Source organism: Pseudomonas sp. PvP001 (genome assembly GCF_040546375.1).
In the GTDB taxonomy this organism is placed as follows: Bacteria; Pseudomonadota; Gammaproteobacteria; order Pseudomonadales; family Pseudomonadaceae; genus Aquipseudomonas; species Aquipseudomonas coleopterorum.
Window position 1 is genome coordinate 4,451,963 of sequence record NZ_JBEPNQ010000001.1, and the last position, 56,381, is coordinate 4,508,343.

General features: G+C 62.9%; 50 protein-coding genes, 2 tRNA genes and 1 pseudogene (2 of these 53 running past the window's edge). 29 read left to right on the forward strand and 24 right to left on the reverse strand.

Annotated features, from left to right (window positions below; all coding sequences use genetic code 11):
• The 5 genes from uvrC to ABMD26_RS20475 all read left to right on the forward strand — a co-directional run.
• A protein-coding gene (gene uvrC / locus ABMD26_RS20455) for an excinuclease ABC subunit UvrC (protein ID WP_134721807.1) crosses the window boundary here: on the forward strand, positions 1–1,152 show its 3' portion. 672 nt of this gene lie to the left of the window's left edge; only the last 1,152 of its 1,824 coding nucleotides appear in the window; the start codon falls outside the window, past its left edge; its stop codon occupies positions 1,150–1,152.
• Between the two features lie 32 nt (positions 1,153–1,184).
• Positions 1,185–1,745 (forward strand): CDP-diacylglycerol--glycerol-3-phosphate 3-phosphatidyltransferase, encoded by a 561-nt coding sequence (gene pgsA, locus ABMD26_RS20460; protein WP_122743365.1) that lies wholly within the window; start codon positions 1,185–1,187, stop codon positions 1,743–1,745.
• Positions 1,746–1,812: 67 nt separating this feature from the next.
• Positions 1,813–1,888: transfer RNA gene (locus tag ABMD26_RS20465), tRNA-Gly, on the forward strand.
• Between the two features lie 38 nt (positions 1,889–1,926).
• Positions 1,927–2,000, forward strand: a tRNA-Cys gene (locus ABMD26_RS20470).
• Between the two features lie 262 nt (positions 2,001–2,262).
• Positions 2,263–3,423: an acyltransferase family protein gene (locus ABMD26_RS20475; protein ID WP_354311455.1), complete on the forward strand. Its 1,161-nt coding sequence runs from the start codon at positions 2,263–2,265 to the stop codon at positions 3,421–3,423.
• A 5-nt stretch (positions 3,424–3,428) separates the two neighbouring features.
• Here ABMD26_RS20475 and ABMD26_RS20480 read toward each other — a convergent pair whose 3' ends face one another.
• Together ABMD26_RS20480 and ABMD26_RS20485 are read right to left on the reverse strand one after the other, a co-directional pair.
• Positions 3,429–5,018, reverse strand: a complete 1,590-nt coding sequence (locus ABMD26_RS20480) for a histidine kinase famiy protein (protein ID WP_134721809.1) — start codon at positions 5,016–5,018, stop codon at positions 3,429–3,431.
• A 62-nt stretch (positions 5,019–5,080) separates the two neighbouring features.
• Entirely contained in the window at positions 5,081–5,506 is a 426-nt protein-coding gene (locus ABMD26_RS20485; RefSeq protein ID WP_134721810.1) for a response regulator, read from the reverse strand.
• Positions 5,507–5,634: 128 nt separating this feature from the next.
• On the opposite strand from ABMD26_RS20485, the gene ABMD26_RS20490 reads away from it, so the two are divergent.
• Positions 5,635–6,855 (forward strand): GGDEF domain-containing protein, encoded by a 1,221-nt coding sequence (locus ABMD26_RS20490; RefSeq protein WP_122743361.1) that lies wholly within the window; start codon positions 5,635–5,637, stop codon positions 6,853–6,855.
• Positions 6,856–6,871: 16 nt separating this feature from the next.
• On the opposite strand, the gene ABMD26_RS20495 is transcribed toward ABMD26_RS20490, so the two are convergent.
• A complete protein-coding gene (locus ABMD26_RS20495; protein ID WP_049859949.1) occupies positions 6,872–7,114 on the reverse strand; it encodes a hypothetical protein in 243 nt (80 codons plus the stop codon).
• 52 nt (positions 7,115–7,166) lie between these two features.
• On the reverse strand, positions 7,167–8,027 hold the full coding sequence (locus ABMD26_RS20500) for a DHH family phosphoesterase (RefSeq protein ID WP_354311458.1): 861 nt from the start codon (positions 8,025–8,027) through the stop codon (positions 7,167–7,169).
• A gap of 189 nt (positions 8,028–8,216) precedes the next feature.
• On the opposite strand from ABMD26_RS20500, the gene ABMD26_RS20505 reads away from it, so the two are divergent.
• Positions 8,217–8,438 (forward strand): hypothetical protein, encoded by a 222-nt coding sequence (locus tag ABMD26_RS20505; RefSeq protein WP_134721813.1) that lies wholly within the window; start codon positions 8,217–8,219, stop codon positions 8,436–8,438.
• Between the two features lie 38 nt (positions 8,439–8,476).
• On the forward strand, positions 8,477–9,331 hold the full coding sequence (locus ABMD26_RS20510; protein ID WP_354311851.1) for an NAD-dependent protein deacetylase: 855 nt from the start codon (positions 8,477–8,479) through the stop codon (positions 9,329–9,331).
• Here the strand turns inward: ABMD26_RS20510 and ABMD26_RS20515 are convergent.
• Positions 9,323–10,240 carry a ZIP family metal transporter gene (locus tag ABMD26_RS20515; RefSeq protein WP_049859953.1) on the reverse strand — a complete coding sequence of 306 codons (918 nt, stop codon included), beginning with the start codon at positions 10,238–10,240 and terminating at the stop codon, positions 9,323–9,325. The genes ABMD26_RS20510 and ABMD26_RS20515 overlap by 9 nt on opposite strands.
• A 189-nt stretch (positions 10,241–10,429) precedes the next feature.
• On the opposite strand from ABMD26_RS20515, the gene ABMD26_RS20520 reads away from it, so the two are divergent.
• From ABMD26_RS20520 to ABMD26_RS20530, 3 genes are all read left to right on the forward strand, one after another.
• The gene (locus ABMD26_RS20520) at positions 10,430–10,966 is read left to right on the forward strand and encodes a DUF3455 domain-containing protein (RefSeq protein WP_056842295.1); all 537 of its coding nucleotides are present in this window, start codon (positions 10,430–10,432) and stop codon (positions 10,964–10,966) included.
• Positions 10,967–11,069: 103 nt separating this feature from the next.
• Positions 11,070–11,600 carry a sigma-70 family RNA polymerase sigma factor gene (locus tag ABMD26_RS20525; protein ID WP_244633889.1) on the forward strand — a complete coding sequence of 177 codons (531 nt, stop codon included), beginning with the start codon at positions 11,070–11,072 and terminating at the stop codon, positions 11,598–11,600.
• Positions 11,597–12,304: an anti-sigma factor gene (locus ABMD26_RS20530; RefSeq protein ID WP_414704978.1), complete on the forward strand. Its 708-nt coding sequence runs from the start codon at positions 11,597–11,599 to the stop codon at positions 12,302–12,304. Before ABMD26_RS20525 ends, ABMD26_RS20530 begins: the two co-directional genes overlap by 4 nt.
• A 16-nt stretch (positions 12,305–12,320) precedes the next feature.
• Here ABMD26_RS20530 and ABMD26_RS20535 read toward each other — a convergent pair whose 3' ends face one another.
• Positions 12,321–12,620, reverse strand: a complete 300-nt coding sequence (locus tag ABMD26_RS20535) for a YkgJ family cysteine cluster protein (RefSeq protein ID WP_502948325.1) — start codon at positions 12,618–12,620, stop codon at positions 12,321–12,323.
• Positions 12,621–12,721: 101 nt separating this feature from the next.
• Complete coding sequence (locus ABMD26_RS20540) at positions 12,722–14,623, reverse strand: DNA topoisomerase III (protein ID WP_354311462.1); 1,902 nt, start codon at positions 14,621–14,623, stop codon at positions 12,722–12,724.
• A 155-nt stretch (positions 14,624–14,778) separates the two neighbouring features.
• Here ABMD26_RS20540 and ABMD26_RS20545 point away from each other — a divergent pair, with 155 nt between their 5' ends.
• Positions 14,779–17,145 (forward strand): DNA polymerase II, encoded by a 2,367-nt coding sequence (locus tag ABMD26_RS20545; RefSeq protein WP_354311465.1) that lies wholly within the window; start codon positions 14,779–14,781, stop codon positions 17,143–17,145.
• A gap of 2 nt (positions 17,146–17,147) precedes the next feature.
• Here the strand turns inward: ABMD26_RS20545 and ABMD26_RS20550 are convergent, their stop codons facing one another.
• From ABMD26_RS20550 to ABMD26_RS20565, 4 genes are all read right to left on the reverse strand, one after another.
• Positions 17,148–17,666 (reverse strand): sigma factor-like helix-turn-helix DNA-binding protein, encoded by a 519-nt coding sequence (locus ABMD26_RS20550; RefSeq protein WP_090358876.1) that lies wholly within the window; start codon positions 17,664–17,666, stop codon positions 17,148–17,150.
• Between the two features lie 362 nt (positions 17,667–18,028).
• Positions 18,029–18,496 carry an Lrp/AsnC family transcriptional regulator gene (locus ABMD26_RS20555; RefSeq protein WP_049859960.1) on the reverse strand — a complete coding sequence of 156 codons (468 nt, stop codon included), beginning with the start codon at positions 18,494–18,496 and terminating at the stop codon, positions 18,029–18,031.
• Between the two features lie 89 nt (positions 18,497–18,585).
• Positions 18,586–19,452, reverse strand: coding sequence for a pirin family protein (locus ABMD26_RS20560; protein ID WP_354311468.1), 867 nt, complete (start codon positions 19,450–19,452; stop codon positions 18,586–18,588).
• 68 nt (positions 19,453–19,520) lie between these two features.
• Entirely contained in the window at positions 19,521–20,894 is a 1,374-nt protein-coding gene (locus ABMD26_RS20565; protein ID WP_354311470.1) for an aldehyde dehydrogenase family protein, read from the reverse strand.
• Positions 20,895–20,994: 100 nt separating this feature from the next.
• Between ABMD26_RS20565 and ptrR the strand changes: the two genes are divergently transcribed.
• A complete protein-coding gene (gene ptrR / locus ABMD26_RS20570) occupies positions 20,995–21,906 on the forward strand; it encodes a putrescine utilization regulator PtrR (RefSeq protein WP_090358869.1) in 912 nt (303 codons plus the stop codon).
• Between the two features lie 223 nt (positions 21,907–22,129).
• Positions 22,130–23,524, forward strand: coding sequence for a Si-specific NAD(P)(+) transhydrogenase (gene sthA / locus ABMD26_RS20575; RefSeq protein WP_049859964.1), 1,395 nt, complete (start codon positions 22,130–22,132; stop codon positions 23,522–23,524).
• 42 nt (positions 23,525–23,566) lie between these two features.
• Here the strand turns inward: sthA and ABMD26_RS20580 are convergent, their stop codons facing one another.
• Both ABMD26_RS20580 and ABMD26_RS20585 read right to left on the reverse strand, forming a co-directional pair.
• Positions 23,567–24,289 carry a glycerophosphodiester phosphodiesterase gene (locus ABMD26_RS20580; RefSeq protein WP_049859965.1) on the reverse strand — a complete coding sequence of 241 codons (723 nt, stop codon included), beginning with the start codon at positions 24,287–24,289 and terminating at the stop codon, positions 23,567–23,569.
• A 26-nt stretch (positions 24,290–24,315) separates the two neighbouring features.
• A complete protein-coding gene (locus ABMD26_RS20585; RefSeq protein ID WP_354311474.1) occupies positions 24,316–24,903 on the reverse strand; it encodes a PilZ domain-containing protein in 588 nt (195 codons plus the stop codon).
• 95 nt (positions 24,904–24,998) lie between these two features.
• Between ABMD26_RS20585 and ABMD26_RS20590 the strand changes: the two genes are divergently transcribed.
• From ABMD26_RS20590 to queF, 4 genes are all read left to right on the forward strand, one after another.
• A complete protein-coding gene (locus ABMD26_RS20590) occupies positions 24,999–26,249 on the forward strand; it encodes a lipoprotein-releasing ABC transporter permease subunit (protein ID WP_049859967.1) in 1,251 nt (416 codons plus the stop codon).
• A 7-nt stretch (positions 26,250–26,256) separates the two neighbouring features.
• Positions 26,257–26,940, forward strand: a complete 684-nt coding sequence (lolD, locus tag ABMD26_RS20595) for a lipoprotein-releasing ABC transporter ATP-binding protein LolD (RefSeq protein ID WP_192000503.1) — start codon at positions 26,257–26,259, stop codon at positions 26,938–26,940.
• Between the two features lie 28 nt (positions 26,941–26,968).
• Positions 26,969–28,213, forward strand: a complete 1,245-nt coding sequence (locus tag ABMD26_RS20600; RefSeq protein WP_354311477.1) for a lipoprotein-releasing ABC transporter permease subunit — start codon at positions 26,969–26,971, stop codon at positions 28,211–28,213.
• A 103-nt stretch (positions 28,214–28,316) separates the two neighbouring features.
• Positions 28,317–29,147 carry an NADPH-dependent 7-cyano-7-deazaguanine reductase QueF gene (queF, locus tag ABMD26_RS20605; RefSeq protein WP_320521659.1) on the forward strand — a complete coding sequence of 277 codons (831 nt, stop codon included), beginning with the start codon at positions 28,317–28,319 and terminating at the stop codon, positions 29,145–29,147.
• 49 nt (positions 29,148–29,196) lie between these two features.
• Here queF and ABMD26_RS20610 read toward each other — a convergent pair whose 3' ends face one another.
• On the reverse strand, positions 29,197–29,460 hold the full coding sequence (locus ABMD26_RS20610) for a DUF4404 family protein (RefSeq protein ID WP_049859971.1): 264 nt from the start codon (positions 29,458–29,460) through the stop codon (positions 29,197–29,199).
• A 272-nt stretch (positions 29,461–29,732) separates the two neighbouring features.
• On the opposite strand from ABMD26_RS20610, the gene ABMD26_RS20615 reads away from it, so the two are divergent.
• The gene (locus ABMD26_RS20615; RefSeq protein ID WP_354311480.1) at positions 29,733–30,434 is read left to right on the forward strand and encodes an MlaA family lipoprotein; all 702 of its coding nucleotides are present in this window, start codon (positions 29,733–29,735) and stop codon (positions 30,432–30,434) included.
• A 55-nt stretch (positions 30,435–30,489) separates the two neighbouring features.
• Here the strand turns inward: ABMD26_RS20615 and ABMD26_RS20620 are convergent, their stop codons facing one another.
• A complete protein-coding gene (locus ABMD26_RS20620; protein WP_122743347.1) occupies positions 30,490–30,792 on the reverse strand; it encodes a PilZ domain-containing protein in 303 nt (100 codons plus the stop codon).
• Between the two features lie 287 nt (positions 30,793–31,079).
• Between ABMD26_RS20620 and rssB the strand changes: the two genes are divergently transcribed.
• Positions 31,080–32,264 (forward strand): two-component system response regulator RssB, encoded by a 1,185-nt coding sequence (rssB, locus tag ABMD26_RS20625; protein WP_049859974.1) that lies wholly within the window; start codon positions 31,080–31,082, stop codon positions 32,262–32,264.
• Positions 32,261–32,743: an anti-sigma factor antagonist RssC gene (gene rssC, locus ABMD26_RS20630; protein ID WP_043190372.1), complete on the forward strand. Its 483-nt coding sequence runs from the start codon at positions 32,261–32,263 to the stop codon at positions 32,741–32,743. The genes rssB and rssC overlap by 4 nt, the downstream gene beginning before the upstream one ends.
• Before the next feature lie 74 nt (positions 32,744–32,817).
• Here rssC and tal read toward each other — a convergent pair whose 3' ends face one another.
• The 3 genes from tal to ABMD26_RS20645 all read right to left on the reverse strand — a co-directional run bounded on the left by tal (position 32,818) and on the right by ABMD26_RS20645 (position 36,575).
• Complete coding sequence (gene tal, locus ABMD26_RS20635; RefSeq protein WP_049859975.1) at positions 32,818–33,747, reverse strand: transaldolase; 930 nt, start codon at positions 33,745–33,747, stop codon at positions 32,818–32,820.
• Positions 33,748–33,927: 180 nt separating this feature from the next.
• A complete protein-coding gene (dusA, locus tag ABMD26_RS20640) occupies positions 33,928–34,938 on the reverse strand; it encodes a tRNA dihydrouridine(20/20a) synthase DusA (RefSeq protein WP_320521663.1) in 1,011 nt (336 codons plus the stop codon).
• Between the two features lie 1,142 nt (positions 34,939–36,080).
• The gene (locus tag ABMD26_RS20645) at positions 36,081–36,575 is read right to left on the reverse strand and encodes a GNAT family N-acetyltransferase (RefSeq protein ID WP_192000506.1); all 495 of its coding nucleotides are present in this window, start codon (positions 36,573–36,575) and stop codon (positions 36,081–36,083) included.
• Positions 36,576–36,830: 255 nt separating this feature from the next.
• On the opposite strand from ABMD26_RS20645, the gene ABMD26_RS20650 reads away from it, so the two are divergent.
• Entirely contained in the window at positions 36,831–37,013 is a 183-nt protein-coding gene (locus ABMD26_RS20650) for a hypothetical protein (protein ID WP_192000507.1), read from the forward strand.
• A gap of 63 nt (positions 37,014–37,076) precedes the next feature.
• Entirely contained in the window at positions 37,077–37,358 is a 282-nt protein-coding gene (locus ABMD26_RS20655; protein WP_354311485.1) for a type II toxin-antitoxin system Phd/YefM family antitoxin, read from the forward strand.
• A 139-nt stretch (positions 37,359–37,497) separates the two neighbouring features.
• Here ABMD26_RS20655 and ABMD26_RS20660 read toward each other — a convergent pair whose 3' ends face one another.
• The gene (locus ABMD26_RS20660) at positions 37,498–38,043 is read right to left on the reverse strand and encodes an RNA polymerase factor sigma-70 (RefSeq protein WP_082484358.1); all 546 of its coding nucleotides are present in this window, start codon (positions 38,041–38,043) and stop codon (positions 37,498–37,500) included.
• 238 nt (positions 38,044–38,281) lie between these two features.
• Between ABMD26_RS20660 and ABMD26_RS20665 the strand changes: the two genes are divergently transcribed.
• Positions 38,282–38,485 carry an MbtH family protein gene (locus tag ABMD26_RS20665; protein WP_049859981.1) on the forward strand — a complete coding sequence of 68 codons (204 nt, stop codon included), beginning with the start codon at positions 38,282–38,284 and terminating at the stop codon, positions 38,483–38,485.
• Between the two features lie 176 nt (positions 38,486–38,661).
• Here the strand turns inward: ABMD26_RS20665 and ABMD26_RS20670 are convergent, their stop codons facing one another.
• From ABMD26_RS20670 to ABMD26_RS20690, 5 genes and pseudogenes are all read right to left on the reverse strand, one after another.
• Positions 38,662–39,687, reverse strand: coding sequence for a TonB-dependent siderophore receptor (locus ABMD26_RS20670; RefSeq protein WP_354311488.1), 1,026 nt, complete (start codon positions 39,685–39,687; stop codon positions 38,662–38,664).
• Positions 39,688–40,352: 665 nt separating this feature from the next.
• Positions 40,353–40,925 (reverse strand): annotated as a pseudogene (locus ABMD26_RS20675) (TonB-dependent receptor plug domain-containing protein); the annotation flags it as partial.
• Positions 40,926–40,934: 9 nt separating this feature from the next.
• Positions 40,935–41,954: a GNAT family N-acetyltransferase gene (locus ABMD26_RS20680; RefSeq protein ID WP_354311490.1), complete on the reverse strand. Its 1,020-nt coding sequence runs from the start codon at positions 41,952–41,954 to the stop codon at positions 40,935–40,937.
• Between the two features lie 167 nt (positions 41,955–42,121).
• Positions 42,122–44,110, reverse strand: a complete 1,989-nt coding sequence (gene fhuB / locus ABMD26_RS20685; protein ID WP_354311492.1) for a Fe(3+)-hydroxamate ABC transporter permease FhuB — start codon at positions 44,108–44,110, stop codon at positions 42,122–42,124.
• Positions 44,103–45,038, reverse strand: a complete 936-nt coding sequence (locus ABMD26_RS20690; RefSeq protein ID WP_354311494.1) for an ABC transporter substrate-binding protein — start codon at positions 45,036–45,038, stop codon at positions 44,103–44,105. Before ABMD26_RS20690 ends, fhuB begins: the two co-directional genes overlap by 8 nt.
• 202 nt (positions 45,039–45,240) lie before the next feature.
• On the opposite strand from ABMD26_RS20690, the gene ABMD26_RS20695 reads away from it, so the two are divergent.
• The 5 genes from ABMD26_RS20695 to ABMD26_RS20715 form a co-directional block, all read left to right on the forward strand.
• Entirely contained in the window at positions 45,241–46,887 is a 1,647-nt protein-coding gene (locus ABMD26_RS20695) for a cyclic peptide export ABC transporter (protein WP_354311496.1), read from the forward strand.
• 168 nt (positions 46,888–47,055) lie between these two features.
• Positions 47,056–47,817 (forward strand): thioesterase II family protein, encoded by a 762-nt coding sequence (locus tag ABMD26_RS20700; protein WP_354311498.1) that lies wholly within the window; start codon positions 47,056–47,058, stop codon positions 47,815–47,817.
• A 28-nt stretch (positions 47,818–47,845) separates the two neighbouring features.
• Entirely contained in the window at positions 47,846–48,826 is a 981-nt protein-coding gene (locus tag ABMD26_RS20705; RefSeq protein WP_320521676.1) for a TauD/TfdA family dioxygenase, read from the forward strand.
• Positions 48,827–48,873: 47 nt separating this feature from the next.
• Positions 48,874–53,364, forward strand: coding sequence for a condensation domain-containing protein (locus ABMD26_RS20710; protein WP_354311501.1), 4,491 nt, complete (start codon positions 48,874–48,876; stop codon positions 53,362–53,364).
• Positions 53,361–56,381, forward strand: partial view of a non-ribosomal peptide synthetase gene (locus ABMD26_RS20715; RefSeq protein WP_354311503.1) — the 5' portion only. Its footprint extends 126 nt past the window's final position; 3,021 of the gene's 3,147 nt are visible here — the first part of the coding sequence; the start codon lies at positions 53,361–53,363; its stop codon lies off the right edge, out of view. Before ABMD26_RS20710 ends, ABMD26_RS20715 begins: the two co-directional genes overlap by 4 nt.

Consider the following 56,381-nt stretch of genomic DNA (forward strand, 5'->3'; position numbering starts at 1 on the left):
GCTGCGCAACTGCGCGACCAGATCGGTCTGCTGCGCCGAGTGCAGGACCAGCAAAGCATGGAAGGCGGCAGCGGCGACGTCGACGTCATCGCCGCTTTCGTCAATCCGGGCGGTGCCTGCGTGCACCTCATCACCGTGCGCAGCGGCAGGGTTCTGGGCAGCAAGAATTTCTTTCCCCAGGTAGGTATCGAAGAGGAGGTCGCCGAGGTCATGTCGGCGTTCCTCTCGCAGTACTACCTGGGCAGTTCCGAGCGCGACCTGCCCAGCGAGTTGATCGTCAACGTCATTCCCGAAGACCACGAAGCGTTGCTCGATGCCCTCGACACCCTGCGTGGACGCGAGTTGAGCCTCAGCCATCGCGTGCGCGGAACCCGGGCACGCTGGCAGCAGTTGGCGGTGACCAACGCCGAGCAGGCGCTGGGCGCACGCCTCGCCAACCGCCAGCACGTCGCCGCGCGCTTCGATGCGCTGGCCGAGGTGCTGAACCTGGACGAGCCCCCGCAGCGCCTCGAGTGCTACGACATCAGCCACTCCAGCGGTGAAGCCACCGTGGCGTCGTGCGTGGTGTTCGGCCCCGAAGGGCCGATCAAGGCCGATTACCGTCGCTACAACATCGATGGCGTTACCGCAGGCGATGACTACGCAGCCATGCATCAAGCGCTGATGCGGCGCTTCAGCAAGATCAAGGCAGGCGAGGGCAAGCTGCCAGACGTGCTGTTGGTGGACGGTGGCAAGGGCCAGTTGAACATGGCCCGGGACGTCCTCAACGAGCTGGCCATACCCGACCTGATCCTGCTCGGCGTGGCCAAGGGCACGACGCGCAAGGCCGGCTTCGAAACGCTGTACCTCAACGACGTGGCTCACGAGTTCACGCTCAAGGGTGATTCGCCGGCGCTGCACCTGATCCAGCAGATCCGTGACGAAGCCCACCGTTTTGCAATCACCGGTCACCGCGCACGGCGTGGCAAGACCCGACGAACGTCCACCCTGGAAGGGGTGGCAGGCGTCGGGCCGAAGCGCCGCCGCGAACTTCTGAAGCATTTCGGCGGGCTGCAGGAAATCGCCCGCGCCAGCGTCGAAGAAATCGCCAAGGCACCGGGAATCAGTAAAAAGCTGGCAGAGTCGATTTATGCGAACCTGCACAGCGAGTAGAATGCCATCTCACCTTGCAGCCAGTTGTGCCGATGAATATCCCTAACTTGCTTACCGTACTGCGCGTCCTGCTGATACCGTTCTTCATACTGCTGTTCTATCTGCCCTACCATTGGAGCTACATGGCAGCCAGTACGGTGTTCGCGATCGCGGCAGCCACCGACTGGCTGGATGGCTATCTGGCCCGTCGGTGGGAGCAGAGTACGCCGTTCGGCGCCTTCCTCGACCCGGTGGCCGATAAGCTCATGGTGGCGGTGGCGCTGGTGCTGCTGGTGCAGGAGCACGCCAACTTCTGGCTGACTTTGCCTGCTGCCATCATCATCGGACGCGAGATCGTCGTTTCCGCGCTGCGCGAGTGGATGGCCGAGATCGGCGCCCGGGCCCAGGTGGCGGTGTCCAACATGGGTAAATGGAAGACCGCTGCGCAGATGCTGGCCCTGGTCATCCTGCTGGCCAACCCCAAGGCCATGACCTTCTGGGTCATCGTCGGCTATACGCTTTTGATCGTCGCCGCCGCGTTGACCCTGTGGTCCATGCTGCAATACCTGCGCGCCGCCTGGCCACACTTGCGCACGACCGCCGAGAAAAAATAAAACTATTTTTGAATCAAAGGCTTGACGGGTGTCGCCGATTAGATAGAATGGCGCCCGTCAACACGACGCGGGAATAGCTCAGTTGGTAGAGCACGACCTTGCCAAGGTCGGGGTCGCGAGTTCGAGTCTCGTTTCCCGCTCCAGTTTGTTTGCGTGCAGCAGTTTCTTGCTTCACGTTTGGGGCCGAGTAGCAAAGTGGTTATGCTGCGGATTGCAAATCCGCCTACGCCGGTTCGATTCCGACCTCGGCCTCCATCATTGAGAACCCCGCAGATTAACGTCTGCGGGGTTTTTCTTTGGGCGACCGAAAAAAGCCTGTGTACCCGAACTGCACGTACCTCTACGGTGGTTGTCTGTTGGTCTGCAACAATGTCAGTTGCGCGTCAGAGGTACCGCGCGCCTGATTGCGGTTGTGCCTGCCAAAGGATTGGTTTAGCTTTGCGCCAGTAATGGCAACGGGCCATGTCTCTTGGCATGACACCGGGATGGCAACGGTTACAACACTCTGGGATCAACCATGAAAAGATTCGTCGTGCTCGATAGTTTCCGCGGTCTCTGTGCGGTGGCTGTCGTGCTGTTCCACACTTATGTGGTTCAAAGCATTGCCGAGCTCGAGTTTTTCAAGCACGCGTTTCTGTTCGTGGAGTTCTTTTTTATCCTCAGCGGTTTCGTGTTGTTCCACACCTACGGCCAGCGTTTGAACAACGCGACTGATTATAAGGATTTCTTCATCAGTCGCACGGCTCGCCTTTATCCCCTGCACCTGACCATGTTGGGCGTCTACCTAGCACTGGAATTGGGCCGCTCATTGGCTGAGAAGAAAGGGTTCAGTTTCAACGAACCGGCATTCAGTGGCGCTACGTCGATGCACGAATTCCTGCCTAACCTGCTTCTGCTGCAATCCTGGCTGAACAGTGCCATGACCGGCTCGTTCAATTACCCGGCCTGGAGCATCAGCATCGAGTACTACCTGTACTTGATATTCGGCGTGATTGCAGTGCTGGCGCGCACCCGCACGATCAAGATCTTCGCAGTCATGTCCCTGGCGGCCTTCATCACCTTGTGGAACGGTGAGTCCTGGCTGAAGCTGGAGATCTTCCGCGGTATTTCATGCTTCTTCGCCGGTGCCTGCCTGTACGTGATCTACGATCGTATCAAGGACCTGGACCTGGACGCCGTGGACTTCAATCTGCTGGAAATTGCCCTGGTCCTGGGCAGCTATCGCCTCCTGGTATCGGACATCGATCACAAGGGCGTGTATGCCAGCCTGCTGTTCTGTCTCTTGATCCTGGCATTCTCGTTCGAGCGCGGCGTGGTTTCGCGACTGCTGCACCACCGTTTCTTCGTCTGGCTGGGCGCCTTGTCGTTCTCGATCTATTTGACGCACGCGGCCATTCTGTTTGTGTTCAAGAGCGCCATCATCGTTCTGTCGAAAGTGCTGCACACAGACCTGACAGAGACCTTGCAGGGCCATGACATGCCCAACATGGTCAAGTACATCTCGACCCACAGTGTCTGGCTCGACAACGGCATCGTCGTCTTGCAACTGGCGGCGGTCCTGCTGGTCTCGACCTTGACCTACAAGTACGTCGAGATGCCGGGCGTGCAGCTGGGCAAGCGCCTGACACGCCGCAAAGGCTCGACGCCAGGTCCTACCTTGCAGGGTGCGGCGCAGTAACTTGATCAGCTCACCCCATTGGGCCCTTCCAGCACCCGGCGGATCTTCTTCGCCAGTTCACTGGGAATATAGGGCTTGGAAATCACCTGGAAATCCGTGCCGCCCACGTCGGTGCGCTCCAGGGAGTTTTCCGAGTAGCCGGTTGTGAGCAGGATCTTGATGCTGGGGCGCATGCGTTTGGCTTCGCGGGCGAGCATGACGCCGTTGATGCCGCCGGGCATGATCAAGTCGGTGAACAACACGTCGAAGTCGTCGTTCTCGAGCTGCTCGAGGGCGTCCTTGCCGTTGTAGGCAATGGCGCAGCTGTAGCCGTATTCCTCGAGAATGGTCTGCGCCAGTTCGGCGACATCGGGCCGGTCTTCGACGATGAGGATTTTCTCGTGACCGGGATAGGCGTGGGTGTCCTCGATTGGCGTCAGGGCATGGGGTTGGCTGTCATCGGCAGGAAAGTACATGCGCAAGGTGGTGCCGATGCCCTCTTCGGAGTAGATGCGCACCGAGCCGCCGGATTGCTTGACGAATCCGTACACCATGGAGAGCCCCAGTCCCGAGCCCTTGCCTTCTTCCTTGGTGGTGAAAAAGGGGTCCATGACCCGGTTGACGATCGATTCTGGCATGCCGCGACCGCTGTCGGTGATCGCGATACTGACGTAGCGGCCAGGCATCAGCCCGTCGTAGGACACCTGCCGATCGAGCGTGACATTCTGCGTATCGACGGCCAGGGTGCGACGGGAACGACCCTCCATGGCGTCGCGGGCATTGATGAACACGTTGAGCAATGCGACTTCGGTCTGGGTCGGGTCCAGGCGGCAGTTCCACAGGTCTTCGGCCAGGCTGTAGCGGATCTGCGTATCGGCCAGAGTGCGCTCGGCGGTTTCCTTGAAGTTGTCGATCAGGCCGTTCAAATTCACCACGCGGCCCTGCAGCTTCTGTTTGCGAGAAAACGCCAGCAGCTGTTGCGTCAGGGTAGTCGCGCGCTCGGCGGCATCGCGGGCGTGCCTGGCGTTGCGCCGCAGGCGCTCTTGTTCGTACTGCGGCTTGTCGACCGAGCGCTGGATCATGTCCAGGTAACCGATCATCACCTGCAGCAGGTTGTTGAAGTCGTGGGCAATACCGCCGGTCAACTGCCCCAGAGCTTCCATCTTCTGTGCCTGACGCAGGCCATCTTCGGCATCGCGACGACGACTGACGTCAAGCTGCGAGGCGAAGAAATAGATGAGCTCGTTGGATTCGTTGTAGACGGGGGAGATGAACAGGGCGTTCCAGAAGCTCGAGCCGTCCTTCTTGTAGTTGACGACTTCGACGGCCACTTCCCGGCGGGCTTCTACGGCCGCTCTGACTTGGGCAATAGTGTCGGGATCGGTTTCCGGGCCTTGCAGGAAGCGACAATTGCGACCGAGCAACTCGCTTGACGAATAACCGGTCATCTCGATGAAGGCATTGTTGGCAAAGATGATCGGATTGTCCGGCATCTTGGGGTCGGTAATGATCATCGGCATACGAGTGGTTTCGACAGCGGCGAAGAAGATATTGTGATCAGACTTGCTGATATCGCCCGTGAAGCCGTCGGTCACTCGGGTAGTACGTTTAGTCATTACTGCTCCGGGTAAGAATACACAGGCCCTGCGTCACTGCCGCCGGATGGGCGTTGGCAACTTCAGGGCTGGGTAGGAGGTGCGAGTTTTTCGCAGATGCCTTTCAACTTATCCATCGAGAAAGGTTTGCCCAGCCAATGCACTTTCTTGTCGCACAGGGAGTTCGCGGCCCCGTGGAAACCGGATGCGACGATCACTGGTGTTTCCGGGTTGCGGGTATGGACGCGATTCACCAACTCCACTCCATCGATCTCGCCTGGCATCTGCAGGTCCGTGATCAGCAGTTTGAGCGGGAAGGGGCGGTTGACGATGTGCTGCCAGGCTTCGTCGGCCGTGGCGAATGCGCGGACGCGATAGCCGAAGTCCTCGAGAATCTCCACCAGGAGTTCAAGGACCAGGGTTTCATCTTCGACGACGACAATCGTTTCCATGGCGGCGATCATTTGGTTGGTTAGCGAATCGGACACGGCGCTGACGGGAAGATTCATTACGCAGGACCGCTCGTAAGCTGCCACTACCGTTCATGCCATTGGTACCCGACAATCGCCCTGCACTAATGGCACTAAGATATCATTGCGCAGTCTAGTAAAATTCTGAATCACATCTCCGGTGTCCCATGCAAGCCGTTCAAGCCCAACCGGCCCATTCCCCTGAGCCGCACACCATGGCAATGGTCGAGCAAGCCATCGCCGGCGGGGTGGGCGGACTCACCTTCGAGCCGGCTCTGGAGCGTCGCTACGAGACGGACACGCAGCGTCAGCGCCTGCAATTTCTGACGTCGACAGGCATTTGCGGCGCGGTCATCTACAACCTCTTTCTGATCAGCGACTGGCTTGCCCTCCAGGACGTGTTTGCCTACGTGGCCGTAGGGCGCCTGCTGCTGATCACCCCGATGATCATCGCCATCCTGCTGCTGGCACAGCGCCTGACCTCGCGTCGTGCGCTGGAAACCGTCTCGGCGACGGCCACGGTATTGTCCTCGCTGATGCCGCTGGTGGTGATGATCTACAGCGACAGCCCCTATCGCTTGCACTATCAGCTAGGCATGTTGTTGCTGATGGTCTACTGCACGATGATCCAGCAGTTACCGTTTCGCTTTGCGGCAGCCGCCATGGCCAGCATGTTGGGAATCCAGCTGGTCACCACCCACATTGCCGGGTTCATGGACCCGGTCACGTGGCGTGCCAATGCCTTTCTGTACGGCTCCACGGTCATATTGCTGTTGATGGCATCGTATTTTCTGGAGCGGGGTAGCCGTTTGAGCTACCTGTATGCCTTGCGCGGACGCCTGCTGGAGGTGCAGCTCACCGACATGGCCCGTACCGACCCGCTGACCCAGTTGTTCAACCGCCGACATCAGGGCGATGTAATGGCCCAGCTATGGCAGGCCGCAGGGACCCAGGCGACTCGCGTCACGGCGATCCTCATCGATATCGATCATTTCAAGCTCTACAACGACAGCTATGGGCACCTTCAGGGGGACAACTGCTTGAAGCAGGTCAGCGCCACCATCAAGCAGTTGTCCGCGCAAGCCAACGCTCTGCCGTTTCGTTTCGGAGGCGAGGAGATGCTGGTGTTGTGGGTAGGGGTCGACGGCCAGCAGGCCAGACAGCTGGGGCAAGACCTGTGCACGGCGGTGGCGGATCTGGCGCTGCCCCATCCGGCCCTGGGTGCGGAGGCGCGGGTAACCATCAGTGTGGGAATAGCGACGGGTCTTGCGCCCTATGTCACGGCGCACAATCTGATCGGGGCGGCGGACCAGGCGTTGTATGCCGCCAAGGACGCCGGACGCAACTGCCTGCGTCAGGCACCCTTCGAAGGCAGCGCGGCGGCTTGACTGGCGATGCGAGTGGTCAATCCTGCAGGGCTCGCAGCCGCGCTTCCTTGGCATCGTCGAAAATCATGTAAAGCGTTTCAATGTCGGCAGGCTTGAGCTTGCGCGATTGTTCCAGCCCCAGAATCAGTGCGATTTCGAGCGCGCCTTCGCGCTCGACATCCGCTTTCGTACTCGCGGCATTCAGTGCCCGTACCAAGTCGTTGATCGAACCTCGCACGTCCTTGGGCAGCTTCAGTAGATCCAGGCGTTCCTGCGGCATATATGACGCTCTCCAACAAGACAACGGGGGACGGTGGCGACTCCACCTGGCCTCAACGCGTCAATTCATGGCCGTAGGGTACGCGGAAGCCCGACGCATTGCGATGACCGCCACCGCCGAACTGTTTGGCGATTTCGGACACGTCCATGCCTTCATCCGTGCTGCGCAGTGAAAACGAGCGGCCTTTGGGACCGTCCGAGTAACACGCGGCAAATGGCTCGCCCTGGGTCATGATGTTGCCCGCATCGCTGGCGAACAGCGAGGGTATGTTGGCCACCGGAACGTCATGACCGCCAATCGACATGCGGCGCGCAGTGGACCGCAGCAGATCGGCCACGGTTTTCTGCCGCTGCCTTTCGATCGCGATGCCATCGGCCAGCAGATCCTCCACCGGCGCTGCCAGCAGCGTGTCCCAGACAGTGAAATCCTGCGGATAGCTGAACAGATTGGACAGCACTTCACGGGTACCCGGCAGCTTGAAGCGCCACAGGTCACGATCTTCGATATGGTCGATCAGGGCAGGGCGCGGCTGGCCGGCGAAGAAGTAGTCCCAGGCCAAGCCCGCACCCGAACGGTTCATATCGAACAGGGCGTGCACGTTGCCGCCCTCGACCGGTTCGCCGAAGGCCCCGGCCACCGGCACCTTGAGCAGGTCTGCCTGGGCGGTCTTGTGGTGATCGAGCACCAGAATCGACAAGGCCTGGGCGGCCATGGCCATGAGCGTTGCGTAATCGTAGGCGAAATCCACGATCAGCACGTGCCGACCACTGACATCGGGAGGCAGCTGGCCGTGGCCGGCGGCGTAGAACTCTACCTCAGGCCCGAGTGCCTTGCGCACTACCCAGGCTGCGCCGAACCCGTCGGCGCAGTTTCCGTGGTAGATGCAAAGCGTGTTCGTAGGGACTGCGGTCATGTAGGGCTCCAAAATAGATGATCAATGCGCATCGGTCATTCTAAGCGATTGCAGGGACGTGCGCGTGAACCCGATGGCAGAACTGGCCTTTGGCCTACGACCGTCCATCGCGGCGGCGAAGCATTTGTTCGACGCCGGCAGTCATTGTCGTGGGATGAGCCCGAACAAGGATTTCACCGAGGAGCCACCGTGTCGATTTCAACGTCCAGTCCAGACCAGCGTCACCATGCAATGCAGGCGCTGCTCGAAGAGTTCGCGATGCGCGGCGTCGACATGCAAGCGGTCGCCGAAGCAGCGAAGCTGCGGCTGCTGGGCAGCTCCGAGCTGTGCCTGCTGCACGCCGACTACCGCGTTCAATGCGCCAGGGCGGTAGATGAATTGCTCAGTCAGGTCACGCTGTCGCAAACTTGAACGGTGGCGCCCGTGCGGGCGACAGCTCTCAACCAGAGGTGCATGCAGCCATGGTCGAACTCGATACGCTGTACCAGCATATGGCGCAGGGGCCCTATCTGGTCTTGACCGGGGCCGGTATCAGTACCGCTTCGGGCATTCCTGACTATCGCGATACCGAAGGCGTCAGGCGCGGCAACGCGCCCATCATGCATCAGGATTTCATCGCCAGTGCCGCCACGCGCAAGCGCTATTGGGCGAGGGCGATGGTGGGCTGGCGCGGCGTGCACCAGGCTTCGCCGAATGCTGCCCACCAGGCGCTGGCAGCGTTGCAGTCGCAGGGCCTGATCAGCGGTGTGATCACCCAGAATGTCGATGGGCTGCATGATGCTGCCGGTAGCCGCAATGTCGTCGAGCTGCACGGCAACCTGCATCGGGTGGTCTGTCTGGACTGTGGAATGCGCTTGCAACGCGACGATGTCCAGTTGTTGCTGGAAGAACAGAACCCCTACTTGCAGGATGTTCACGCGGTACTTGCGCCGGACGGCGACGCGCAACTGGCGGCGCGCTTTCTGGAGTCCTTTCGCACGCCCCACTGTCCGTGTTGCGGCAGCGACATGCTCAAGCCAGACGTGGTCTTCTTCGGTGGCGGCGTGGAGCCTGCGCACGCTCAGGCGGCCTGGAAAGCCGTGGCGTCGGCACCGGGCATGCTGATCGTCGGTTCCTCGCTGATGGCCTACTCAAGCTTTCGCCTGTGTCAGGAAATGTCGCGTCAGGGCAAGCGTCTTCTCGCGATCAACCTGGGACGCACCCGCGCCGATGGGTTGCTCAGCGTCAAGGTCGTACATCCCTGCGAGCAGGTGCTGCCCCAGATCGCGCAAAGGCTCGTCCAGGGCGCTCCACCATCAGCCTAGCGCGGTGTCCATGAACATCATGACGGCGAAGCCCAGCATCAGGCCCAGCGTAGCTGGGGTCTGGTGGCCATTGCGGTGGGTTTCCGGAATGACTTCGTGGGACACCACGAAGATCATGGCGCCAGCCGCCAAGCCCATGCTGATCGGGTAGGACAACGCGAAGCCGCTCGACAGCCCCAGGCCGACCATCGCCCCCAGCGGCTCCATCAGGCCCGAGCCCATGGCCACCAGTGCGGCTTTGCCGGAACTCAGGCCGGTTGCCCGCAGCGACATGGCCACCGCCAGACCCTCGGGAATATCCTGCAGCAGGATCGCGCTGGTCAGCGGAATCCCGACCGCCAGGTTGCCATCGGACAGGCTGACGCCAATGGCCATGCCTTCGGGGAGGTTGTGCAGCGTGATGGCCAACACGAAGAGCCATACCCGGTGTATCCGCTCGGCGTTGGGACCGTGTCTGCCGGCGTTCTCATGCTCGTGGGGAATCACCTTGTCCAAGGCCAGCATCAGACCGACGCCCAGCCCCAGGCCCAGGATCACCACCAGCGCCGCCAGCGCAGGGCTGTCGGTATGGGTATTGGCGGCCTCCAGACCCGGAAGCAGCAGGGAGAACGTACTGGCTGCCAGCATCATGCCTCCGGCGAAGCCAAGCATGACGTCCTGCACCTTCGAGGAAATCTCCCGCAGCGCCAGGGCAATCAACGCACCCAGTGCCGTCGCCGCGAAACCGCCGGTGCCACCCAGCAGGGCGTACCAGGCGTGCTGACGGTCGGCATGCAGCAAGGCATTGACGATGCTCCACACCAGGACCACGGCGCTGACGGCCAATAGCACGCCGGTAAGGGTCCATAACCAGGGTTTGTCGCGAAATCGCTGTGGCCAGCTGTCGCTGGCGGCGGTGTTGGAAGGCATAGGGCTCTCGGGAATTTGCGGCAGGCTTAAGCATGGACCCAAATAAGCGGCAGGGGTTGCGCCGCATGTAAATGGACGCGATAGGAAAAATCTTTTTTTTTCGTGCATCCAAAGCTTCGGCTCGCGAGTAGTACCTACAGCAGCCACACAAGGCGCTGCCGCCTCGATCCCTTATCTGGAGCTTACGCGATGAACAGCACACACCGTTTCTGCTTGGCCAACGTCCTCTTCGCCGCTACCTTCGCTTTGGCAACCACTGCCCAGGCGCAAATGGATCTGCCTGCCCCGGTCCAGGTTCCGGCCGGTAACAAGGTCGCCATGGAAACCGTCGGCAAGGGTGAAATCACCTATGAATGCCGTGACAAGGCCAATGCCGCCGGCCAGACCGAATGGACGTTCGTCGGACCCAAGGCGGTCCTCGATGATCGTGCCGGCAAGCAGGTGGGCACCTATTATGGCCCGCCCGCCACGTGGCAGTCGGCAGACGGCTCCAAGGTGACCGGCACCCAGGTCGCCGTGGCTCCAGCCGGTGACGGCAATCTGCCGTACCAATTGGTCAAGGCCAACCCTGCCGAAGGCAAAGGCGCCATGCAGGGTGTCACCTACATCCAGCGCACCGCGCTCAAGGGTGGCGTGGCCCCTACCAGCGCCTGCACCACCGCGCAGAAGGGTCAGAAAGAAACCGTGAAATACCAGGCCGACTACATTTTCTGGTCCGCCAAGTAACGATGCCGTAGCAGCGGCGCGCGGAACGGCAAGTCCGCGCGTCTGGTCTACACTGCCCAGCGAACTTCATTCTTCCACTTGCCATGGCGGTCTTTCGTGTCCCTTGCCGGAAAATCCATTCGATTACGAAGTCGCCCTGCAGCAGTGTGCTCGTGGCGATCGCCAGGCACTGCAGGGCTTGTATCAGCGCGAGGGCGGGCGCCTGCTCGCCGTGGCCCTGCGCCTGGTTGGCGAGCGGGCACTGGCCGAGGACATCGTGCACGACGCGTTCGTGCGAATCTGGACCCAGGCGGCCAGTTTCGATGCCCAACGAGGCTCGGCGCGGGGGTGGATGTTCACCATCACCCGGCATCTTGCGCTCAACCATATTCGGCGCCACGCCAGGGTGCGAGCCCTCAACGATGAAGATCTGGACGGGTTGGCGACCGAGGAGCCAGCGGAGGCTGTGCTGGGCAGCGCACGAATCGACGGCTGCCTGGAACAACTCGATCCGCAGCGCCGCCAATGCCTGTACCACGCCTATCTGGATGGCTATTCACATGCTGAAATTGCTCAGCGGCTGCAAACGCCGCTGGGTACGGTCAAGGCCTGGATCAAACGCAGTCTGGCGGCGCTGCGTGAGTGCATGGGATGAGCGAACCAAGCGAGCAGGTAGAACCCATGAATACTGAAGAACTGGCCAGCGAATACGTACTCGGAACGCTCGACGCCGCGCAGCGCGCAGAGGTCGAACGGCGATTGGCCACGGATCGTGAACTGCGCGCCGCGGTCGATGCCTGGGAAGCGCGGTTGCTGCCGCTAGCTGAGCGCGTCACCCCAGTACCAACGCCTGCGACCTTGTGGCCTCGCATCCAACGCAGCCTGGACAGCGCAGGGGCGCAGCCGGTACCCATCTGGTGGAATCGCCTGGGTGTATGGCGGGGCCTGGCGGGCGCCGGGCTGGCAGCAACCCTGGTGCTCGGCGCCCTGTTGTTCAACGTCCGCGCGCCGGTGCCGGGACCGGCCTATGTGGTCGTGCTCATCGCGCCCCAGGACAAGGCACCGGGCTGGGTCGTGCAGGCCAGCGATTCGAGGGAAGTGCAATTGATCCCCCTCAGCGAGACGGCGGTACCGCCGGATCGAGCCTTGCAGTTCTGGACCAAGGCCGACAGCTGGCAAGGCCCTGTCTCCCTGGGGCTGGTGGAGCCTGGACAAAGCGTGCATGTACCCTTGGACAAGCTGCCACCGCTGGAAAACAACCAGCTGTTCGAGCTGACCCTGGAGCCCAAGTCGGGTTCGACGACGGGCCGACCGACCGGCCCCATCCAGTTCATCGGTCGTGCGGTCAAGGTGATCTGAGCCGTAGCGCGGACGCCTACGGCCGCAGCCGCTCTTCCTGGCAATCCGGGCCGCCCATGTCGAACTCGCGACAGATCAACGGGCGATTCAGGTAGATACTGCAACTCATGGTGCGTCGGTCCAGCGCCGCGCACCAGCCATCGTCGAGACGCGACATGGTTTCCGATCCCCATTCATCCACTTCGATGAAGCGTTCCGGCACGCCGGTGTCGGTGATGAGCATGACTTCCAGCCGGCAGCATTTGGCCGCGCAGCGGTCACAGCTGATGTTAGGGTCGAAGTCGCTGGCTACAGCGATGTCATGCAGCACGATCAAGGGCAAGGCCTGGCGGAAAATGATCGGCGCAGCCTACCGGGTGTTGCGCCATTTCACAAAGCAAGCCGACCGTATCAGCGCTTCAAGCGACGGGTTGCTGCTCAGGCCGCCTTGGAGGGTTTGCGTTTGCGTTTCTTCTTCCACGGTGTGGCACCCTTCGGCGCCGGGCCGCTGATGACCATGCGCAACCCGGCACAACGTTCCACCAGCTTGCTCATCCAGGCCGATTGCTTGGCCACGAACGTCTCCAGCGACATCTCGCCGCTCTGCACCATGTCCAGCGCCTGTTCCCAGATGGCGGTGGTGCCCGGGTCGGCGATGGCCCGAGGGACCGCGTCGATCAAGCTGAAGGCGGCAGGTGCGGCGGCCAGGGCCTTGCCCTGTTTGGTCAGATAACCGCGGTCGATCAGGCCCTGGATGATGCCGGCACGAGTGGCCTCGGTGCCGATCCCGGTGGTGTCCTTGAGTTTCTGCTTCAGTCGCGGGTCTTCGACCAGCTTGGCGACGTTCTTCATCGCCTTGATGAGGTCGCCTTCAGTGAAGGGCTTGGGCGGTTGGGTCCACAGGTCCTTGAGTTTCACGTCGCGCACCGCGCAGGTCTGGCCCTGGGTCAGCCGTGGCAGGGGCTGTGGTGCCGGCGCTTCGCGGCCCTTGGCTGCGCCGAGCGCTTGTGGGATGGCGCGCTTCCAGCCGGGCTCGACCACCTGTTTGCCTACCGCACGCAGCGCGTGGCTGGCGCAGTCGAAGTCGGCCTGGGTACGGTCGTATTCGTGATTGGGCAGGAACTGCGCCAGGTAGCGGGCGCGGATCAGGCTGTAGACCGCGCGATATTTGCCTTGCAGCTTGTCCGCCGTTGCAGCGACAGTGGTCGGGATGATGCCGTGGTGAGCACCGACCTTGGCGTCGTTCCAGGCGCGTGAGCGGCGCTGGGCATCCAGGTAGGGCAGCAAGGGCGTCAGCCCGGGATCGGCGCGGCCCAGCGCGGCAATGATTGTTCCTGCATCCCCATGCTGGCTGAGTGGCAGGTAGCCGCAATCGCTGCGAGGGTAGGTGATGACCTTGTGGGTTTCGTACAGCGCCTGAGCCACGTCGAGCGTCTCCTGGGCGCCCAGGCCCAGCTTCTTCGAGCAGACTTCCTGCAGTGTGCCCAGGTCGAAGGGCAGGGGGGCGGCCTCTTTCATGCGCTCGGTGCGCAGCTTGGTCAGCGTCGCCTGGTTTGCCTGCATCATCGCTGCAGCGGCCTGTTGCGCCAACAGCTGGTTCAGGCAACGTCCCTGGTCGTCGCAGCTGTCCGGCGGTGGTATCCATTGCGCCGTGAATTCGGTCTGCTCGCCGAGCAGTTGCACATCGATGGCCCAATAGGCGGCGGGGACGAAATCGGCGATGCTGCGGTCGCGGTCCACCACCAGCCGCAGGGTCGGCGTCTGGACGCGCCCTACCGGCAGCACACCCTGGTAGCCGGCCTGACGCCCGAGCAGGGTGAACAGCCGGCTCATGTTCATGCCGATCAGCCAGTCGGCCCGCGAGCGGCCCAGTGCGCTGTGGTAGAGGGAGAATGTCTCGGCACCTGGCTTGAGGGCCGCCAGCGCCTTGCGGATCGAAGCGTCGTCCAGGGCCGAGAGCCACAGGCGCTGCACCGGACCCCGGTAGCGACAATGCTCGACCAGCTCGCGGGCGATCATTTCACCTTCGCGGTCGGCGTCCGTCGCGATGACCAGTTCCGCAGCTTCACCCAACAGGCGCTTGACCGCCTTGAACTGGCTGGCAGTCTTGCGCTTGACCTGCATCTTCCATTGCTGCGGGATGATCGGCAGGTCTGCCAGCACCCAACGCTTGTAGCGGGCGTCGTAGGCGTCCGGGGGTGCGGTCTCCAGCAGGTGGCCGATGCACCAGGTGACCGTGACGGCGTTGCCCAGCCAGCAGCCGTCGCCACGACGCGTGGCGCCGAGGACCTTGGCGATGTCCTTGGCCTGGGACGGTTTTTCGCAGAGAAACAGCCGCATGAGAACCTGATCGAAAAGCTGTACAGAGGTCTAGCATGCCAGACGTGCCGCCACAGGCAAGCTTTATGTGTATGGATGTACAGTTTATGATGTTGCTTCATATGAGCCGGACGTGCCGTTGCCGCGCCCACATTTTCCGTTAAAGGCCTGCTGCCGTGACCCCACAACAGGGCTTCATCCTGACGCGACACTGGCGCGATACCGCCGAAGGTACGCTGATCGAGCTGTGGCTGGCGACCGACGCCGGCCCACGTCTCGTGCGCCTGCCCGCGCAGCCCTCGGTGGCGTTCCTGCCTGTGCAGCACCAGGAGCAGGCGCGGCGCTTGCTCAAGGAAGAAGCGGGCGTCGAGATCAAACCGTTGGCCCTGCGTGATTTCGACCAGCGCCCGGTGGCCGGGCTGTACTGTCGGCAGTACGGCCAGTTGCAGCGTGTGGAAACGGTGCTCAGGCAAGCCGGGATAGAGCTCTTCGAGGCCGACATTCGCCCCCATGAGCGCTACCTGATGGAGCGCTTCATCACGGCCGGTGTGGCCTTCGACGGTCAAGTGCAGGCCGATGGCCAATACCATGAGGCCAAGCTCAAACCGGCGCCGGGCTACCGTCCACAATTGCGCCTGGCATCCCTGGATATCGAGACCACAGCCCAGGGCGAGCTGTACTGCATCGGCATCGAGGGCTGCGGGCAGCGCGACGTGTTCATGCTGGGTCCGCCCAATGGCGATACCCGTCAGATGGATTTCGCTCTGCACTACCGGGACAGTCGAGTGGAACTGCTGCAGAGCCTCAATGCCTGGTTCGCCGAGCACGACCCGGACGCAATCATCGGCTGGAATGTCGTGCAGTTCGACCTGCGGGTCCTGCACGAGCACGCCAGGCGCCTCAACGTGCCGTTGCTGTTGGGCCGTGGGGGCGCCGAAATGACCTGGCGCGAGCATGGCAGCGGCAACGACCACTATTTCGCCGGTGCGCCCGGGCGGTTGATCATCGACGGCGTCGAGGCCTTGCGCTCGGCGACCTGGAATTTTCCCTCGTTCAGTCTGGAAAACGTTTCCCAGACCTTGCTGGGCGAAGGCAAGGACATTTCCACGCCGTACCAGCGCATGGACGAGATCAACCGCATGTTCGCCGAGGACAAGCCGGCCCTTGCACGTTACAACATCAAGGACTGCGCACTGGTCACACGGATTTTCGCCAAGACCGAGCTGCTCACGTTCCTGCTCGAGCGTGCCAGCGTCACCGGCCTGCCGGCAGACCGCAGCGGCGGTTCGATCGCGGCCTTCACCCATCTGTATCTGCCGGCGATGCACCGCCAGGGGTTCGTCGCGCCCAGCCTCGGCCGTCGTCCGCCCGAGGCCAGTCCCGGCGGCTTCGTCATGGAGTCGCGGCCGGGTCTATACGAGTCGGTGCTGGTGCTGGACTACAAGAGCCTGTATCCATCGATCATCCGCACCTTCCTGATCGACCCGGTGGGTCTGGCCGAAGGCCTGGCCAATCCCGACGACGAGCACTCGGTGCCCGGCTTTCGCGGCGCGCGCTTCTCACGCACCGTTCATTGCCTGCCCGCCATCGTCGCAAGTGTCTGGGAAGGGCGCGAAGCGGCCAAGGCGCAGGGCAACGCGCCGCTGTCGCAGGCGCTGAAGATCATCATGAATGCGTTCTACGGCGTACTGGGTTCCAGTGGCTGCCGCTTTTTCGATACGCGGCTGGCATCGTCGATCACCCTGCGTGGCCACGAGATCATGCGCCGTACGCGCGAGCTGATCGAGGCGCGCGGGTACCCGGTGATCTATGGCGATACCGACTCGACGTTCGTCTGGCTCAACGGCGCTCACGACGAGGCTGATGCCGCTCGTATCGGCAAGGAACTGGTGGTCGAGGTCAATCAGTGGTGGCGTGATCATCTGCGGCGCGAACATGGGCTCGTCAGTGCATTGGAATTGCAGTTCGAGAGCCACTTCCGGCGCTTTCTGATGCCGACCATTCGTGGCGCGGAAGAGGGCAGCAAGAAGCGCTACGCAGGTCTGGTCAGGCGCGCCGACGGCCAGGACGAGATGGTCTACAAGGGCCTGGAGAGCGTGCGCACCGATTGGTCGCCGCTGGCTCGCGAGTTCCAGCAATCGCTCTACTCGAAAATCTTCAGGCACCAGGGCTACCAGGCGTATGTGCGTGATTACGTCAAACGGACCCTGGAAGGTGAATTGGACGGCCTGTTGGTCTACCGCAAGCGGCTGCGCAGGCCGTTGCACGACTATGAGCGCAATGTTCCTCCTCACGTTCGAGCGGCGCGTATCGCCGATGAACACAACCGATCCACAGGGCGCCCGCTGCAGTATCAACGTGGCGGATGGATCAGCTATGTCATGACGGTGGCGGGGCCCGAACCTCTGGAAGCGCGACAGTCACCCATCGACTATGACCATTACCTGACTCGACAACTGCAGCCCATTGCCGATGCGATCCTGCCGTTCGTCAACGACGACTTCAACACGCTGATCGGCGGCCAGCTCGGCCTGTTTCAGTAAGCTCAAAGACTCTGGCTGATGAGCTCCAGGGCCAGTGCCATGGCCAGGCCTGCGGTCGCCCAACCCCGTAGGCTCAGCCCTTGCCGAGCCTTGTGGTGCCAGCGGTCATGCCCCAGCAGCGTGGCGGGCGCGAGCAACTGGCGCCATTGCAGTTCGGTGGCGTGAAAGGCAGCCAGGTGCGCGCCATCGCTGTCGAGCCAGCGACGGAAGTCGATGCGCTCGCTGGCCGTGGTGAGCGGATTTTGCAGTTTGACGTACCAGTGAATGGCCAGGCTCTGGCCCGGCAGAAGCGGTTTGCAGCAGACGCGCATCGCGCTCTGCATCCGCTGTTCGACGTCGCCCAGGGTCAGGTGCAGTCGCTGGGCGATGGCCGGGTAGTCCAGTTCGTCGAGACGGCTGTAGAGCAGCACCTGTTGCGTTCGGCGCGGCAGGCCACGCAACTGCCGATAGAGGCGTTGACGGTGCGGCTGGCCGTGAATGAGGTCCAACAGATCATGAGAGGGCGTGAGCAGTGGGGTCATGGAGACACCTCCTTTTGCGCGAATCCTGGTCATCTGTAGAGAGAAGGCGAGTTCGGACTTCCGTTTTCCGATGTTCTTTTGATATCATTCGCGCCATCTTTGCAGTGGCGCCTTCAAGTCGGTGATGTTCGAAACCGACGGCGTGCAACACTCTTCATTAGCCTGAAGAGCCAAAAAAAAGACCCGGCAAAAAGCCGGGTCAAAAACCGTGATTAGCCTGATGAGGAGATAATCTGAAGGTCCGACCTAAGGCCCTTCGGATTATCCAACCGATCTCTCGATCGGTTGAGCTCAATAATAATCGTTATCATTTGCATGTCAAATGATTTGTCTGCGTTTTCTTTCTTTTCTCCTTCCAGCCTTCATTCCAACGGCAGCTCGGTCGTGCGTTTGACTTCGCTCATCGCGATGTTCGAATAGGCTTCCTGCACGTGGGGCTTCTGCAGCAGGTGGTCACGCAGGAATCGCTCATAGCTGGCAATGTCCTTGGCCACCACCTTGAGCATGAAATCCATGCCTCCGGCCATGGTGTAGCACTCCAGCACCTGCGGGTAGCCGATGATGGCTTCCTCGAATTCGGTCAGGTGCCGTCGGCCGTGGCCCGACAGCTTGACGCTGACGAAGATGGTCATGCTCAGGCCGAGCTTTTTCGGGTTGAGCAGGGCGACCTTGCGCTCGATCAGCCCTTCCTCCTGCATGCGGTGGATGCGTCGCCAGCACGGCGATTGGGACAACTCCACGCGTTCGGCGACCTGCGCCGCCGAGAGGTCGGCGTCGTGTTGGAGCAGGCGCAGGATGCGCCGATCGATCGGGCTGAGGCTGTTCTGCATGAATGAGTCCGGTTCTTGTGATTATCGGGTCGACTTCATGCAGAGTATGGCCTGTTCATGAGGTTTTGCTCCAGCAAACCGCTACGAACTCAGTCCTGGATGTGACCGAACTTGCCGGCCTGATAATCGGCGAACGCCTGCTGGATCTCTTCGCGGGTGTTCATCACGAAGGGTCCGTAACTGGCCACTGGCTCGCCCAGCGGTTCGCCATGGCCGTACAGCAGAGTGGCGCAGGCCGTGGCCTCGACGGTTACGCTGTCGTGCGTGTCGCTGAGTTTGACCAGGTGATGGCACTGCAGCGCGGTGCCCGCGATGCTGGCTTGGCCGTCAACCACATACAGAAAGACGTTATGGCCCACCGGCGCTGGCAGCGAGAGTCGGGCGCCAGGTTGCAGGTGCACGGTCATCAAACACAAACCCGTCAACGAGTCGATCGGCCCGCGCTCAGAATGCTGTGTACTGGAAACATAATCCCCGGAAATCACGCGGACTTCGGCCAGAGGTTCAGTGATCGTGGGGATGTCGGCGCCTTGCAGGCCGACATAGGCCGGGGCAGTCATCTTCAGGCGTGCGGGTAGGTTTACCCACAACTGGAGAATCTCCAGCGGGCCGCCCTCGCGCTTGAACGACTGTGGCGAAAGCTCGGCATGGACCAGTCCGGAACCTGCGGTCATCCATTGCACGCCACCGGCCCCGATGATGCTCTCGTGGCCACCGCTGTCCAGATGCGACAGCTCGCCTTGCAGGATAAACGTGACGGTTTCGAAGCCGCGATGGGGATGGGGGCCGAACGGCAGACCTTGGTTGTTGCGTGGGTAGGTCTGCGGGCCGTGATGGTTGAGAAACAGGAAGGGATCGAGTTGCTCGATGCCAGGGCCCGGCAGCGGGCGACGGGTGATCAGGTCACCGATGTCGTCGGGCTGCGCGGGAAACTGCTGGAGAACAGTGCGGGTCATGGGGCCTCGGCGCGTGGGTAGACGATGCAATGCATGACTATGCCGCACAAGCCCGCTGCCTGAACAGCTCAGCGGCGATCAAGCCACACCGTCTGGGCGTTGCAGAACTCGCGCACACCGAAGTGTGAAAGCTCGCGTCCGAAGCCGCTCTTCTTGATGCCACCGAAGCCCACACGGGCATCCGACGCACCGTAGCCGTTGATGAAGATCGCACCGGTTTCCAGGCGCTCGGTGAAGTATTCGATCAGTTCGGCATCGGCCGTCCACACCGTCGCCGACAGCCCGAACTCACTGTCGTTGGCCAGTGCCAGCGCATGCTCCGCATCGCGCGCTTCGATGATGGACGCCACGGGGCCGAACAGTTCCTGATCGAAGGCGGTCATACCGGGCTGCACGTTGCCAAGCACCGTCGGTGCGTAGAAATTGCCAGCGCCGGCGAGCTTGTGCCCGCCCAGCAGCAGTTCGGCACCTTGCGCGATGGAGGCCTGGACCTGGCCATCCAGCTCGTCGCGCAGATCGTAACGCGCCATGGGGCCGATGTAGGTGTCGTCGAGCTGCGGATCGCCGACCTTCAGCGCACGGGTGGCGGCCAGGAAGCGCTCGGTGAAGGCCGGCAGAATGCTGGATTCGACGATCAGGCGCTTGGCCGCGGCGCAGACCTGACCGGTGTTCTGGAAGCGGCCGAGCAGGGCAGCCTTGACCGCTTCTTCCAGGTCGGCATCGGCAAGGACGATGAACGGGTCGCAACCGCCCAGTTCCAGTACGCATTTCTTCAGTGCTGCGCCCGCTTGAGCGGCGATGGCCGAGCCTGCGCCGACGCTGCCGGTCACCGTGACGGCTGCCACGCGCGGGTCGGCGATGGCCCGCGACACACCGGCCGGCTCCACGTTGAGTACACCGAACAGGCCTTGGGGCAGTCCCGCCTGATCGAACGCATCACGCAGCAGGGTGGCGCTGCCCATGACGTTCGGCGCGTGCTTGAGCAGATAGCCATTGCCCGCCAGCAGCACGGGAATCGCCCCGCGCAAGACCTGCCAGAGCGGGAAATTCCATGGCATCACCGCCAGCACCGGCCCCAGCGGGCGGTACTCGATGCGCGCTTTCTGCCCAGGCACTTGGGTGGCTTCGGCTGCAAGCATGGCCGGGCCGTGCTCAGCGTACCAATGGCACAGTCCGGCACACTTTTCGACCTCGGCGCGGGCCTGGGTGATGGGCTTGCCCATTTCCTGGGTGATCATCTGCGCCAGTGGTTCGCCCATCTGGCGCAGGACGTCGCCCATGCGTGCGATGACGGCGGAACGTTCACTCAGCGCAACGTAGCGCCACTGTTCGAAGGCGGCGAAGCTGCCGGCCAGGGTCTGTTCGAGTTGCGCCTCGCTGTCGAACGGGTAGCGTTGCAGCTCGGCGCCGGTGGCGGGGTTCATGGAGATGGCATGGGTCATGGCGTTCACCTGTCGAAGGAAGATGTCAGCCACGATACGGGGGTGGTTTAATCATGAAAACTGAATAATAATAACCAAAACCATCTCGTTTGGAGAATGTATGGACCTGACTCAGCTCGAGCTGTTTCGTGCGGTGGCCGAGGAGGGCAGCATCGCCGCTGCAGCGCAACGGGTGCATCGTGTGCCGTCGAACCTGACCACGCGGATCAAGCAACTGGAAAGCGAACTGGGGGTCGATCTGTTCATCCGCGAGAAACTGCGTCTGCGTCTGTCGCCCAACGGCTGGAGCTTTCTGGATTACACCCGGCGCATTCTTGATCTGGTCGAAGAAGCGCGCCAGGCGGTGTCCGGTACCGAGCCCCAGGGCTCCTTCGCACTGGGATCGCTGGAAAGTACGGCGGCGGTGCGCATTCCACCGTTGCTGGCGGCTTATCACCACCGCTATCCGAAGGTGGAACTGGATCTCTCCACCGGCCCTTCGGGCGACATGCTCGACAGCGTGTTGAGTGGGCGCCTGGCGGCGGCTTTCGTCGACGGACCGCTGCGTCATCCGCTGCTCGACGGACGGGTGGTGTTCGACGAAGAGATGGTCCTGGTCAGCGCGCGCAGCCATGCGCCGGTGTCACGACCTCAGGACGTGAATGGCGAAACCATTTATGCCTTTCGCGCCAACTGCTCCTACCGTCGCCATTTCGAGAACTGGTTCGTTGCCGACGGCGCCGCGCCGGGCAAGATTTTCGAGATGGAGTCCTATCACGGCATGCTCGCCTGCGTCAGCGCCGGAGCGGGATTGGCACTGATGCCACGCAGCATGCTGGAGAGCATGCCGGGCAGCAGCAACGTCAGCGTATGGACCTTGGCCGAGGATTTTCGCTGGCTGCACACCTGGCTGATCTGGCGCCGTGGCGCCGGCTCGCCGAACCTGGCGGCGATGCTCGAACTGCTCGATGAAAGTGCTCTGGCAACCGCGACCGGCTCCGGCACCCCGGCATCCACCGCAGCAATCGCATGATCCTATGCACCGGAAGGGACCTGCGACCGGGCTCAAGTGGCAAAATGTCGCAGCCAATCGTTGACGTTGCGGGCCACGGAAAATAGGCTACGCGCCGACTAAGGGTGAACATCCGCGGTGCCTGCGCTTCCTATAGAATGCACCGCATGTTTTTCGATGCCTGATGAGGGCACGCCAGCCGCAGGCGCCGCCGTGGCGCCCGGCCAGATTTGAAGGAGTACGCATGGCTGTCTACAACTACGACGTAGTGGTGCTGGGTTCCGGCCCCGCCGGAGAAGGGGCGGCGATGAACGCCGCCAAGGCCGGGCGCAAGGTGGCCATGGTCGACAGTCGGCGCCAGGTCGGCGGCAACTGCACCCACCTGGGTACGATTCCTTCCAAGGCGCTGCGCCACTCGGTCAAGCAGATCATCCAGTTCAACACCAACCCCATGTTCCGGGCCATCGGCGAGCCGCGCTGGTTCTCGTTCCCGGACGTACTCAAGAGCGCCGAGCGGGTGATCGCCAAGCAGGTGGCGTCGCGCACCAGCTACTACGCGCGCAACCGTGTCGACGTGTTCTTCGGCACCGGCAGTTTTTCCGACGAGCAGACGGTCGAAGTGATCTGCGCCAACGGCGCGCAGGAAAAACTCATCGCCAAGAGCGTCATCATTGCCACCGGCTCGCGCCCCTACCGGCCTGCCGACATCGATTTCAGCCATTCGCGCATCTACGACAGCGACACCGTACTGAGCATCACCCACACGCCGCGCAAGTTGATCATCTACGGCGCCGGAGTCATCGGTTGCGAATACGCATCGATCTTCAGTGGCCTGGGCGTGCTGGTCGAACTGATCGACAACCGCGAGCAATTGCTCAGTTTCCTCGATGCCGAGATTTCCCAGGGCTTGAGCTATCACTTCAGCAACAACAACGTGATGGTGCGGCACAACGAGGAATACGAGAAGGTCGAGGGCCTGGAAAACGGCGTGGTGTTGCACCTCAAGTCCGGCAAGAAGATCAAGGCCGATGCCTTGCTTTGGTGCAACGGCCGTACTGGCAACACCGACCGTCTGGGCCTCGAAAACATCGGCATCAAGGTCAACGGCCGCGGCCAGATCAGTGTCGACGAGGCGTATCGCACCTCGGTGCCGACGATCTACGGTGCGGGCGACGTGATCGGCTGGCCGAGTCTGGCCAGTGCCGCCCATGACCAGGGCCGTTCGGCGGCCGGCAGCGTGGTCGACAACGGCAGCTGGCGCTTCGTCAACGATGTGCCGACCGGGATCTACACCATTCCCGAGATCAGCTCGATCGGCAAGAACGAGCATGAGTTGACCCAGGCCAAGGTGCCCTACGAGGTGGGCAAGGCGTTCTTCAAGGGCATGGCTCGCGCGCAGATTTCCGGCGAGCCGGTGGGCATGCTGAAGATCCTGTTCCACCGCGAGACCCTGCAGGTACTGGGCGTGCATTGCTTCGGCGACCAGGCCTCGGAGATCGTGCACATCGGCCAGGCGATCATGAACCAGCCCGGTGAGCTCAATACCCTGAAGTACTTCGTCAACACCACCTTCAACTACCCGACCATGGCCGAAGCCTATCGAGTGGCCGCCTACGACGGTCTCAACCGGCTTTTTTGAGCGGCTCCGGCCGGTGGCCTGAGCCGGCCGGGGAGACCGATTTCAGCGATTCCCGAGGGTGGCGCTGGCCAAACCGGGAAAGTCTGTAATCAGGCTGTCCACGCCGAAGTCGGCGAGTCTGCGCATCAGCGCAGGCTCGTTGACCGTCCATACCGACACATGCAAACCCTGGCGCTGCGCCTTGAGCAGGCGCTCGGGGGTGCACAGCGTCCAATTCAGCGCGAGCATTTCGCAGCCATAGCTCTGCGCGACCTTGATCGGGTCGAGCCAGGCATATTCGGCCACCAGCCCGCGCGCCACGTCCGGGGTCAATTCCAGGGCCGCGCGCAGCACTTCCCGCGAGCTTGAGGTGATGGTGATGCGGTCCAGAAGGTTCATGCGCTGCGCCAGTTCGCGGATGGCCAGCACGGTGGTCGCCGCGCGGGTGCGCGAGGCGCTCTTGACCTCCAGCTGCCAGTGCTCGAACGGGCATGCCTGGAACAGCTCCTCCAGGCGTGGAATGGGGCAGGGCGACACCCAGCCCGGGCCGCCCTTGCGCGCGTCATAGGTGACCAGCGCCTGGGCATCGTGCTCGACGACCTTGCCGCCGCGCCCGGTGGTGCGCTTGAGGGTCGGGTCATGAATGACCATCAACTCGCCGTCTCGGGACAGATGCAGGTCCAGTTCGCATCGACGCACCCCGTGTTCGAGGCACTGCTTGAAACTGGCGAGGGTGTTTTCCGGGGCTTCGCCCTTGGCGCCGCGATGGCCGTAGATAAGCGTCACGTTCGCTCCTTGAATGAATGTGTGGGTCAATCGATTGCCGGGGCTTGCCGCTCGCGCGTCTGGCGGCGTTGCAGTTGCTGTCTGTGCAGGATGTAGCGGGCCAGCAATTGACGCTGGGCATCGCTGATGTCGATGAACTGGGTCCCGATCTCGAACTGGTCATCACCCACGGCAGTGCAACTGGTGACGCTTGCCTTGAGCGACAGGCCGAGCGCCTGGGGCATCAGCGCGATCCGCAGGGTCAGGCGCGTGCGCTCGGTCATCGGCTGCTGCTGGAAGAACGCCAGGCCACCTTCGGACAGCACCACTGGACGAGGTTCGCCGATACGCTCCAGCAGGGTCTGCGCGACCAGTTGGCCGAGCAGGTCGATGCGCCGGTTCTGCGCCTTGAGCACAGCCTCCACGGCGCGGTTGGTTTCGCTCAGCTGGCGCAGCAGGTGCTGGGTTTCGAACTCGGCCAGGTGCATTTCACCGAGCAGGTCGAATAGCGGCGACGCATCCTGCAACATGTCTTCACCTGCCGTCTCGACCTCCGGGAGTATGGTGATTTCCAGTGCGATGCGGTCATCGATGCGATAGTATTCGCGGCGATCTTCTTCATCTGATGTCGTCATGACGAACCCGGGGTAGAGGCGATGGTCCGAGTGTAAAGCTGCTCGTCACGCCCTGCCAGCAGGACGTCTCCTCTTTCACCCGAACAAGCCCCGACATGTTCAGACCTCTTTTCGTTTTCATTGGCGCGCGCTACACCCGTGCCAAGCGACGCAATCATTTCGTGTCGTTCATCTCCCTCACCTCGATGATCGGTCTCGCCCTGGGCGTGGTCGTGATGATCGTCGTGCTGTCGGTCATGAACGGCTTCGATCACGAGATGCGTACCCGCGTGCTGGGCATGGTCCCCCACGCTACCGTCGAATCCGGCCAACCCATCGGCGACTGGCCAGCCCTGGCCGCGCAGGTCCGGCAGAACCCGCAGGTGGCGGCGGTCGCGCCGTTCACTCAGATGCAGGGTTTGCTGACCCATGACGGGCAGGTCCAGAAGATTCTGCTCAATGGCATCGATCCTGCCCAGGAGCACAACGTCTCGATCATCGACGCCTTCGTCAAGCAGGGCAGGGTCGATGACCTCAGGCCCGGCGAATTCGGCCTGATGATCGGCGACAAGGCTGCGACCAAGCTGGGCGTCGGAGTCGGCGACAAGGTGACCTTCGTGGCACCGGAAGTCACCGTCACTCCGGCCGGCATGTTCCCGCGCATGAAGCGCTTCACCGTGACCGGTATCTTCCACGTCGGCGCCGGCGAGCTGGACGGCTACCTGGGCCTGGCCAACCTCGAAGACCTGGGCAAGCTGCACCGCTGGAAAGCCGGTGAGGTGCAAGGCTTGCGTCTGAAGTTCGAGGACCTGTTCCAGGCGCCGCGCGTGTCCTGGCAGATCGCCCAGCAACTGGGCGACCAGACCTACTATGCCCGTGACTGGACCCGCACCCACGGCAATCTCTATCAGGCCATCGGCATGGAAAAAGCCATGATCGGCCTGCTGTTGCTGCTGATCGTCGCCGTGGCCGCGTTCAACATCATTTCCACACTGGTGATGGTGGTCAACGACAAGAAGGGCGACATCGCCATTCTGCGTACCCTGGGCTCGACGCCGGGGCAGATCATGCGCATCTTCATGGTCCAGGGCACGGTGATCGGCGTGGTCGGCACCTTGATCGGCGCCGCAGTCGGCATTCTTGCGGCCTTGAACGTGAGCGCCGCCATTGCCTTGCTGGAAAAGGCCATCGGCCACAAGTTTCTCAACGCCGATGTCTACTTCATCGATTACCTGCCGTCGCAACTCATGGCCAACGATGTGTTCATGGTCTGCGGCGCGGCGTTGGTCCTGAGTTTCCTCGCCACCCTGTATCCGGCCTGGCGCGCTGCGCGTACCCAGCCGGCGGAGGCGTTACGTTATGAGTGAGTCGGGCATGAGTGAACAAGCAGTATTGAGTTGTCGCAACCTGGGCAAGTCCTACGAGGAAGGCCCGGAATCCGTGGTGGTGCTGGACAACCTGCAACTGGAGCTGCACGCCGGTGAGCGAGTGGCCATCGTCGGCAGTTCCGGCTCGGGCAAGAGCACCTTGCTCAACATGCTCGGCGGGCTCGATACGCCCAGCCGCGGCAGTGTCTGGCTGGCCGGGGAAGAGCTCTCGGCGTTGAACGAGCGGGCCCGTGGCCTGCTGCGCAACCGCGCTCTGGGGTTCGTCTACCAGTTCCACCATCTGTTGCCCGAATTCACCGCGCTGGAAAACGTCTGCATGCCGCTGCTGATCGGCAAGACTGCGATCCCCGAGGCCAGGCAGCGTGCTACCGCATTGCTGGAGCGTGTCGGTCTGGGCCATCGGTTGCAGCACAAGCCTGCCGAGCTGTCGGGCGGCGAACGTCAGCGCGTGGCGATTGCCCGTGCCCTGGTGAACACGCCTGGCCTGGTCATGCTCGACGAGCCCACCGGCAACCTCGACCACCACACGGCGCAAGGCATTCAGGACCTGATGCTCGAACTCAGCGTGTCGCTGCGCACCGCGTTTCTGGTGGTCACCCACGATCTGAACCTGGCACGACAGATGGACCGCGTGCTGCGCCTGGAAGATGGCCGTCTGGTGCCGATCTAGCTTCTTTTTTCTAACGGGTTACCTCTGCATGTTCAGACCCTTGTCAATCTTCGTCGGCTTGCGCTACACCCGCGCCAAGCGTCGCAAGAACTTCATTTCGTTCATCTCCATGACGTCGATGATCGGCCTCGCCCTGGGCGTGCTCGCGATGATCGTGGTGCTGTCGGTGATGAACGGCTTCCAGCGCGAAATGAGCTCACGCATTCTGGGCATGGTGCCCCATGCCATGATCCAGGGCGTGAAACCGCTGGACGACTGGCGGCCGGTGGCTGCCGCAGCCATGAAAAACCCCGAGGTCCTGGCGGCCGTGCCGTTCACCGAACTCGACGGCATGCTGTCGTACAAGGGCATGATGCAGCCGATCCAGATCAGCGGTGTCGATCCGGCTCGCGAAGGCGAAGTGTCGATCGTCGCCGATCACATCGTTCAGGGGCGTCTGGACGACCTCAAGCCCGGTGAGTTTGGCGTTGTCATCGGCGAGATCACGGCCAGGCGCTTCCGCTTGAACGTGGGCGACAAGATCACCCTCATCGTGCCGGAAGTCAGCACCGCGCCCGGCGGCATCACCCCGCGCATGCAGCGCCTCAACGTGGTGGGGGTGTTCAAGGTCGGCGCCGAACTGGACGGCTCCATGGGCCTGATCAACGCGGCGGATGCGGCCGAGATGCAGCGCTGGCAGCCGGGTCAGGTGCAGAGCGTGCGGCTCAAGCTGAAAGACCTGTACACGGCCCCTGAAGTCAGCGCCGCCATCGTCATGGGCCTGGGCACGGGCTACAAGGCCGACGACTGGACTCACACCCAGGGCAGCCTGTTCAGCGCCATGAAGATGGAAAAAACCATGATCGGCCTGCTGTTGCTGATGATCGTCGCGGTGGCGGCGTTCAACATCATTGCCACCTTGATCATGGTAGTGAACGACAAGGGCGCGGATATCGCCATCCTGCGCACCATCGGCGCCACGCCGCGGCAGATCATGGGCATCTTCATGGTCCAGGGCACGGTGATCGGCGTGGCCGGTACGGTGATCGGGGGCGTGCTGGGCGTGATCGCCGCGATCAACGTCAGCACCATCGTCGGCTGGCTGGAGCGCGTCACTGGGCAGCACATCTTCACCTCGGACGTGTACTTCATCAGCAACCTGCCATCGGAGCTGCAGGCAGGCGATGTCATGCTGATCTGCGGGGCTGGGCTGGTGCTGAGCTTTCTCGCGACCGTCTATCCTGCCTATCGGGCCTCGCAGATCGAGCCTGCGCACGCCTTGCGTTACGAATGAGCCATGGCAACGGTGGCGCGGTCCTGTAACCGCGCCACCGTTGCCATGCAGGGCGGCGGCAAATTCGCTAGACTGATGCCGTTCATTCAGTCAGGTTTATGTCATGCACCCCGCAGCCGAACATTCCCCGCTGGGCAAGTCCAGCGAGTACGTTTCCACCTACACCCCCTCCTTGCTGTTTCCCATTCCTCGCGCCGCAAAATGGGCCGAACTGGGCCTGAGCGCCGACACGCTGCCCTATACGGGTGTGGATGTATGGAACTGCTTCGAGCTTTCTTGGCTGCTGCCTTCGGGCAAACCGGTGGTGGCCATCGGCGAGTTCAGCATTCCGGCAGATTCGCCGAACATCATCGAATCCAAGTCGTTCAAGCTGTACCTGAACTCGTTGAACCAGACGCCGTTCGCCTCGGTGGACGCGCTTGAGAAGGTGCTGGTGCAGGACCTGTCCGGCGCAGCCGGCAAGCCGGTGGGCGTCAAGGTGCGGCGGTTGGAGGAGGTGGAGGCCGAAGGCGTGGTCAGCCTGCCGGGGGTGTGCATCGATGATCTGGATATCACGGTCAGCAGCTACGATCACCCGCAGCCGGAACTGCTGCGTTGCGATCCGGCCAGGATTGTCGAGGAGTCCCTGCACAGCCATCTGCTGCGGTCCAACTGCCCGGTCACCAGTCAACCGGACTGGGGCAGTGTGTGTATTACCTACACCGGCGCTGCGCTGGACCCTGCCAGCGTGCTGGCCTACCTGGTCAGCTTTCGCCAGCATTCGGATTTCCACGAGCAGTGCGTGGAGCGGATCTTCACTGATCTGCAGCACCTGCTGCAGCCGCAGAAGCTGACCGTGTTCGCCCGCTATGTGCGGCGCGGCGGCCTGGACATCAACCCCTACCGCAGCACTGAAGCACTGGATTTCGCCAACGGCCGACTCGTGCGTCAGTAACGAGGGGATTCGACAGCCGCTGGGAACGGCGGCTGCAGGGGTGACGTTCTCAGATGCCGATGTTGCCGAGGGTCTGGACGATGTTGCGCAACGCGCCGGCCACGCCTGGGTGATCGACTTCGAAGCGCTCCACGGCCAGGTTCACGTTGTCGGCGACCGAGTTGTCGGCGGTGGCGTTTTCCAGTTCCATGCGCGCCTTGATCTGTTCCATCAAGGCGCGCATGTCTTCGCGCTCCTCGAGCGACAGCGTCTGGTTCTTGTCCAGTTGCTCGCGCAGTTCATCGAGCTGTTCTTGCAATTCGCGGGCTGGCATGACGTTCTCCTTGAGTGATAGGCACTTACATGGACCGCACCCGGTGCGCAAAGGTCCGTATCGACCCTGTCTGATTCGCGGTTGGCAGGGTTGCGAACCCGTCCGCGAGTGAACTTGAGGGCAAGCCGGAAGTCTGGCATGGGTACGTTCAGAACCTGGCATCCACCCACGATCGCAAGTGCACTGCCTAATCGGGTCTGGACGCCTTATACTGGCTCACAAATTTTTGGACGGTCGCCTGCGACCGAATCGTATCTCAAGGAGTAACCTGTATGCGTCTGACCGGTTCAGCTGTGATAGACCGAGTGGCTGGAGCCTGTCTGCTCCTTGGACTTGCCGTGGCCCCCGTGGTCGCCCAGGCTGCGGAAGAAGATCCATGGGAGCCGGTCAACCGTGCGATCTTCCGGGTCAACGACACCCTGGACACCTATGCACTCAAGCCTCTGGCTCAGGGCTACCAGTGGATCACCCCGCAGTTTCTGGAAGACGGCATCCATAACGTGTTCAGCAACATCGGCGATGTCGGCAACCTGGCCAACAACGTCATGCAGCTCAAGCCTGCGGCGGCCGGTACCGATACGGCGCGCTTGATCTTCAACACCACCTTCGGCCTGTTCGGCTTCTTCGACGTGGGCACCAAGATGGGCCTGCAGCGCAGCGACGAAGATTTCGGCCAGACCCTGGGCTACTGGGGTGTGAGCAGCGGACCTTACGTGGTTCTGCCCCTGCTGGGCCCGAGCACCGTTCGCGATGCGTTCGCCAAGTACCCCGACACCTACACCTCGCCGTACCGCTACATCGACCATGTACCGACCCGCAACACGACACTGGGCGTGAACGTGGTCGATACCCGCGCCAGCCTGCTGTCGGCGGAAAAGCTCATCAACGGCGACAAGTACATCTTCCTGCGCAATGCCTATCTGCAGAACCGCGAGTTCCGGGTCAAAGACGGCCAGGTGGAAGACGATTTTTAATTGTAACCAGGCATGAAAAAGGCGACCCGAGGGTCGCCTTTTTCATGCCCTGCATTCACTCCATGCTGAGGGTATGCAGGCCTATGGTCTGCGCGCCTTCGTGCCCCGAATCTTCCACACGTATCACTTCGGCCTGAACGTTCAGGTCGCTGAGGGTAGGGTGGTTCGAGGGCAGATGGACGCTGACCTGGTCCCCGACCCGCAACTGGGTGCGGGCTTCCAGCTGCATACCGGTGCTCGAAAGATCCTTGCATACGGCGGGAACTACAACGTCGCCAACCCGAAGGTCGACCTGGGCATCCACGGTCATGCGGATGAAATCACGTTTCTCACTGTAGTCACGATCATTGACGCTCATGGCTTGTCCTTCGATCTGGTTGCTATTATTGACGTTTTTATAACCAAGGGTAATTTGCCGGGCAAGTGGCTCTGGCCCGTGTCGCAACACCCTTGAAACGCTTGCCGGATGGGAGTACCGTCTGCGCCTTACAAGGCACCTCTGCATCCGCATGCGCAGGGCACCCAGCGCTTGTATTCGCCTCTGCGAGAGGCTAGAAGTAAAGGTAGGCGATCCATTGCTGTCTTCGCCAGGTTTTACTTTGCTGACCTACTTACGACAACCAATTTCTGGCGCCGTTTGCCCACATGCAGAAAACCAGTGCAACGCTGCTGATCATCGATGACGACGATGTGGTGCGCGCAAGCCTTGCGGCCTACCTCGAAGACAGCAGCTTCAGCGTGCTGCAGGCGAACAATGGCCTGCAGGGCCTTCAGGTATTCGAGCAACAGCAGCCCGATCTGGTCATCTGCGATCTGCGCATGCCGCAGGTCGGTGGCCTGGACCTGATTCGCCAGGTGACCGAGCTGTCGCCCGATATCCCCGTCATTGTGTTGTCCGGTGCCGGTGTGATGAACGACGCCGTCGAAGCGCTGCGTCTGGGCGCTGCGGACTACCTGATCAAACCCCTGGAAGACCTCGCCGTTCTGGAGCATTCGGTTCGGCGCGCACTGGATCGCTCCCGGTTGTTGCTGGAGAACCGGCGCTATCGCGAGAAGCTGGAAACGGCCAACCGTGAACTGGAGGCCAGCCTGCACCTGTTGCAGGAGGACCAGACCGCAGGCCGCCAGGTGCAGATGAACATGCTGCCGCAGAACCCCTGGAGCACCGACGGGTTCAGTTTCGAGCACCAGATCATCCCGTCGTTGTACCTGTCGGGGGATTTTGTCGATTACTTCAGGGTCGACGAGCATCGCGTGGCGTTCTACCTCGCCGATGTCTCCGGCCATGGCGCTTCATCGGCATTCGTCACGGTGCTGTTGAAATTCATGACCACGCGCCTCATGTTCGAATCACGGCGCGGTGGTTCGATGCCCGAGTTCAAACCATCGGACGTGTTGGGCCATATCAATCGTGGTCTGATTAACACTCGCCTGGGCAAGCATGTCACCATGGTCGGCGGCGTGATCGACGAGCACACCGGGTTGCTGACCTACAGCATAGGCGGGCATCTGCCGCTTCCCGTGTTGTACACCCCTGAACGGACGCGTTATCTGGAAGGGCGTGGTCTGCCGGTGGGTCTGTTCAACGAAGCCACCTACACCGATCACGTCATGGCGTTGCCGGAGCAGTTCAGCCTTACCCTGTTTTCCGATGGGATACTGGACCTGTTGCCGGGTGAGACGCTGAAGGAAAAAGAAGCTGCATTGCCTGAAATCGTCAGCGCAGCGGGCGGCAGCCTGGATGGCTTGCGGCAAACGTTTGGACTGGCCACACTTGGGGAGATGCCGGATGATATCGCCCTGATGGTGCTGAGCAGGAACCTTGCATGAGTACTGGTAGAATCCAGTTTGCGGAACAAAGCGGCACGTTCGTGTTGAAATTCGTGGGAGAGGTGCGCCTGACGCTTTGCTCGGCGCTGGATGCGACGATCGAGCGGATCTTCACGGCCCTGGATTTTTCCGCCATCGTCATCGACCTGACCGAAACCCGCAGCATCGACAGTACTACGTTGGGCTTGCTGGCCAAGCTGTCGATCATGTCCCGTCAAAAAGTGGGATTGCTGCCGACCGTGGTGACGACCCACGAGGACATCACGCGCCTGTTGCAGTCCATGGGATTCGATCAGGTATTCAACATCGTCGGCCGTCCGATCCCGTGTCCCGACTGCCTTACTGATCTGCCTTCGCAGGACCTTTCCGAAGATGTCGTAAGGTCCAAGGTGCTGGAGGCGCACAAGATTCTCATGGGCCTGAACGAGTCCAACCGTGAAGCCTTCCACGACCTGGTCAACGCCCTAGAGCGCAGCTGAGACTTTCAGGCAGTTCTTCCGGCCACAAAAAAGGCGACCTTGCGGTCGCCTTTTTCATGTGTCGCCGTGCTGAATCAGGACACTTTTGCAGTGAGCAGGGTTTCCAGCTTCTCCTGGTCACGCGCAAACTGACGAATGCCTTCGGCCAGTTTTTCGGTGGCCATCGCGTCTTCGTTCGATGCCCAACGGAACTGAGCCTCGGTCAGGATCTGCTTCGGCTCGCTGGCATTGCCAGGCTTGAGCTTGCGCTCCAGAGTGCCTTCATCTTCCGCCAGCTTGTGCAGCAGCTCCGGGCTGATGGTCAGGCGATCGCAACCGGCCAGTTGTTCGATCTGGTTGATGTTGCGGAAGCTCGCGCCCATGACCACGGTGTCGTAGCCGTTGGCCTTGTAGTAGTTGTAGATGCGGGTTACCGACTGCACGCCTGGATCTTCGGCACCGGTGTATTCCTGGCCGGTGGACTTCTTGTACCAGTCGTAGATGCGACCCACGAACGGCGAAATCAGGAACACGCCGGCATCGGCACAGGCCTGCGCCTGGGCGAAGGAGAACAGCAGGGTCAGGTTGCACTGGATGCCGGCTTTTTCCAGCTTCTCGGCGGCGCGGATGCCTTCCCAGGTGGAGGCCAGCTTGATCAGGACGCGCTCACGACCCACGCCGGCCTTTTCGTACAGGTCGATGATCTGGCTGGCCTTGGCCAGCAGAGCCTGTTCGTCAAAGGACAGGCGTGCATCCACTTCGGTGGAAATACGGCCCGGGATGGCTTTGAGAATGCCGGTGCCCACGGCGACCGCGAAGGTGTCCGAGGCCAGGCCGACGTCACCGTTGCTGTCGCTGATGGTCTTTTGCAACAGGTCCTTGTAACCGTCCAGGGAAGCTGCCTTGAGCAGCAGCGACGGGTTGGTGGTGGCGTCGACCGGCTTGAGTTTGGAGATGGCATCGAAGTCGCCGGTGTCGGCGACAACGGTGGTCATTTGCTTGAGTTGTTCCAGCTTGGAAGTCATGTGCGTGCTCTGTCCTTTGCGAATGGATGACGTTACCCGAGCGCTGCGTCTGGCTCAAGGGCCAACGGGGTGCAGCAGGGGAAAGGGCGGTGGTAGACCTACATTCGAGTGTCTTGTCGCGCGGCGGTTCAATGGATCGAGTATGCGCTCCTCGCCAGGCCCTGGCGCACCGCCCAGCGATCAGCGACCTTCGAGCAGCGCCCCGGCCTGATCGAGCAGCGCTAGCGGATCATTGGTCTTGTGGATGTCGACCGACAGCAGCTGACGAAATTTGCGTGCGCCGGGAAACCCGGTGCCCAGGCCCAGCATGTGCCGCGTGACGTGGTGCATGGCACCGCCCGAAGCGATATGTGCGGCGATGTACGGACGCATCTGCCGCAGCGCATCGAAACGACTGATCACCGGTGCGTCGCTGCCGAACAACTGCTGGTCGACCTGCGCCAACAGATATGGGTTGTGGTAGGCCTCGCGTCCCAGCATCACCCCGTCGAACGTCTGCAAGTGCTCGGCGCAGTCTTCCAGGGTCTTGATGCCGCCATTGAGGATCACTTCCAGGTCGGGAAAATCAGCCTTGAGGCGCTCGGCAACGTCATAGCGCAAGGGCGGAATATCGCGGTTTTCCTTGGGCGACAGCCCTTCGAGGATGGCGATGCGCGCGTGCACGGTGAAACTGCGGCAGCCAGCCTCCCGCACCTGCCCGACGAAATCGCACAACGCTTCATAACTGTCGCGGCCATTGATCCCGATGCGGTGCTTGACCGTGACCGGAATCGACACCGCATCGCGCATGGCCTTGACGCACTCGGCCACCAGCGCCGGATGCGCCATGAGGCAGGCGCCGATCATGTTGTTCTGCACACGATCACTGGGGCAACCCACATTCAGATTGACCTCGTCGTACCCATGCGCCTGCGCCATGCGTGCACACGCCGCCAGATCAGCCGGCGTGCTGCCACCCAACTGCAGCGCAATCGGGTGCTCGGCCTCGTCGTAGCGCAGGAAACGCTCGTGGTCGCCGTTGAGCAAGGCGCCGGTGGTGACCATTTCGGTGTAGAGCAGGGTGTGACGCGAGAGCAGGCGCAGGAAGTAGCGACAGTGGCGGTCGGTCCAATCCATCATGGGTGCGACGCTGAAGCGGCGAGACGGCTCCAGGCGAGGTGTGGCGGGCGTTTCAGCTACATTCTGTACCATTTTACTCTGCGCGTTTTGTGCCGGTTTTCGGGTGTTTTCGGACTTTTTCGTGGGGTGGGCGGTAAGTTGTACCACCTTGACTATGACCTTTTCCGCTTTCGCCATGACCATTGTTCGCGTAGGAAAAACGGACGGACGAGGGGAATGCCACACAGGTCGGATCTGTACGAAACGTTATGGGAAGCAAGTCTACCAAGACGCTCGGTCGTTCGGGCGAAAACAGGTTGGGAGGGCTTTATTTTGATGAAGCAGAAGAGGGTAATGAGGTAGTCGTTTTTGAAGATGATCGCTGAAGGTAGTGCCGTCGTTCTGACCAGGCATTTCGTAAAGCCAGTCAATAGCGCTGCCATTGTTCAGGCCGTCTTCAATCCTTCAGTCTAGGGCCTGGCGGTTAGCGCGCTCCGCCTGATAGGGTAAGGCCAAAACCTCGCCAACGGATTGGTTACCATGTCAGAAGCCATTCAATCACGACGCCTCTGTATACGTCCTCCGGTACCAGCAGTCTTTGATGCTGCACGATATCTGGATGCCGCTTGCTCAGCACACATATCTGGGAATCGAGCCCTTGCCGAAGAGCTGATCAAAGCGGCTGACATGCCTGAAGTCCGCGAATGGACAGAGTCGTTGTGGGGCAAGGCGAGCCCCTATGTTCGCAAGCAAGATGTGCCAGGCGCGCCACCCGTGCTGGCCAAAGAACATCGAATCCCGGTGAGGATGCCCACAGCCGCTGAAAAAAGGATTCTGCATCAGCGAGACGGCTTCCATTGTCGGTTTTGCCAAGCGCCGGTCATTCGTCCCGAGGTGCGGACTCTACTCAGACGACACTATCCCTCATCGCTCTCTTGGGGAAATGCAAACCGAGATCAGCACGCTGCATTCCAAGCGCTGTGGGCTCAGTACGACCATGTGCTTGCTCATGCTCGCGGAGGTGACAATAGTCTCGGCAACACTGTAGTCACCTGCGCCCCCTGCAATTTCGGGAAGATGAACTACACGCTTGAGGAACTTGGCCTGGCAGATCCCCGAGACAGAGCACCAGTGCCCAGCAGGTGGGATGGACTTGAGCGATTGCTGACTCATACGTAAACGCGTCGGCATGACACTTTGTCAACGTTTTCGCTGTATTCGCCGTAACCTTGCAATCAGAGTGCGAGCCGCATTTTGATGGGGGTTTCGACCCTGCCGCATGGAAGTGTGCAAGGCGGAAGCTCTTCGATCCAGATGAAACCGAGCTTTCTGTAAAGTGATCGAGCTGCCGTGTTTGACGTGAAAACGCTGAGGTCGACAGAGTTGAAACCAGCTTCTCGACAGTGCCTTATCACTACTGAAAGAAGAGCGAATCCGTAACCATTCCGGCGGTACTCTCGCTTGACCTGCATTCCCAGAATTCCAACGAACTCGCTGCCGCCTGTCCGGCAAAAGCTATCTGGATAGGCTTCAGCTGAGCCGATTATTTGACCTTCGCGCTCGATCACATAAACCGGCCAACGATTTTCCACCACCTGTGTCAACGCACGCTCGACTGCTTGAATAGGAGGCGGGCTTGAACGTGCCGAGTAAAGGCCCTCAGCGCTTACCTCACAAAATAGGGCGTAAAACGCGTTTAGATCGTTGAGTGTGATAGGCCGTACTTCCATGTGTACCTCATCATTTTGATGCTGTGTCAGATTGCAGGGGATGGATAGGTCTGGTAGGGGCAAGTCTATTAGATCTACCCCTGGGGAGGGGGTCGGAGATCAAGGCTGGATTGGAGCCAGGAGGATTGTTGAGTGGGATGACGCTGCGATCTTTAGATTATGAGAAGCTTGAAGTTATCAAACTAGTGGAACGTGAGTCAGAATTCAGCAGCAAGCACACAGTTTTTTCAATCGGTAAAATCAGGAGGATCCACTATGGCCAAGAAAGCCAACAACCCGTTCTACTTCGCCAGCGTCCCTCTGGTCGCAGTCGGCTGCGCCTTCGCAGCGATCGGCGCCTCAGGTCAGGAGGCTTTTGGATGGACGTCCATAGGGCTGCTGGTGCCTGGCGTGGCTTTGCTGGTTGCAGGGCTTATGAATAGGCGCCGGGCGAGCTGAACACGTCTGTCCACCGACTCTGCAGGTAAAGGGAACGGGATCATCGGTACAAGGGAAAGACGCATGAGTGCATCATCGAACCGAGTTCGGCACGCGGTCTCCGCTACGGCGATGGCCGGGTGTTTCAGCGTGCACCTGGAAGCCGTCACCAGCGGCGCCGTCTCGCATCTGGTCATCATCGATGATCATGAGCCAGCCGCCGTGCTGCTGAGCGTCGACGCTTATCAAGCGCTGCACGATGAGCTTGAAGATCTGCGCTCTGAACGCCTGGCCATCGAGCGCCTGCCTGGCATAGACAGCGATGTGACCGTGAGCCTGGAAGAAATGAACGCTCGGTTCGAATAGGCATTTGTGCCGTACACCTGCGCTTTTCGTTTCCAGTGAGTGACAGATACAAAGCCCGATCTAGCAAGCGATCCTGAAGCGCCCTGCGAATGATGTTCGAACGCCACGAACATGACCTGCCCATCACACCTTCCAAATCCTAGAAACCCGCCCCGGCCCCCACGAACTTCCGGCAGTGCACCGACGCATCGCGAATCATGAAATTGACCAACGTAGGCGAGACGCCCAGCTCGGTGGCGATGTCTTTCTGTGGTTTGCCGTGCACGCGGTACATCAGGAAGGCGTAGCGGGCACGTTTGGGCAGTTGGGCCAGGGCGCGGTCGACCTTGCCCAGGGTCTGGCGGTCGACGTTGATCGACTCCGGGTTGGACATCTGAGGGACTGTGTCGAGGGTCTGGTCGTCCTGAACGAAGTAGCGCTGTTCGGTGGCCTGCTTGCGGTAGTGGTCGATGGCCAGGTTGCGCACGATGCGGAAGATGTAATTGAGCTGGGCGTTGAAGGGCAGCATGCCGGCTTTCATTCTGCGCACTCGCAGATAGGCATCCTGCACGACATCTTCGGCGTGGCTGCGGCATCCGGTGATTTGCGCGGCAATTTTGATCAGGCCCTGGCGGTGCGAAATGAGTGTCTGCAGCAGCGAGGGGAGGTCGTGGAGTGAGTTATCCGTGCTACGTGAATCCTGCATGTTGATACCTGCGGCGGGCAGTGACAGAAAGTATGTCCTCATGTAACGGCGCTCAAAGTAGAGTTGTTGATTCTCATTGTCAAATGAGAAATTGTTCTATTCATAGGTTTTCTGGATTGCGTGAAGGAATTAGCCCGCTCGTCAAATGGGGGCTAATTTTGGGTGGGTGTGGGACGTCTTTCAGGGGTAGGCCTGTGCTACGCGCAGGTACGTTGGGTAATTTTCAGGAGGCAAGGCAATGGCGTTCGACCGCGAAGACACGATGTTTCTGGTAGTGATGAATCACGAGCAGCAGTACTCGATCTGGCCCGATTTCAAGGCCGTGCCGGCGGGTTGGTCAACGGTGAGGGAAGCAGCGTCCAAGGCCGAGTGCCTGGCCTGGATCGAAGCCAACTGGACGGACATGCGCCCTGCCAGCTTGCGTGAGGCGATGGGGGCTTGAGGGAGTACGCGTGACCGCGCGGCGCGTGGCAGGGTCACGCGCCGTCGTCATTTTGGGGACCCCGGCCAGGTGAGGTGGCCGAAGTGAAGCGGGTCTTGGCGACGATCAGCTCCTTAGGGGTCCAGATGGATCTGGTACCTGGCAAAGGGGCCGATCGCCGTGTGCCTGGTCAGCCGTTACCAGCGGTAGTTGACCGAGCCGATCAGCGCTCGCTCGTCGCCGTAGCGGCATGAGGCGTTGCAGAACAGGTACTTCTCGTTGGCGACGTTTTGCGCCTTCATGGCCACGGTCCAGTTCTTGTCGACTTCATAGGTAACTTTCGCGTCGAACAGGGTGTAGGCGGAGACCTTTTCGTTGGCGTCCGAGCTGGACGTACGGCTGGTGCCCATGTAGCGGGCGCCGCCGCCGACCACGACCTGAGGCAGGCCCAGGGCGGTCAAGCGGTAGTCGGCCCACAGGTTGGCCATGTGATAAGGCACGCCGTCGATGCGCGTGCCCACGCGGGCGGACACGGCATCGTCGGTGATCTTCGCATCGGTGTAGGTGTACGAGGCGGTGGCGCTGAGGTTCGGGGTGATGTCTGCTTTGGCCTCAAGCTCTACACCCCGCGCGCGGGTTTCGCCGAACTGCACGGTGTTGCCGGTGAGGTCGGTGCTCAGCGAGTTCTTCTGCTTGAGGTCGTAGACCGCAGCGCTCAGCAGGGCAGTGGTACCGGGCGGGGTGTAGCGCACGCCGATCTCGTACTGCTCGCCCTCGGTCGGATCGAACGAGGTGTTGGCGTTGGCGTTGAAGACGTTCGCCGGCAGGAACGACTGGCTCCAGCTGATGTACGGCGCCAGGCCGTTGTCCGCCTGGTAGACGAGGCCGACACGGCCGGTGGCTTTCTTGTCATCGCGTGGCGTGCGGGCGCCGCTGGCGAAGTTGTAGGTGCGGCTTTCGGCCCAGTCCTGGCGACCGCCCAGCAGCAGAATCCACTTGTCGTCGAACTTGATCTGGTCTTGCAGGTAGACGCCCGCCTGGGCGCTGTGCAAGTCCGAGCCGGTGTTGGCGGATGTGGCGTTGGTTGGCACGCCATACACGCCGGGTTGGCCGGGTTGAATATGGAGTTGGCGCCGGCGAAGCGATGGGAGTCGTAGGTCTTGTGGTAGTAGTCCACGCCCGCCAGCAGGGTGTGCTGCCAGCGGCCGCTGTTGAGGGTCCATTGCACGTTGTTGTCGCTGGTCCAGCCTTCGGAGCGCTCGCGGCGGATGCTGGGTCGGCGCGCCAGCTGGCCACGGTTGCGCAGGGCGGCGCTGCCGGTATCGGCGACCTGCATGTAGTCCCAGCTCAGGTCCGCCTCGAAGTGGCGGAGCGAGTGGCGGATTTTCAGGTCGGGGGTGAAGTCGTGTTCGAACAGGTAGCCGATGCTGGTCGAATAGTTGTTGTAGTGATCGAAGCCGCGCTCGCCGGTGAACAGGTCGCGGTCGACCTTAGGGTAGCGGGTGCCGGACGAAGTGGTCAGGTCGAAATCCAGCGGCGGTGCGAAGCCGGTGCGGGTTTCCTGGTAGTTGGCCAGGAGGGTCAGCGAGGTGCTGTCGTTCGGGCGCCAGGTGAAGGCGGGGGCGATGTAGCGGCGGTCGTCGTCGGCGTCGGTGGTCTGGGTGTCGCTGTCGCGCCACAGGCCGGTCAGGCGATAGGAGAACTGCCCGGCGTCGTCGATCGGGCCGCCCAGGTCGAAGCTGTACTGTTTGCGCGCATGGCTGCCGTACTCGACGTTGACTTCATGCAGCGGCGTGTCGGTCGGGCGTTTGGTGATGGTGTTGATCAGACCGCCCGGCGACAGTTGGCCGTACAGCACCGAAGAGGCGCCCTTGACCACTTCCACGCGCTCCAGGCCGTAGGGCTCGATGCCGCCGTCATACACGCTGCCTTGCAGTTTCATGCCATCGCGCAGAATGCCGCCCGTGCCCGAGCCGACGTTGAAACCGCGGATCACGAAGTCGTCGGCAACCCGGCTGAACCCGCCGGGCTGGGCGATCACGCCTGGTGTGTAGCTCAGGGCCTCGGCCAGGGTGTCGGTCTTGCGGTTGTCCATCTCGTCGCGGGTGACGACCGAAATCGACTGCGGAATGTCCTTGATCGCCGAATCGGTCTTGCTCGCGCTAGTGCTGCGCGTGGCCACGGGACCCTGGATCTGCCCGGTCGGGTTCTCGAGGACCCTGGCGTCGATGTTGGTTTCCTGCAGTTCCAGGGTGCCGCTCGAGACGGCAGTGCTGGCGCTGTCGGCGGCGTAGGCTGTACTCAGTGGCAAGCCACCGAGCAACAGCGCCAGTGTCAGCGGATGGTAGACGAAGACTTTTTTTGCGGGCATGGCGGCTCCTGAGTGTGAAGTGTTGTTTTTCTGGTGAGTTGAAGTCATGTCGCCCGCTGCATGATCCCCATCAAGCAGCGAGCGTCCCATTGGCGGCGGTTACGGGCAGTACTCGTCGAAGAACGTCTCGCGCTCCAGGCGCAACAGGGCGGCTTGCTTGTGCGGCAGGGTGATGGTCTTGAGCCTGCCGTAGCCCTGGGATTCGAGGAAGCCGATCTGCCGGGTGTGGTCGATCCGCGGTTCGCCGAGGATGCGCTGGGTGCGCGGCTCGTCGATGAACATGTAGTGCATGAGCGAGCGGAACCAGCCCTTGAGCTTGCCGGCGCTCTGGTGCTTGCTCTCGCCGACCACCACGTGCCAGCCACGGTCGTGGTCCTGGGCGTCGTAATAGGGAGCGATACGATCTTCCTTGCACCAGTAGATCTCGAAGTAGGCGAACGGCTCGCCGTCGTAGCTGCCGATCAGCGGCAGCACCCGTGGGTCATCGAGCATTTGTTGCAGGTACTCGGCGTGCTCTTCGGGGGTGCCGGTCTGCTCCCAGAAGAACGCGACCTGCTCCAGGTTCATCCAGCGATTGAAGCGTTCCAGGTCCAGACCGATGTCGACGGTGCGCAGGGTGAACGTGGTCTTCAGGCCTGGCAGTTCACGGCGGTAGACCTCGCCGTGCGGGATCGGCGGGCGCTGTGGGTGACGCTTGTCGCCGCTGAACGTGTAGCGCAGCGGCATGGCGGCGGCCGATGGAGTGGTGAGCCAGGGCAGTGGGTGTTGCCAGAAGCTGCTACGGGCACAGGCCAGGCGTGCGGTGCGGCCGTCGTGGCCCAGAAGGGTATCGAACACCCCTTCGCGCACCGCGTCGCGCGCGCGGTCGAGGGCCAGCGGGGCGCTGACTTCCAGCTCAGGGACGCGGGACGAATTGCAGAAGACCTGACCGAGCAGGGCGAGCAGGCCGCGGACCGGGAACGCCACGGGCAGGTTTTCCAGCCGTATATGGCCGTCCTGGCGGAAAAAGTGCACCGGTTCGATCCCTTCGATTGTCAGACTGCCGTTGCCATCGTCCGCCACCTGGGCGATCACGTGGCGGCCGTCGGCCAAGGGCAGGGTGAAGTTCGGCGTGGTCATGGTGCTTCTCCGTGAGTGGCTTCTCGCGTGTGCCAGCGCGCAGGAACCTGCCGGGTACTGACCGGCCGGGCGGTTCCAGGGCATAGCTTAGGTAGAATTGTAACGAATGGGAATCGTAATTATTTAAGGTTGATTCCCATCTTTACCTGCTTCCTTGCTGACTCCGTTCAGCGCTTGCGCACCAGGAGCCACATGAAATACGGCCCGCCGATGAAGGTTGCGAAGATCCCGGCCGGGATCTGCCACGGGAACACCAGGTTGCGGCCCAGCCAGTCGGCCAGCACCAGCAGCGTGCCGCCGAGCATGGCCGAGAGCAGCAATTGCGCGATCGGCCGGCGTGCGCCGAGCATCCGTGCGATGTGGGGCGCGATCAGACCGACGAAACTCAAGGGGCCGACAGCCAGCGTGGCAGCTGCGGTCATCACGGCGGTCAGCAACAGCAGGACCAGGCGGCTGCCGCCCAGGGATATCCCCAGCGCCCGCGTGCGCTCGGCGCCCAGGGGCATGATCGCCAGCCAGCGGTTGCACAGCGGCGTGACCAGCAGGAACAGCACCGCCAGGGCACTGACGACCAGCGCCTGGCCGGCGTCGATGCGATAGGTCGAGCCGGTCATCCAACTGAGCATGAGCAGCACCCGGGAATCGCCGCTGACCATGAACAAGGCGGCGAACGCATTGAGCAGGGTGCTCAGTGCGACGCCGGTGAGCAGCATGCGGTCTGGCGCGAAGGCGCTGCGCCAGCTCAGCGCGACGATGGCCAGCAACGCGATCAGGGCGCCGGCGATGGCCGCGGCCAGCAGCACCCAGGGGTTGAAGCCGGGGACGATGACCAGCACCAGAATGCCGCCCAACGCCGCACCGGAACTGACACCGAGCATTTCCGGGCTGGCCATCGGGTTGCCGGTCATGCGTTGCATCAGGGTGCCGGCCAGGGCCAGCAGCACGCCAGCGGCGAACGCGGCGGCCACCCTGGGCGCGCGCCAGGGCAGCAGCGCATCGAATGCCGCGCCGCTGCTGAAATACCAGCCGTCCGCTCCGCGCCCCCAGGTCAGCGCGACGTAGACGGACACGATTAGCACCGCAAGCAGTACCCAACGGGTCCGTTTGAGGGGAAGGAGACGAACGTTACCGGCGTTGGCGGGTGGATTGATGCGGGTCTCATGCAGGCGACTCAGCAGCACCAGCAGCAGCGGCGCGCCGAGAAAGGCGGTGAAGATGCCCGTGGGCATTTCGGCGCCCAGCACGCGCGCCGAGGCTTGGACCAACTGGTCGGCGAGCACCAGCAGCAAGGCGCCGAACACCGGCGCCCAGATCAGACGCTGACGCACTATGCGGGCGCCTGCCAGTCGGGCCAGGGCCGGGCCGGCCAGGCCAAGGAAGCCGATCACGCCGACGCTGGCGATGGTGCTGGCGCTCAAGGCGACGGCCACGCTCAGGGCCAGCAGGCGCATGCGTCCAGGCGACAAGCCGAGGCTGCCGGCCGTGGCATCGTTGAGGCCAAGCACTTCCAGCGGCCGAGCGAGCAGGGCGGCGAGCACGGCCACGGCCGCCAGACGAGGCGCCAGGTGATACACATCCTGCCAGCTGTTCTGGTTCAGCGAGCCCGATTGCCAGATGAACAGGTTGTTCAAGACCTCATGGTTGGCCAAGACCAGCAAGGTGCTCAACGTCGCGCAGTACAGGTTGATGATCAGCCCGGACAGGATCAGCGCCACCGGTGACATGCGTCGGCTCCAGGCCAGGCCCAGCACCGCCAGCATGCCCAGTCCGGCACCGATGAGGGCAACGCCTTCCTGGCCGCCGTCGAGCAGGCTTGGTGCATAGATCGCGCAGGCGGCCAGGGCCAGGTGGGCGCCGGAGGCAACCCCGAGTGTGGTCGGTTCGGCGATCGGATTGCGCAGCACTTGCTGGAAGATCACCCCGGCCAGCGCCAATGCGGCGCCGACCACGAGGCTGACGACCAGGCGCGGCAGGTAGCTGTACCGAACCAGCAGGGCTGAGAAGTCGTCGGGTATCACCGAGCCGAATACGTGATCCCATGACCCGTGTGCAAGCAGTGAACTGGCCTGCTGCACGCTCAAGGCCATCGCGATCAGCAGCAGTCCGAGGGCCAGCCAGGCGGGCTGGCGACGCAGGCGTGAAGGGGAGTCAGGCATGGTCGGCTTCCATGGCGAGCAACTGCTCGGTGATCGACAGGGCCAGGCGTTGCGCGGTCAGCAGGCCGCCGCTGGGGTAGAAGCGTGGCAGCGCCCGAATGCGGCCCTCGCGGATCATCGGCAGGGCGCGCCAGATGGGGCTGTTGTCCAGGCGGCGCTGCGCCGCGACCGCTTCGCGGGGGTTGGTGTAGTAGAGGAATGCGGCATCCGGGTGTTCCAGCAGCGTCTCGATGCCCACAGCCGGGCTGCCACCCCAGGCGTTGGTTCGCCCCTGGTAGGCGTTGCGTAGGCCCAGGCGGTCGAGCACGGCCTGGTACATGCCCTTGGCGCCGAACAGCAGCAGGTGACGACCATCCGGATTCAGCCGTGCGATGTACACCGGGCGATCCTTGACCGAGCTGAGCCTGACACGCAGGCTTTCGAGCAACTGGTCGGTCTGTTCCAGCAAGGCTTGCGCCTGGGCGCGACGGTCGACCAGCGCGCCGAGGTCGAGCAACACTTGCCCGGCATTGCGATAGGGTTGGGCATTCGCCGTATAGATGTCGAAGGTGCGCAGCGGTGCGATGCGCTGCAGCAGGGTACCCTCGAGCTGCCAGGACGTGCCGATGATCAGGCCGGGTGCCAGGCGTTGCAGGTATTCCAGGTTGGGCTCGATACTCGGGCCCAGGTCGATGACATCGTCGGGCAGGGAGGGCTGGGCGACGAACTCGCGATAGAAACCGGCGTTGACCACGGCACGGGGCACGACGCCCAGGCCCAGCAGGCTTTCGGTGAGGGCGGGCTCGAAGCTGACGATATCGACTTTCGGCGCTGCTCGGGTTACGGCGGTTGGCACGACAGCGTCGGCAGCGCCGACCAGAGACGAACCGCACAGTGCGGCTGGCAGCAGCGCCAGGCCGGTCAGGGCTCGACGGCGGGTAAGGGACATTGCAGGCTGACTCCGAAGCAGAACGATCGCCTCCTGGCGAGAATGGGAGTCTATAGCAACTGCGTTTGCTTCCCAATACCCTGTAGGCATATGGACTTTATCGCGGTAAAGAATCAACCGCCGGCTTCGTTTACCTGTGTAACCCCAACTATCGACGGCGACAGGCGTGATGCCTGCGCCCGCCGACTCTCAAGGAGACCCCATGTCATTGTTCGGTATGCTGGTTCGCGCTTCGCGCACGCGGTTGGCCGTGGCCATCGGCGCGAGCCTGGTCTGCGGCCTGGCCAATGTGCTGCTGGTGGCGCTGATCAACCAGGCCCTGAACGCATCGCTGCAAGACCTCACCGGTTACGCGCTGCCTTTCGTGCTGGTGATCGCCCTGGTGATGGGCAGCCAGGTGCTGTCCCGGGCGCTGTTCGCCCACCTCAGCCAGCAAGGCCTGGCCACCTTGCGCCTGCACATCTCCCGGCATGTGGTCGCGGCGCCGCTGCGGGGCTTGGAAACGGCGGGGCGCGGGCGCATCCAGGCGGCCTTGGCCGACGACACCACGACCTTGTCGAACTTCTTCACCGGGTTTCCCATGCTGGTGACCAGCGCCGTGGTGGTGCTGGGTTGTCTGGGTTACCTGGCCTATCTGTCGTGGGCGATCTTTCTGGTCTCGGTGCTGGCCATCGGTCTCGGTTCGCTGGGCTATCACCTGTGCCATTCGCACATGCTTCAGTATTTTCGCAAGGCCGGCTCCAGCCAGGACGAACTCTTCGGTCATTTCGACGCCATGGTCTCGGGTGCCAAGGAGCTCAAGCTCAACCGCTCCAAGGCGCAGCGTTTTCTCGACGAGGTCTTGGTCAGCGCCGTCGAGCAGGTGCGCCACAACCGTGCCAAGGGGTTGATGCTGTTTGCCATCACTGGCGGCTGGGGACGTTTGCTGTTTCTGGTGCTGATCGGTGTGGTGCTGTTTCTGCGCTTGTGGATTCCTTCCGACGCGGCGGTGATCACCGGCTACGTGATGGTGTTTCTGTACATGATGGGCCCGCTGGAAGGCGTGCTGCTGAACCTGCCGCAGATGAGTCAGGCGCGGGTCGCCAGTGCGCGTATCGAAGCGACCCTGGCCCAACTGAAGGCTGAAACTCAGCGGCAGACCCCCCTACCGATGCCGGCACCCAAAGGCGTGACCCTGGCGCTCGACGGCCTGACCCATGGTTACTTCAGCGAGCGCGAGGACGAAGTGTTCACCCTCGGCCCGGTGCAACTGACCCTCAAGCCCGGCGAAATCACTTTTCTGGTGGGTGGCAACGGCAGCGGCAAGACCACCCTGGCCAAGCTGATTGCCGGTCTCTATCGCCCGGAAAGCGGCGTGGTACGCGTCGATGGTCGAGCGGTGGGGGAGGATGAGTGGGACGACTATCGCCAGCTGTTCTCGGCGGTCTTCTCCGACTTTCACTTGTTCGATACCTTGCTCGAGGCGCCGGATGCCAGCGTGGATACCCAGGCCGGCGAGTGGCTGGCGAAGTTGCATCTGGATCACAAGGTCAGTGTCAGCAACGGTTCGTTCTCCACCCGAGAACTGTCCCAGGGGCAACGCAAGCGTCTGGCCCTGATCGTTGCCTGTCTGGAAGGCCGGCCCGTCATCGTGTTCGACGAGTGGGCGGCGGACCAGGACCCGGCGTTCCGCGAGGTGTTCTACTGCGAGCTGCTGCCTGAGCTGCGTGCCCAGGGCAAGACGCTGCTGGTCATCTCCCACGACGATCGCTATTTCCATCTGGCCGATCAGTTGATCAAGCTCGAGCGCGGCCAGATCGTCCATCGCGAGGCGTCGACCCAGGCGGCGGCCTTGCAGCCGGTGGTCTGACACGTCTCGCCAGCTGCTCAGGACAGGCCCCGATCCCTGTCCTGCTCGTCCGCAAATGATAATTTTTATCAATAACGCTTAATTCTGCACCGTTTTGTTTCGTCCTTATCAGCAGTGTTCCAGGCAAGGCCACTCCGGCTTGCCGACTGCTTTTAAGGAGATCGCGCAGTGTCCGTCCCACCCGATTGCATCCGCCTGTTCTGCTTCGCGTGTTCCGGGGCGAGCGCCATGCCGTTCGCCGCATGGCGTGCCGCCTTGCCGGCCTGGATCAACGTGCAGCCCGTCGAGCTGCCCGGTCATGGCCATCGCAGTGACGAGCCGTTGCAGGTGGACATGCCGAGCCTGGCCGCCACCCTGGCGGACGAACTGGCGTCCTTGATCGATGGGCCTTACCTGATGCTCGGCCACAGCGTTGGCGGGGTGGTTGCCCTGGAAGTGGCCCACGCGTTGGTCGCTCGAGGCCTCGAAGCGCCCAGCGCCCTCATCACCGTTGCCAGCACTGCGCCCAGCCAGCGTGCTGGCAACCCGCAGGCGCAGCCCATGAGCGATGCCGAGCTGGTCGCCGAGCTGCAGCGGTTGGACGGCACGCCCCAGGTCGTGCTCGACGACCCCGAGTTGCTGGCCATGGTGTTGCCGGTTTTACGCGCCGATTTCCTGCTGGGCGAGCGCCATCGGCCGTCTTGCCGCGAGCCGCTGCCGTGCGCGCTGCATGTGTTCGGTGGGCGCGACGACAGCATCGCGGTCGGCGCTCTGGCGGCCTGGGAAATGGAATGCACAGGGCCGTTCCGGATGGAAATGTGCGCCGGCGGGCATTTCTTCCTGCACCGCCAGCGTGCCGACTTTCTACGCCGATTGGTGACCCTGGCCAAGGCCTATCGCCCCTCGCTTGCTTCTTCCTTCCTCGCGCGCGCCGGGCTGAGTCATGCCTGAGCGCGCTCCTCTGTATGCGGAGTCTTCCATGCTTGATTCACGCTTCGATGTCCGGCCTCTGCGACACGCCGATACCCCGTTGCCCCTGCTGATCGAGGCGCGCGAGCCGGGTCTCGATCTGGCCGCGTGCCTGCCTGATCTGCAGACGCTGATCGATGAACAACTGCTCAAGGCCGGCGGTGTCCTGCTGCGTGGTTTCGATGTGCAGAACGCCGAACGCTTTCGCCGCTTCGCCGTGGGTTTCGGGTCCGATCTGCTCACTTACGAATTCGGCTCCACGCCACGCAGCAACGTGACCAGCGGGATCTACACCTCCACCGAATACCCGCCGCATCAGCACATCCCGCTGCATAACGAGCAGGCCTACACCCGCGACTGGCCGATGAAGATCTGGTTCTTCTGCCAGCAGGCCTCGCCGGTGGGCGGGGCGACGCCGATCGGTGACAGCCGGGCCATCTATCGGCGAGTGGGCGAACGGATTCGTCAGCGCTTCGCCAGCAAGGGGCTCATGTACACCCGCAACTACGGCAACGGCCTGGACGTGTCCTGGGAACAGGTGTTCAACACCCAGGACCGCAGCGTCGTGCATGCCTACTGCGAGGCCCACGGCATCGGCCTGGAATGGAAGGACGATGGCGGCCTGCGCACGCGACAGATATGTCAGGCCGTGGCGACTCATCCGCGTACCGGTGACGCGGTGTGGTTCAACCAGGCGCACCTGTTCCATGTGTCCAACCTGCCCGAGGAAGTGCGTGAAACCCTGCTCGACCTGGTCGAGGAAGAGGACTTGCCGCGCAACGTCTACTACGGCGACGGCAGCGCGCTGGAGGAAACCCTGCTCGAAGACATCCGCGGTGTGATGCAGCAGGAGCAGGTCGAGTTCGCCTGGCAGGACGACGACGTGCTGATGCTCGACAACATGCTCACCGCCCATGGCCGAGCGCCGTTTCAGGGCCCGCGCAAAGTGGTGGTGGCCATGGCCGAGCCCCACGGTGCCGACGTGCGTTGAGCCACCCCCGGATTTCCCGATTTTTTGCGATTGCAGGAGGACGCCCCATGGCCATCCCATACCAGCCTCAACCCCGATCCCTCATCGAGATGCTGGCCCAGCGCGCCGAACACCAGGGTGAGCAACTGGCGCTGCGCTTTCTCGGCGACGGCAGCGAAACCACCGAACTCTATACCTACGCCCAACTCGATGCCCGGGTCCGCCACCTGGCCGCCTGCCTGGGCCAGCACACGGTGAAGGGCGACCGGGTGCTGCTGCTGATGACCAACGGCCCGGACTACATCGTGGCGTTTTTCGCCTGCCTGTATGCCGAGCTGATCGCCGTGCCCGCCTATCCACCGGAACGCAATCGGCAGTTCCACACCGAACGCCTGCAAGGCATGGCCATGGATGCCGAGCCTTCGCTGATCCTGTGCGAGCAGGCGGCACTGGATGCCTCGCTGGCGTTGCGCGATGGCTTGACCCTGGCAAGCGCGCCGGTGGTCGCCAGCGTCCAGGACCTGGAGTCGCAACCGAGGCGAAGCTGGCAGCCGCGCGAGGTATCGGGCGAGGCCATTGCCATGCTCCAGTACACTTCCGGATCCACCTCCGAGCCCAAGGGCGTCGAAGTCACCCACGCTAACCTGCTGGACAATCAGCGTCTGCTGCAGATGGGGTTCGGCAGCCGCCCGGGCGACGTGTTCGTCAGCTGGCTGCCGCTGTACCACGACATGGGCCTGATCGGCGGCATGCTGCAGCCGATCTACGCCGGCGCGCCGCTGGTGTTGCTGACCACCCAACACTTTCTTGCGCGCCCGGCACGCTGGCTGGAAGCGATCCACCGTTATGGCGGCACCTTGAGCGGCGGTCCGGATTTCGCCTTCCGCCTGTGTACCGAAAGCGTGCGCGACAGCCTGCTCGCCGAGCTGGACCTGAGCCGGTGGCGTGTGGCGTTCTGCGGCTCCGAGCCGGTACGCGCCGATACCCTGGCCGATTTCGTCGAGCGCTTCTCTGCGGCCGGTCTGGCGGCGACGACGCTGCATCCCTGCTATGGGCTGGCGGAAGCGACCCTGATGGTCACCAGCAACATTCGCGGCGGGCCTTACTACACGCTGCATGTGGACCACGAAGCGCTCGCCCAGGGTCGAGTGGCGCCCGACGCCGATGGCACCGAAGTGGTCAGCAGTGGGGGCTTGCTGTTCGACGACCAGGTGCGCCTGATGGATCCGCATACGCTGGAGCCCGTCGCAGACCATACCGTCGGTGAAATCTGGGTGCGCGGCCCCAGCGTCGCTCGCGGTTACTGGCGTAACCCCGAGGCCACGGCGAAGACCTTCCTCGATCGACCGGACGGACGCTGGCTGCGCACCGGCGACCTGGCGTTTCTCTACAACGGTGGCCTGTTCATCACCTCGCGGGCCAAGGACGTGATCATCATTCGTGGCCAGAACCGCTACCCGCAGGACATCGAGAAAGCCGTGGAGCAGGGCGTCGACGCGGTGCGCAAAGGTCGCGTCGCGGCCTTCCCGGTGCAGATCGACGGCCGCGAGTGCATCGGTATCGCGGCCGAGATCGGTCGCAGCACGCAGAAGAAATTCGACCCGCAGACGTTGATCGAGGCCATCGACCGCGTGGTCAGCGACACCCAGCAGGAACCAGCCAGCATCATCGCCTTGCTGGAACCGGCGGCCTTGCCCAAGACCACCAGCGGCAAGCTGCAACGCTCGGCCTGCCGCCAGCGCCTGGAAACCGGCGAGCTGGGCGCCTATCACGTCTACCACCGCCCGTTGACGGACACCTGCGCAAGCGGCTCGGGAGATGCGCCCCAGGGCCAGACCGAGCAGCGTCTGGCCGCCATCTGGTCCGAGGTGCTCGAAGCGGGCGAGATCAGCCGCGACGATGTCTTTCTCGCCAAGGGCGGTCATTCCCTGGCAGCGGTGCAGGTGGTCGCGAGGGTGCGCAGTGAGTTCGACGTCGAGCTGCCGCTCAGTGCGCTGTTTGCCGCCAAGCCCCTTGCCCAGGTCGCAGCCATGGTGGACGCTGCGCCGCGCCTGGCGGCTGGGGTGCCACTGGAACCCCTGGCTATCAGCGGTCCCCACGCCATGTCGCCGGTGCAGCGCAGTTTATGGCTGGCCCAGCAGTTGGGCGGCGAGCAGGGGCGTGCGGCGTACAACATGGTTGCGCAGCTGCGGCTGTGCGGTGAGCTGCGACCCGACGCCCTGCACGGCGCCTTGAATGATCTGCTGCAGCATCAGGCGAGCCTGCGCAGCGCCTTCGTGCCAGGGCCCGACGGGGTGGCGCGCGTGCACTACGTCGACCACCTCGAACTGGCCTTGCCGCTGCTCGACCTGAGCGGGCTGCGCGATGCGGAACAGAGCACCGCCCTGGCCATGGCCGAAGCCGAAGCCGCCGGGCAACCCTTCGATCTGCAGCAGGCGCCGTTGCTGCGCGTCACCCTTGTGCGCCTGAACGATCGAGAGCACCGGCTGCTGCTGAGCCTGCATCACCTGATCGGTGATGGCTGGTCGTTCGGCGTACTGGTCCAGGCGCTGGGCGTCTTGTATCAGGCGCGCTTGACCGGTGGCGAAGCGGCGTTGCCGCCGCTGACCCTGCACTACAGCGATTACGCGGCATGGCAGAACGCCAAGGAAGGCAGCGTCGAGCGCCAGCGGGACTGGGATTTCTGGTCGGAGTACCTGAGCCGTGCGCCACAGCACCTGGCCTTGCCCACCGACCGCCCGCGTCCGGCGACGCCGCAGAGCGACGGCGCCAGCGTGACCTTCCAACTGAGCGCCGAGCAGGTGGCCCGTGCCGAAGCTCTCGGCCAGGCCCACGGTGCCAGCCTGTTCATGGTCCTGCGTGCTGCCTTCGACTGGTTGCTGCATCGCGTCACGGGGCAAAACGATCTGGTCTACGGCACCGACATCGCCGGTCGGCCCAGGGCGGAGCTGGAAAAGCTCATTGGCTTTTTCGTCAACATCGTCCCGTTGCGCGCTCGGGTCGATGCGCAGCAGCCGTTCAGTCAGTGGCTGGCTCAGGTCAGGGAGGATTCCCTGGCGGTCTTCGAACGGGCAGATCTGCCCTTCGAACAGATCGTGGAGGCCAGCGGCGTACCTCGCGAGCGTCAGCGTAACCCGCTGGTACAGGCGCTGTTCGTGCTGCACAGCATGCCCAATGGCCGGTTCGCCGTGCCGGGGTTGAGCGCGCAGCTGCTGGCCGCGCCGGCGCAGACCTCGAAGTTCGACATGGCCCTGTTCCTCACCCCTAATGCCCAAGGGCTGAGCGGGGAGTGGGTGTTCGCCACGGCGATCCTCGACAAGGCGCGGGTGCGCGCCTGGGTCGCGGCCTGGATCGACCTGATCGAGCAGGTGCTCGACGCACCCGAGCAGCCCCTGTCTGCGCTGTCCTTGGGTGCCTTGCAGCCTGCGCCCGTCGCGCCGGCCAGCGGTCGCTCGCGGTTGGAAGCCAAGCGCGACAAGCTCAAATCGTTCACCCGCCAGACCACGCCATCAGCAGCCACGCCGGCGGTACGCTGCACACCGCTGACGGCCGACAGCGAATTCCCGCTGGTGATCGAGCCGGTCAGCGCCGATCTCGATCCCTGTGCCTGGGCCAGTCAGCATCGCGAGTTCATCGAAACCCACCTGCGCCGTCATGCCGGCTTGCTGTTTCGAGGCTTCGGGTTGCACACCGCCCAGGACTTCGAGGCGTTCGCCGAGGCCATCCAGCCGGGTCTGTATGGCGCCTATGGCGACCTGCCGAAGAAGGAGGGCGGGCGCAACACCTACCGCTCCACGCCTTACCCCGAGCGGCAGATGATCCTCTTTCACAACGAGAGCGCCCACCTGCGCCGCTGGCCGCGCAAGCAGTGGTTCTTCTGCGAGCTGCCATCGCCCGTGGGCGGTGCCACCCCGATCGTCGACTGCCGCGCCATGTACCGCGCTTTGCCGACTGAGCTGGCCGAGACCTTCGAGCGCAAGGGCTTGCTGTACGTGCGCACCTTTACCCCCGGTTTCGATGTGGATTGGCGCGACTTCTACAAGACCGACGATCGCGCCGTGGTCGAGGCCGCCTGCCGCGAGCAGGACGTGGCGTTCGAGTGGCTGGCCAACGGCGGCCTGCAGACCCGCACGCCGTGCCCGGCAGTGATCCGCCATCCGTTCACCGGGGAGAAGTCGTTCTTCAACCAGGTCCAGTTGCACCACGACTACTGCCTGCAAGCCGATGTGCGCCGTGACCTGCTGGGCATCGTCGGCGCCGAGCACATGCCCCGCCAGGTGTACTTCGGCGACGGCACGCCCATCGACGACGGGATCATGGAGCAACTGGGCCAGCTCTACGAAGCCTGCGCGGTGCGTTTCCAGTGGCAGCGCGGCGACGTGGCGATGCTCGACAACATGCTCGTGGCTCACGCCCGCGACCCCTTCGAAGGTCCGCGGCGAATCGTCGTGGCCATGGGCGAGATGACCGACCGCAGCGTCTTCGATGGCGCTGCCGCAGACACCGACGAGCGCTCGGGCCAGATGGCCGGCCTCTCTGTTCAAGGATATTCGCAATGACCGACCTGAGCCTCGATTCAAGCGCGCTGCACACCTTTGCTCTGAGCCCCGAACAGCAGGCGTGCCTGCTGGGCCGCGATCCGTCGCGCCCTGATGCGGGCAGCCATCGCCTGCGCATCGCCGTGAACGCCTCGCAGGGGCCGGCCACCTTTGCAGCCGCGTTGCAATGCTATGCGGCTGGTCAGCCCGTTCTCGGAACGCGCTGGCTGCAGGTGCCCGGCTTCCTCGGCTGGCGCCAGACCTGCCCCAGCCAGGGCCATGCGGTGCGTTGGGTGGAGCTGGACGCCACCGCGCCGGCGTTGACGCTGGAGGAAGGGGAGGTGCTGGCGGTCAGTTGGCGAGCCCTGTCTCAGGACCGCTGCGAGGTGGAATTCGTGGCGGCTGCCCTGGCCCTCGATCCGCCCAGCCTGGAGCGGCTGGCCGCCGATGTGCTGGCATCGGTGGAGGGCCGCACGCCGGTCTCCAGCGATGTGGACTATGAGCAGTATGTGCAGTGGCGCCAGGACATGGCCGCCGACGAAGACGCTGCCCAGGGTCGGGCCTATTGGCAGCATGCCGAGGTCGACCCTGCCCGCGGCAACGCGCTGCACCTGGGGGTGCGTGGCAGCCCGGCGACACCGCAGGCGTCACGCCTGGACGCGCAGCTCGCCGTACCCCTGTCGACCCTGGGCGCCGCCCAGGCCGTGGCGGAGGCCTTGGGGCAACCACTGGACTTCGTTCTGCAAGGACTGTGGTGGGTGCTGTTGGGACGTTTGAGCGGGCAGCAGGCGTTCGTCGGTGGTTGGCTGCACGATTGCCGCAGCGACTACGATCACTTCGAAGACACCCTGGGGGTTTTCGAAAAAGTCCTGCCGCTGCGTGTCGAACTCGACCCTGCGGCGCTCTTCGCCCAATGGTCGCAACAGGCCGAAGGTCGTCTGGCCGATCATCTCGGCTGGCAGGAATACTGCCCGATCCAGTCACCCACCAGCACCGCGCCACTGCGGGCCGGGTTCGTCTTCGAGCACGCCCGCCTTGCGCCCGAGCAGGTGCTGGCCTACCCGAGCCGTCCGGCCTTCGAACTGCTGCTGCGCGCACGCGCCTGGGGCGGCACCCTGCACCTGGCCATCGAGGCCAGCGGGGCTGCGTACAGCGTCGCCAGCCTGGAGGGGCTGCTGGAACAACTGCGCACCTTGCTGCACACCCTGCCGGTCGATGGCGCCGTGGCCCTGGCCGATCTCAATCCGGTGGGCACGAATGAGCGCCATCGCCTGTTGGCCCTGGCCCCCAACGAGACGGCAGCGGCGGGCGAGTGGCTGCCCCAGCGGCTCGCTCGGCATGCCCGGCAGACCCCGCAGGCCATCGCCCTCAGTGATGGCCAACAGTCCCTCGATTACGCCGCGCTGCACCAGGCCGTGACTCACCGAGCCGGCTGGCTGCAAGGGCAGGGGGTCGGCGTCGGCCAGTGCGTGGCCATCGAAAGCGAGCGCTCGCTGCAGGCCGTGCTGCATATTTTCGCCGTCCTCAGCGTCGGCGCGTACTACCTGCCGCTGGAACCGAGCTGGCCCGCCGAGCGCCGCCACGACCTGCTGAGCCGTGCGGCGCCGGCGCTGGTGCTGTGTGATCCTGGATCGAGCAGCGCCAAGGGGCCTTGGCCGAGCGCGAGCCTGGTGCAGGCGGGCAGTGAAGAACCGCTGTCGTTCCAGCCGCCGCAGCTCACCGATCAGCACCTTGCGTATCTGTTGTTCACTTCCGGCTCGACCGGGGCGCCGAAGGGTGTGCTCGTCGAACACGGTGCGCTGCGCAACTATGCCCAGGCGGCCAGTGAAGCGTTGGGCCTGGCGCCTGGCATGCGTCTGGCGCTGACCAGCCCGTTGAGCGTCGACCTTGGCCATACCTTGCTGTTCGGTGCAATGCAGGTGGGCGCCGAGCTGGTCATCGCCAGTGAGGCAGATCTTGCCGAGGGCGCCGCCTTCGGCCGCTTTTTGGCCCGAGAACGCCCGGACGTGGCGAAGTTCGTACCGTCGCACTTTGCCGCGCTGCTGGACAACGGCTTGGCGCCGCTGCCCGGCACGCTGATTTTCGGAGGCGAAGCCACGCCGCGCAGGCTGGTCGAGCAACTGTACGAACACGCGCCGTCGTTGCGCCTGTTCAACCACTATGGCCCGACCGAAACCACCGTCGGTGTGCTCTACCACCCGGTGCGGGCGGACGCGCCGGATCACGATGAGCGGGTCCCGCTGAGTCGCGTGCTCGCGGGCAACCGCGTCTATCTGCTCGACGAGCGCCTGCGCCTGGTGCCCACTGGTGCCCTGGGCGAGCTGTACATCGGTGGTGCGCAGTTGTGTCGTGGCTATCTGGACCAGGTCGATTCCGACCGTTTCATCGACGATCCCCTCCACCCAGGCCAGCGCCTGTATCGCTCCGGGGATCTGGGTCGCTACCGCGCTGAAGGTGGCCTGCAACTGGTGGGACGCCGGGATGATCAGGTCAAGTTGCGCGGCCAGCGCATCGAGCTCGGCGAAATCGAGGCGGCGCTGCTGACCCTGCCCGGCGTCGAGCAGGCCGTTGCGCGGCTGTGGGCACCCAGTGAAGGCATGGCCAGCCTGATCGCCTACGTCGTGCTCGCCCAAGGCCAGCCCGATGATGTTCTGCAACCGCTACTCGCGGCACTGGCCGAGCGCCTGCCCGAGGCACTGTGCCCGACGCGTCTGCTCGCGGTGCCCAGCCTGCCGCGTCTGGCCAACGGCAAGATCGATCGTCATGCCTTGCCCGATCCCGGCCAGCCGCTGCGTCGGACGCCGGCGCGGGCGCCGCAGAACGAGTTGCAAGCCTGCCTGCGCGATGCCATGGCCGACCTGCTGGGCTGTGCACCTGCGACGCTGGGTGTGGACGACGATTTCTTCGAGGCCGGCGGCCACTCGCTGCTGGTGATCAAGCTGGTCGCGCGCCTGCGCACCCTGTTCAAGCTCGAGGTGCCACCGGGCCTGGTGTTCGACCACCCCGACGCCGCCCGCCTGGCCGCCGCCCTTGGTGAA

Coding starts and splice junctions, on each gene's coding strand:
- pgsA (WP_122743365.1), top strand. CDS start 1,185: ATGAATATCCCTAACTTGCTTACCGTACTGCGCGTCCTGCTGATACCG.
- ABMD26_RS20475 (WP_354311455.1), top strand. CDS start 2,263: ATGAAAAGATTCGTCGTGCTCGATAGTTTCCGCGGTCTCTGTGCGGTG.
- ABMD26_RS20480 (WP_134721809.1), bottom strand. CDS start 5,018: ATGACTAAACGTACTACCCGAGTGACCGACGGCTTCACGGGCGATATC.
- ABMD26_RS20485 (WP_134721810.1), bottom strand. CDS start 5,506: ATGAATCTTCCCGTCAGCGCCGTGTCCGATTCGCTAACCAACCAAATG.
- ABMD26_RS20490 (WP_122743361.1), top strand. CDS start 5,635: ATGCAAGCCGTTCAAGCCCAACCGGCCCATTCCCCTGAGCCGCACACC.
- ABMD26_RS20495 (WP_049859949.1), bottom strand. CDS start 7,114: ATGCCGCAGGAACGCCTGGATCTACTGAAGCTGCCCAAGGACGTGCGA.
- ABMD26_RS20500 (WP_354311458.1), bottom strand. CDS start 8,027: ATGACCGCAGTCCCTACGAACACGCTTTGCATCTACCACGGAAACTGC.
- ABMD26_RS20515 (WP_049859953.1), bottom strand. CDS start 10,240: ATGCCTTCCAACACCGCCGCCAGCGACAGCTGGCCACAGCGATTTCGC.
- ABMD26_RS20520 (WP_056842295.1), top strand. CDS start 10,430: ATGAACAGCACACACCGTTTCTGCTTGGCCAACGTCCTCTTCGCCGCT.
- ABMD26_RS20530 (WP_414704978.1), top strand. CDS start 11,597: ATGAGCGAACCAAGCGAGCAGGTAGAACCCATGAATACTGAAGAACTG.
- ABMD26_RS20540 (WP_354311462.1), bottom strand. CDS start 14,623: ATGCGGCTGTTTCTCTGCGAAAAACCGTCCCAGGCCAAGGACATCGCC.
- ABMD26_RS20550 (WP_090358876.1), bottom strand. CDS start 17,666: ATGACCCCACTGCTCACGCCCTCTCATGATCTGTTGGACCTCATTCAC.
- ABMD26_RS20555 (WP_049859960.1), bottom strand. CDS start 18,496: ATGCAGAACAGCCTCAGCCCGATCGATCGGCGCATCCTGCGCCTGCTC.
- ABMD26_RS20560 (WP_354311468.1), bottom strand. CDS start 19,452: ATGACCCGCACTGTTCTCCAGCAGTTTCCCGCGCAGCCCGACGACATC.
- ABMD26_RS20565 (WP_354311470.1), bottom strand. CDS start 20,894: ATGACCCATGCCATCTCCATGAACCCCGCCACCGGCGCCGAGCTGCAA.
- ptrR (WP_090358869.1), top strand. CDS start 20,995: ATGGACCTGACTCAGCTCGAGCTGTTTCGTGCGGTGGCCGAGGAGGGC.
- sthA (WP_049859964.1), top strand. CDS start 22,130: ATGGCTGTCTACAACTACGACGTAGTGGTGCTGGGTTCCGGCCCCGCC.
- ABMD26_RS20585 (WP_354311474.1), bottom strand. CDS start 24,903: ATGACGACATCAGATGAAGAAGATCGCCGCGAATACTATCGCATCGAT.
- ABMD26_RS20590 (WP_049859967.1), top strand. CDS start 24,999: ATGTTCAGACCTCTTTTCGTTTTCATTGGCGCGCGCTACACCCGTGCC.
- lolD (WP_192000503.1), top strand. CDS start 26,257: ATGAGTGAACAAGCAGTATTGAGTTGTCGCAACCTGGGCAAGTCCTAC.
- ABMD26_RS20600 (WP_354311477.1), top strand. CDS start 26,969: ATGTTCAGACCCTTGTCAATCTTCGTCGGCTTGCGCTACACCCGCGCC.
- queF (WP_320521659.1), top strand. CDS start 28,317: ATGCACCCCGCAGCCGAACATTCCCCGCTGGGCAAGTCCAGCGAGTAC.
- ABMD26_RS20610 (WP_049859971.1), bottom strand. CDS start 29,460: ATGCCAGCCCGCGAATTGCAAGAACAGCTCGATGAACTGCGCGAGCAA.
- ABMD26_RS20615 (WP_354311480.1), top strand. CDS start 29,733: ATGCGTCTGACCGGTTCAGCTGTGATAGACCGAGTGGCTGGAGCCTGT.
- ABMD26_RS20620 (WP_122743347.1), bottom strand. CDS start 30,792: ATGAGCGTCAATGATCGTGACTACAGTGAGAAACGTGATTTCATCCGC.
- rssB (WP_049859974.1), top strand. CDS start 31,080: ATGCAGAAAACCAGTGCAACGCTGCTGATCATCGATGACGACGATGTG.
- rssC (WP_043190372.1), top strand. CDS start 32,261: ATGAGTACTGGTAGAATCCAGTTTGCGGAACAAAGCGGCACGTTCGTG.
- tal (WP_049859975.1), bottom strand. CDS start 33,747: ATGACTTCCAAGCTGGAACAACTCAAGCAAATGACCACCGTTGTCGCC.
- dusA (WP_320521663.1), bottom strand. CDS start 34,938: ATGGTACAGAATGTAGCTGAAACGCCCGCCACACCTCGCCTGGAGCCG.
- ABMD26_RS20645 (WP_192000506.1), bottom strand. CDS start 36,575: ATGGAAGTACGGCCTATCACACTCAACGATCTAAACGCGTTTTACGCC.
- ABMD26_RS20650 (WP_192000507.1), top strand. CDS start 36,831: ATGGCCAAGAAAGCCAACAACCCGTTCTACTTCGCCAGCGTCCCTCTG.
- ABMD26_RS20655 (WP_354311485.1), top strand. CDS start 37,077: ATGAGTGCATCATCGAACCGAGTTCGGCACGCGGTCTCCGCTACGGCG.
- ABMD26_RS20660 (WP_082484358.1), bottom strand. CDS start 38,043: ATGCAGGATTCACGTAGCACGGATAACTCACTCCACGACCTCCCCTCG.
- ABMD26_RS20665 (WP_049859981.1), top strand. CDS start 38,282: ATGGCGTTCGACCGCGAAGACACGATGTTTCTGGTAGTGATGAATCAC.
- ABMD26_RS20670 (WP_354311488.1), bottom strand. CDS start 39,687: ATGGACCCTCAACAGCGGCCGCTGGCAGCACACCCTGCTGGCGGGCGT.
- ABMD26_RS20680 (WP_354311490.1), bottom strand. CDS start 41,954: ATGACCACGCCGAACTTCACCCTGCCCTTGGCCGACGGCCGCCACGTG.
- fhuB (WP_354311492.1), bottom strand. CDS start 44,110: ATGCCTGACTCCCCTTCACGCCTGCGTCGCCAGCCCGCCTGGCTGGCC.
- ABMD26_RS20690 (WP_354311494.1), bottom strand. CDS start 45,038: ATGTCCCTTACCCGCCGTCGAGCCCTGACCGGCCTGGCGCTGCTGCCA.
- ABMD26_RS20695 (WP_354311496.1), top strand. CDS start 45,241: ATGTCATTGTTCGGTATGCTGGTTCGCGCTTCGCGCACGCGGTTGGCC.
- ABMD26_RS20705 (WP_320521676.1), top strand. CDS start 47,846: ATGCTTGATTCACGCTTCGATGTCCGGCCTCTGCGACACGCCGATACC.
- ABMD26_RS20710 (WP_354311501.1), top strand. CDS start 48,874: ATGGCCATCCCATACCAGCCTCAACCCCGATCCCTCATCGAGATGCTG.